Genomic DNA, 41,194 nt, shown 5'->3' on the forward strand with positions numbered 1-41,194 from the left:
GATCGCCCGCCGTCAGCAGCTTGTCCACGGGATAAGCATCAGCGACCTCATGCAGGCTCTCGACCTCGCGGATCTTAAGATCGCACGCATCGCGCTCGTATTTGACGATGTTTTTCTGCGAGCCGTCAGGCAGCGTGATCATGCAGCGGTACGAGTCCTCGACGTGCAAATCGCGACCGAGCGAAATCATAGGGATCACGTCAAAATTACGCAGGTGATCAATCAGGCGATGCAATTCGTCGGCAGGCATAGCCTGATCGAACAGCACCTCGTCGGTCTGGGCATCGACGACGTGTGCGCCGTTAAAGGCAACTAGCAGACCGTCATGGTTTTGGAGGTCGAGCTCCTGCGCCAAGGCGTGGAGCCCCCATGCGGGACGGCCCGAAGCCAAAATGAGCTTAATGCCCGACTCCTGCGCCGCGAGCAGCTTCTCGCGCGTACGCGGGCTAATCACTTTCTGATCGTTGGTGAGCGTACCGTCGATATCCATCGCGATGGCTTTGATTGCCATATATGCCTCCCTGTCATTGAACAACCTTGTCTGAGCCATCATACAGAACACCCATCGCGACTCCGTTTACAACGGGCAAAAAGTCATATTGTCTCGAACATGAACGGCGTGTGGTCGTGAAGCTTTATCGTTCAGGTCAAATACGTCTGCTAGCGACGCTCATCCGTCGGTGCGCCCTCGACGATCGCGATGCCCGCCGATGCACCTAACGCGCTGGCGCCGGCCTCGATGAATGCGCAAGCCTCTTCGTAATTATGGATACCGCCCGCCGCCTTGATTGCCACGGCATCGCCGAGCACCTCGTGCATCAGCCGCACGTCCTCGAGCTTAGCACCGCCAAAGCTTCTGCCAGTCGATGTCTTAAGGAATCCCGGCTTGGCCTCCAGCGCGATCTCGCATACACGGCGCTTGGCGGCGTCGTCGCCGTCCAGTTTGCACATCTCGACGATCACCTTGTCAGTGATGCCATGCGCGCGACAAAAATCAGCAATGGTAGTCATCTCGCGCTCGATGGCATCAAAATCGCGGTTCTCAACCGACTCCTGATTCAAAACGTAGTCAATCTCGGTAAAGCCACACGCAGCGTATTCCTCAAACCTCGCAAGCTTCTCCTCAAGCGTCATAGTGCCCTGGGGAAAGTCGATAGCGCCGGCAAGGATGATGTCAGAGTCCTCGAGCATGGCGCGGCCCGTCTCGTACTCCTGCAGGTTCGCAAATACGCAGCGAAAGTTGTACTTTAACGCCTTCTCGACATATTGCTCAAACGTGTCCTCGGGGGCATCGATATAGTCGATGTATTTGTTGATGGATTTGGTAAGCGTCATGCTGGGCCTCCTTGTTCAGGACTGACAACCGATTCGTGGTTTCACGCGAAAAACCACGTTCAATGTACGCCCGGCATGCAAGGACAGCGTCCGCATTCCGACAAGTGGTATGAAATTAGCTGTAAACGTATATTTACAGACAGTGAATGGCACCGCACGCGGATGCCGACAGCAAGACATCCCCCCCCTCAATACACCCTCATGCCCATTTAAATAGCAAGGGGCCCGTATCTGTTGGGATACGGGCCCCTTTCGGCCATGACCTATCTCAGCAGCAAAGACCACTTGCGGTGAGCGCGGTAGAACTCGATCGCACCATCTTATCCGAGCCGGGGCACGTTCGCATAGCGTGGCGCGTGACGGTTGCAAAACCACCCCATTTGAAACAAAGGCAAAAAAGTACTTGCAAAGACGCGTTCCGACATATAAGTTGATAAAAGACCGCCGTTGCGGTTTTAAGTAGATCGAGCATATGAAGTTTCAGTTTTTAGCGTGTAAGAGAAAGAAGATCGGCAAAGTACAGCCCCAAACGCAATGACAACTTAATGAGGTAACTGCCACATGTGAGGCACCCGGGGCATTGCTGTCTCGATTTTGAGCACGATGCCTTCCGCCTTGCATGGGCCGTTCCATCCCGCCCCTGCAGCAACTGCCTCACGGGCTCATTGAAAACCGCATAGCACCCCAACGTCAGCACATCACCCACGGCAAGCACATCACTCACGACAACCAACACATCAACAAACAGCACGAACATCAACCGATTGGAGAAGCTATGACAAACCACCACGCTGAAGACGGCGATAAGAAAAGCATTCTGGATACCCGCATTGAGCGAGCATATGCAAACGAATATGACGCCGCCTTTGCCGCCGCGACCATCAAGAACTACGCGTCGCTACCGCTCGCGACGATCTTGGCCGACCACCCTCAACTGCTGAAGCGCTGCACAAAGATCATGGGCGACCCCGACATTCGCAAGCTGACAGACCCCTATGCCCCAAAACGCGACAACGATTCGTACGTTCTTACCGTAGGCTGCCTAGCCCATATGCTTACGGCGCTTGACACGAAACTCAAGCTCGAATGGGAACCCGACGAGCGTCATGAACTCGAAAGCAAGCGGAACACCCTGCGCACCGCACTGTTCCTTCCGTTGGACGGCCTCAAGCGCTGCAACGTCGAGCTCAATACACAGGCGCGGCAAAAGCCCGGAACCACGGGGCAGAAAACTCCAAGACCCCATGCGGCCATCGTCGACCGCAACCGATATAACCGCATGACCGCGCATTTTTCTGCCGAGGGAACAGCCATAAGGACGCTAATCGACCTGCTGTGCCTCCTGAGCATCAACGAGCTATTTGAGGGCTATCTCGCCCTTGTTCCCGCGACGGCACCCAAGTCGGTAGCAAAGATCATCGAGACCTGCAGACGCCAGTTTGAGCGCCATCGCAATGGCAGCGAGATGAACGCCAGCATCGCGCAGTACTACGCGGCTCATTACAAAAATGACGGATGTGCCCCTGTCGAGCATCAGCTGCGGCTCGCCTACACCACGCCCGCCGCAACGCTCTATCGCTTTGGAGCCCTTGGCGCTTGCGAGCCGCACGAACAGGCAGTCTGCCCCACAACCGAGCTCGATCTCAGGCTCGGACGAACCCTGTAGCCCGCCAGCCCCTCCGCGGGCAACAATCCTATTCCACAACACAACCAACAGAAAGGAGTCCTCATGGACACCAATCATTCCCCCATCATCAGCCCCCTCACCATGCGTGAATCCGCCCGAGGTATCACGCTCACCAGCATTTACGATGAGATGCTCGCCCGTCGCGAGCTCTCCGTCATGGGAAACATCGAAATCCCGATGGCCCACGACCTATGCCAGCAGATCCGCCTGCTCGATGCCACCGACCCCAGCCGCCCCATCACCATATTTGTCGCCAGCGCCGGCGGAAGCGTGCGATCGGGTCTTGCGATCTATGACGCCATGCGCCTCGCATCGTGCCCCATCCGCACCGTCTGCCTGGAATTCGCCGCGTCCATGGGCGCCGTGATTTTTATGGGCGGCGACGATCGCCGTATGGCGCCCCATGCAGAGCTCATGATTCACGACCCGCTGATCCCCCAGGGGGCAGGCGGCTCGGCACTTGCGCTGCAGGAAACCAGCCGGCGTCTCATGCAGACCCGCAAGACCCTCACGCAAATCCTCTCGGACCGCAGCGGCCTCACGCCCAAGCGCATCCAGTCCCTCACTGCAAAAGACACCTACCTTTCGGCCGAGCGCGCCGTCGAGCTCGGCTTTGCCCACGAAATCCTCTCGACCACCAAGGAGGTCGCCCATGTCTAACCTCACCAGCCGCCTCGCCGCATCTGAGTCCGCATCGTCCACCATCCTCGCCAAGGATCGAACGCTTTCCTGCGACACCCGCCAAACGGAACTCAACAACAACGCACTTGTGATCGGCCCCTCGGGAGCCGGCAAGACCCGAAACGTCCTCAAGCCCAACCTGCTGCAAATGAACGCAAGCTACATCGTGCTCGACACCAAAGGCACGCTCTGTCGCGAAGTGGGACCCGTGCTGGCAGCCCACGGTTACCGCGTGCAATGTCTCAACTTCGCCGACCTCAACACCGTCCCGGCCCTTGCGCCCGGCATCGAGCGCTGCGGTTACAACCCCCTGAGGCACATTCGCCGCAAGGCGGACGGCAGGCCCAACCAGCAGGACATCCTCTCGGTGGCAAAGGCCATCTGCCCCATCGAGGACAACAACCAGCCTTTTTGGGATCATGCGGCGGCAAACCTGCTGTCGTGTCTTATCGCCTACGTCACCGAACAGCTACCCGCCGACGAGCAGACGATCAGCTCGGTCATCAAGCTGATCGAGCACCTGCAGGACGGTGCCACGGGTCGATTGTTTGACGACCTGATCACGACCGACCCCAAAAGCTATGCCCTCTCGCTATGGCGGCGCTACGCCATTACGCAAAATGCCGAGCGCATGCACGCGAGCATCGTCGGCATCCTTGCCGAAAAGGTCATGTGTCTGGGATTCGACGGTGCGGCACAGCTCTATCGTGAGTGCCATCAGGTGGACTTCGCTTCCATGGGACACACCCCCTGCGCCCTGTTTGTAACCGTGAGCGATATTGACCGCAATCTCGATCCGCTGACCGGCCTCTTTATTTCGCAGGCGTTTATGGGCCTCATTCGTGAGGCCGATAGGCAGCCCGACGGCAGCCTGCCCGTGCCCGTGCGCTTTATGCTCGATGACTTCGCAAATCTGCAGATCCCCCAGATCGACAACGTGCTCTCGATTATCCGAAGCCGCAACATCTGGGCAACGCTGCTGCTGCAGTCGACCAACCAGCTCGATGCGCTCTATGGCGAGGCACGCGCACGCTCCATCATGGGCAACTGCGACACGCATCTGGTGCTGGCGTTCCAGGATCCCGAGAGTGCCCGGGTGTTTTCCGACCGCGCCGACGCGCTGCCCAGCACGCTCATGGCGACGCCGATCGATCGCTCGTGGCTCTTTGTACGCGGTCGCACTCCCGAACAGGTCGAGCGCTTTAGGCTCGAAGACCATCCGCTCTACGGGGAGCTGCCCGAGGCGCAGCGAGGCCATGCGGAGGCCGAGATCTAGGCGCAGGGTTCTCGCAGCGCGCGACGCCCCGGCGATGTTCCACAAAGGCCGTGCGCCCCGGGACCACGGCAAAAGCAAAGGGGCCCGCATCCGATAGGATACGGGCCCCTGACTATAAGGCGCGATACGTTAACAGCAGCGACTACTTGCGATGCGCGCGATAGAACTCGATGAGCGCCTGGGTCGAAGCGTCCTGCTCGGCCTTGGCGGCGTCGTCGTGGAAGGCCGGGGTGATCTGCTTGGCAAGCTGCTTGCCCAGCTCGACGCCCCACTGGTCGTAGGAGTCGATGCCCCAGACCGTGCCCTCGACAAACGTAATGTGCTCGTACAGGGCGATGAGCTCGCCGAGCGCGAACGGGGTCAACGTGTCGCCGAAGATCGAGGTCGTCGGGCGGTTGCCCTCAAAGCAGCGGGCCGGGACGATCTGCTCGGGCGTGCCCTCGGCGCGCACCTCGTCGGCCGTCTTGCCAAAGGCGAGCGCCTTGGTCTGGGCCAGGAAGTTGCCCAGGAACAGCTCGTGCACGTCCTGACCGCTGTCGGTCGCAGGGTTGGCAGTGTTGGCGAAAGCGATAAAGTCGGCCGGAACCACCACAGTGCCCTGGTGCAGCAGCTGGTAGAAGGCGTGCTGGCCGTTGGTGCCGGGCTCGCCCCAGAAGATCTCACCGGTATCGGAGGTCACGGCGCTGCCGTCCCAGCGGACGTGCTTGCCGTTGGACTCCATGGTGAGCTGCTGCAGGTAGGCCGGGAAACGGTGCAGGTACTGGCAGTACGGCAGCACGGCGTGGCTCTTGGAACCGAAGAAGTTGACGTACCAGACGTTGAGCAGGCCCATCAGCGCGACGGCATTGTTCTCGAGCGGCGTGTTGCAGAAGTACTCGTCGATGGCGTGGAAGCCCTCGAGGAACTGTTGGAAGCGCTCGGGGCCGAGCACGACGATCAGCGACAGGCCCACGGCGGAGTCAACGGAATAGCGGCCGCCAACCCAGCTCCAGAAACCGAAGGCGTTGGCGGGGTCGATACCGAAGGCCTCGACCTTCTCGAGTGCGGTGGAGACGGCGACGAAGTGCTTTGCCACGGCCTCGGCGTTCTGCTCATCGGAGCCGTCGATGGCGCCCTGAGCCTTGAGCTGCTCGAGCATCCAGGTCTTGACTTCGCGGGCGTTGGTGAGGGTCTCGAGCGTGGTGAAGGTCTTGGAGACGATGATCACGAGCGTGGTCTCGGGATCCAGGCCCTTGAGCTTCTCGGCCTGATCGTTGGGATCGATGTTGGAGATGTAGCGGCAGTCGATACCGGCGTCGGCATAGGGACGCAGGGCCTCGTAGGCCATGACCGGGCCCAGATCGGAGCCGCCGATGCCGATGGACACCAGGTGCTCGATCTTCTTGCCGGTAACGCCCTTCCACTCACCGGAGCGCACGCGCTCGGCGAAGGCATACATGCGATCGAGGACCTGGTGCACGTCGGCGACGACGTCCTGGCCGTCGACGATGAGCTGGCCCTTCTCGCTTGCCGGGCGGCGCAGCGCGGTGTGCAGGACAGCGCGGTCCTCGGTGGTGTTGATGTGCTCGCCAGAGAACATGGCGTCGCGGCGCTCCTCGAGCTTCACCTCGCGAGCAAGATCGCACAGCAGCTTGACGGTCTCATCGGTCACCAGGTTCTTCGACAGATCGAAGTGCAGGTCACCGGCGTCAAAGCTCAGCTTGTTCACGCGGTCGGCGTCAGCAGCGAACCAGGCCTTGAGGTCGATACCTTCGGCCTCGAGCTTCTCCTGATGGGCCTCGAGTGCCTTCCAAGCGGCAGTCGACGTAGCATCGATAGGTGCGGCAACAGTTGCCATAGAGTCCTCCTCAGCATACGGGCGCACGCCTCCATGCGCCCGGACATTCAGATGCCACTATTCTAGCGCAGGTCAAGACTACAATCAGCGAGCGTTGCCAATCGGCCCCCAAACGGCAACCGATCAAAAAGAGACAGGCTTATTTTGGCAGGTCAAACGCTTTACCAACCAAAAATAACCCATCCCTTTATGGCAAATATTAGGCCACGGCGCAGACGCTACCGAGCAACTCACGCAGAGGAGACCCGATGCCCTCCAGCAGTTCGGGCGCGATAATGGCAAAAACGGGAACCTCGCCGGTGCCCACGACAGCAGGCACCTTGCCCTCCGAGACAATGCATCCATAAGGGACAAAACCATCTTCGCCGGCATCGAGCGCCGCCATGCGACGCGCGAGTTCGCGCGCAAAGCCGGCAGCATCGGCATCGCCAATCGCCAGGACAAAGTCCACGCCTTCGTCGGTCGCCAGGGCCACGGCTTCGTCGACCAGTTCGTCTCCCCCGTCGCCCTCAAACGAGCCGCAGCGGAAAAGCACACGCTCGAGTAGGGCTCGAGCGAGCGAACCAAGTGCCGCCGAGACAAGCTCATCGCGCGTATGCTTGTCACCGCCCAACACGACCAGTGCCTTGGTGCCAGCGTAGTGGGCAACCAATCGCCCGCACCAGCGAGCCACATCCCCATCCGCAACCAAGCGCGTCGGCATACCAAACCCATAATTGACCATCTTTCCCACAACCCTTCCGTGCGCATAGGCGGTATCAATCGTTAGGCTCATGCTACGAAGCAAGGTTTTCCGAGCTGTTTCGCACTCTTTAGAGCTGCGTTAAAACCCGATGCAGTTGCACGACTATACCTGGCAAAAAGGAACAGGTTTTGACGATGTCCGGACGAGCGGGTATTATCGAACAGATATTCGATAAGAACATGTGTTTGATGGGGGGACACGGATGGCGCACGAGCAGCACACCTATATCTGCATCGACCTCAAGACGTTTTATGCCAGCGTCGAGTGCGTCGACCGTGGGCTCGATCCGCTCACCACCAACCTAGTCGTTGCCGACGAATCGCGCGGACGCACGACCATCTGCCTCGCCATCACGCAGGCCATGAAGGACTTAGGTATTCACAACCGCTGCCGCCTATTCGAGATTCCCGACGGCATCGACTACATCAAGGCCGTACCGCGCATGCAGCACTACATGGAGGTGTCGGCGCAGATCTACGGTATCTACCTGGAATACGTCAGTCCGCAAGACGTTCACGTCTACTCAATTGACGAGTGCTTTATCGACGTGACACCCTATCTGGACCTCTATCACACCGACGCGGAAGGCTTCGCCTGCATGTTGCGCGACGAGGTCCTGGCGCGCACCGGCATCACGGCGACGGTCGGCATCGGCCCCAACCTATTCCAGGCCAAAGTTGCACTCGATATCACCGCCAAGCACGTACCCAGCCGCATCGGCATACTCGACGATGAGACCTTTCGCAAGGAAATCTGGCCCCATCGTCCCATCACCGATATCTGGGGCATCGGCCCCGGCGTGGCAGCACGACTCGAAAAATACGGCGTCTACGATCTGATGGGCGTCGCGGCGCTCGACGAAAACCTGCTTTACGACGAGCTCGGCGTCAATGCCGAGTATCTCATCGACCACGCCTTCGGACGCGAGCCGACAACCATCGCCGATATCCAAGCCTATCGCCCGCAAGCAACTTCGACCACCACAGGACAGGTGCTCTCGAAGGGCTATGCCTACGAGCAGGCCTACACCGTCTTGCGCGAGATGGTCGACAACGCCGTGTTGGACTTGATCGATAAGCACGTGGTCTGCGACAGCATCTCGCTCTTTGTGGGCTACGCGAGCGAGCGCGCCGACATACGCAGGCTTGATGCCAGCGGTACTGCACAATATGTGGACGGATGCGGACACCTGCGCTCGAGTACGTCGAGCATCGAACCCACCGCAACCGCCGGCCCCGAGCTCGCGCCCCGTGCTCCCAAGCCCGTCCAGCGCGATGACGAACGGCGCCGCCTGGTGCGCGAAGCGCAGGCAATCGATGGCATCTTTGTGGGAGAGCATGGTGGCAAACCGCGTGGTGGCTATGCCGCGCTCTTTGCGCACTCCAACGCCTCGCGCAAGCTGCCCGAGCGTACCAATTCGTTTAAGAAGATCATGGGCTATTTCGATGAGCTCTGGGCGCAGACTGTCGATCCCAAACGACCGGTCAAGCGCATCAACCTGGGCTTTAGCAATCTTGTGCCCGAGGAATTTGCCACCATCGATCTGTTCAGCGATATCGAGACCGATGAGCGCGAGCGCGACCTGGCGCGCGCCGTCCTGGCCGTGAAAGGCAAGTACGGCAAGAACGCGCTCGTCAAGGGATTAAGCTTTACCGCCGGCGCCACCGCGCGCGAGCGCAACGATCAAGTTGGAGGACACCGTGCCTAAACCCAAACAACAGCCCATGCGCCCGCCGACCGCCTTCGAGCGCCTGGCGGACCCCGAGGGCAGACGCCGCGCAGCCGACCCCAACCTCACTGCCAACGGTGCCGTGCGCGCCAACCGCGCCGCACAGTTTATGCCCTTTGCCGCCCTCACGGGATACTACGAACTCGTGCGCAAGCAGGAAATCACCGTCGAGCAAAAACGTGAGCTCACGGAAGAAAAAGCCCTCGAGCTTTCGCAAAAGCTCGAGGGCCTCAAACGCGGCGACTTGGTGCGCGTCACCTATTACGATACGTACGGCTATCGTAGCCGCACGGGCATTCTCGACGAAGCGTTACCCGCATTCAAGCTGCTCAAACTCAGGGATATCGCCATCAACTTCGACGATATCCAGGACATTGAGCTACGCGGACGAGCCTAGCGACGAGAACGCTTGCGCAAGACGAGAGCAATGCCAAGCACTGCGGCAGCTGCAACCAGCAATCCCAAGACCAGCGTGAGGGTCGAGTCGCCAGCGCGAGGCAGCGAGCCGTCCTTCGGAGTCTTCTTAGCGGTCGTCGTGACGGTGGTCGTGGTGCTGCTCGACTGGTCGTTGCCACCCGTCTGGCTGCCGCCAGGCTGATCGCCGCCACCCGGCTGCGAAGGATCGGTGGGTTCCGTCGGATCCGGAGTACCGGGATCAACCGGATTCTCCGAATTCTCCTTGCGCTGGATCCAGACCTGGCAACCATAGAACGGGTTGGCGGTACCAAGGCACAGACCCTGGTTGGTCACCGCAAAGGTGCGCAGACCATGGTTATACGGATCGTTAAAGCCATTGGTCGTCAGCGTCGTAAAGTTCACGCCGTCCTCGGTCACATACATATCAAAGCCGCGCTCGGCATCGCGCAGGTAACACATGCACGTAAGGACACTCTGCAACTTCTTGAGGTTCTCCTCGCTCAGCAGCTTATCGAGCGCATCCTGAATATCGCTCGGCAGCTCGGTGCCATAGGCATCCTCGTACTGCTGCTTAAGGCTCTCATAGCTATCGAGCATGTCCTGATACTGGTCGGCAAAGGACTTGAAGTACGCGATCTCGCCATCGATCTTCTGGACATAAGCGGCGTCGTCCTCAAAGTCCTGGGACATCGTCGCGGCCTGATCGCAAAGACCGCCCGCGGCATCCTCCAGCGCATCGCTCAGATCGCCAAAGCCCTTAGCAACCTCGGTCTTCTCGTCATCGACATCGACGGCCTTGTTTGAATCATCAACCTCAGCAGCTTCGTTCGAATCATCGACCTCGACGGCCTCGTTTGAATCATCGTCCGCAAGCGTGTTCACGGGAACGATGGGGTCGTCAGGCGATTTCTTGTCGAGCAGGTGATTGAGCAGGTCCCTAAGGCGCTGAACCTGAGAGTCCCACTTCCTCGGGCGTCATATCGATAATGTCGCCATTGGAGAACTGGCCGATCGGCTCAAGCAGGCTCGCGGTATCAAAGGTACCGATATACAGCTTGCCGTCGAACTTCTGCATGCGCCAAATGTACTGGTTCTCGTTTCGGCCAAAGCCCGAAGTCAGGCCGGAAATACCGCCCTCGGGGAACATGTCGGTGCGATCGCCAACGACGAGCTCCATGTTCTCGTCCTTGTCCATGCGATAGATGTTAACCGACTGCTCAAGATTGGCATTCACAAACGAGCAGTCAACGCCACCCATGCTGCTCTTGCCGCCCTCTTCGGTGTTGGATTTGTTGAACAGGATGCGCTCGAGGGCAATCTCCTCGTCGTTGTATTCACCGATATAGAGGTAGTCGTTGTAGACGATGAGGTTGGCAGCGCCAGAACGGGTACGGGCAGGATCGATGCCAAAGCAGTACTTTGCACCGTCCGTCTTCTGATCGCCGACAATGGGAGTCCACGAATAGCTGCCGTCGGCATTCTTGTCGCCACGGACCATGGCAAACGACTGCATGGAATTATCATCGGGAGCGTTCTCGGGCGTACCGGTGCAGATGGTCGCATAGAGATGGCCATTGTACGAGACCATATCCCAAATGGCGCCGCCGTAGATGCTGTCCTGATAGCGAATCGCCGGATAGCCAAACAGCGTCTCCGAGTTGGCAATCTCGGTGAAGCTGTCCTGGCCCTTCGAGGGGTCAGACGACGTCAGGATTGTCGACACAAAATTACCGTTCGCGTCTTTACCCACATTACTGATGACGAGCTGGCCATCATGGACGCACATGCCGCGGATACCGGTAGAAATGCCCTGCTTGTAGGCAGCACCGTAATCCTGCATGCTCGAAAGGCCCTGATAGACAACTTTGTACTCATCCGTCTTAGGATCGATCTCGTATACAGCAGGCAGGCCGCCTTTGCCGTCATTGGTCCTGACGCTGCCGCAGAAATAGAGCTTACCCTTATAGCTCACGGCATTGCGGAACAAAGGAGCGACGCCGTTGAGCGATTCAGAGAGTAGCAGCTTGGTCTCACCGGTCTTGGTATTGATCTTGACCAAGATGCCGCCGCTGTCCTTGTCGGCCGTGCCGTCCTCCTTCTGCTGTCCATAGAAGAAGGTACCGTTAAACATGGCCTCCAGCGTCAGGCGCATGGTTTCGACATCAAAGGAATCGCCCAGCGTGCTGTTCATGAGCGTCAGCGTGTTGCCCATCGCCGCATAGCAGGTGCCCACATAAAGCCAGTCACCATAGCTCGCAGCCGCCCAAGTGTAGCTCTGGCCGCGATCGCCTTCGTTGTTGGCCGTATTACCATCGGCGCCCGGAACGGCAACGGCACCGTTACCCTGGTAGTCGACGATGCCATCCGGCTGCGACGTTCCTACCGTAGGATGCGAGAGCTTCTCAAAGGAATACCCATTTCCCGCATTGTAGGTAACGGCACCCGATGCGTCTTCGGCGTGCGCCGGCAGCGGCGATACCAAGATAGCGGCAAGCGCTGCCACCAAGCCAAGTGTTCCCACTCGTCTCATAAGGTTATAGCCTCCCCTGTCCTAAAGCCCAGTTTTAGCATTCTTCATTTCTGTCCACGGTTAATTGCAATCTGAGCACAGCAATAATCAGTGTATAAATATACACCTGTAATTTTTTGGACGGGTTCATAGATGCTCGATTGGTAGCGAATTCCGCGCAAACCGTCACCAAACTCCACTTTTGCCGCATCTAAAGGTTATTTTTGCGCAAATTTTTGGATGCCGATAGTCACAATGGGCAGGAGGCTGGTACCCACCGGAGAGGGCAACGCCTACATTTTCATAACGTAATAGCCCGCACCCCTCACTGCCGTCTCGAGTGTGTCGCGATCAACCGGGCGCTTCGAGCGCACGCGTGCCGTGTGGTCCGCGTACGTTACCGTAGCCCACACGCCATCAAGCGCATTGAGGGCATTCGTCACATTCCGGGCGCAGCCGTCGCAACTCATGCCGCCGATAAGGAGTTCCTCACGATAGGGGTAGTGGGACTCGTCGGTGTCTGCCACCACAACCTTTTTGGCCTTCTTGCCGCTCGCACCATCGCTGCAGCAACTCTTCCCGTGTGTCGAAGCGGCAATGCGACGCAGTCCAAAAAACATGCCGACGGCAATGACGGTCAGCACGATGAGATTCGCAGGGTTGAGCAAGTCACTCATGCGTTCCCCTTTCAGTAGCACTATCTAGATACCCCCATGGGGTGTCCCCATCTTAACCCAAAATCATGTCCGTTCGGTCAATTAGTTTTCCTCTTCAAACTTTTTTGTTGACCATGGCTTACTTTCGTGTATAAGTTTTCCTAGGCTAACAGTTTAGATCCGTAAGGAGCGACGTGACTCGAACCATAGACATCCCAACGTTTCAGGCAGCAGTCGTGCGCAACTGCTCCCCCACGCTCGCGGGCATCAAGCCGGCATCGCTCTTTACCTATCCAGGCACCTACGCCCACGGGGACGGCTCGACCGCAACAGAAACCATCGCAGAACGCCGAGCACGCCTGCTCAACGTTATCGCCCAGTGCAACCGCGAGCTTGACCCGCTTGGCATCCACCTGAGTGTTTTGGTCTGGCGGCCCTGCGGAGCGCTCGTGTACGTGTACCGAGCCAAAAGCCTCACCACCTATTTCGCGGACCCTCGCGCCAAAACGGCGCTCGCCTCGGAAGGCTACGACACGAGAGACCTTTCGACATGCCTTGTGCATTTGGCATCACGCATCACGCTCGCGAGTAATAACGTCGCGGAATGCGCCTGTAGCCAGACTCGATGCGCACTACCCCAGCAAGCTAGCTGCAGCAACGACTGCACCTGCGAGTTTCCGCACGAAATAGGCTACTTCCTAGGATATCCCTACGACGACGTGCACGAGTTTATCGTCCAGCGCGGCGAGAACTATAAGGTCTTTGGGGCCTGGAAGGTCTACGCAAATGTCGAGCAGGCACTTGCGACGTTTGATGCCTACCGCGCCTGCACCCAATACTTCACCTTTGTCTATCAGCAGGGCTACAGCTTGGCGCAACTTGCCCAGGCAACCCGATAGAACATAGAAGCCGTGGCAACCTGCCGCACAACTGAAAGGACTCAACATGAGCAAGATCGCCGTCGTCTACTGGAGCGGCACGGGCAACACCGAGGCCATGGCAAACCTCGTTGCCGAAGGCGCAACCGATGCCGGCGCCGAGGCAGAGGTCATCTCCTGCGCCGACTTCTCCGCAGACAAGGCCGCTGGCTATGACGCTATCGCCTTCGGCTGCCCCGCCATGGGTTCCGAGGAGCTTGAATATGATGAGTTCCAGCCCATGTGGGATGAGGTCAAGGAGACCCTCGGCGACAAGAAGGTCGTCCTCTTTGGCTCTTATTCGTGGGCCGAGGGCGAATGGATGGACAACTGGAAGGCGGACGCCGACGAGGAGGGCGTCAACGTCGTCGATTCCGTCATCTGCTACGACGCCCCCGATGATGAGAGCGAAGCGGCCTGCCGCGCCCTTGGAGCCGAGCTCGCCTAGCGGCAATGAGCTCCGCCCGCAACGCGCATTGCAACAAAACACATTCTCGTCCCAACAAAAACGGGAGCCGGATCACATCCGGCTCCCGTTTTCTGCTATGTCAGTCATATAAAGCGGCTACGAGATATTGCCCAAGAACGCCTTGGTGCGCTCGCTCTTGGGGTGGTCGAAGACCTCGCTCGGCGTACCCTCTTCCACAATGACGCCGCCGTCCATAAAGACGACGCGGTCGGCGACATCGCGGGCAAAGCCCATCTCGTGCGTCACGACGATCATGGTCATACCGTCGTGCGCCAGGTCGCGCATGACGCCCAGAACGTCGCGCACGAGCTCAGGGTCGAGCGCCGAGGTGGCCTCGTCAAAGAGCATCACGTGCGGGTTCATCGACAGGGCGCGGGCGATGGCCACGCGCTGCTGCTGGCCGCCCGAGAGCTGGCTCGGCATAAAGTCGATGCGCTCGGCCAGGCCGACCTTGGTCAGCTCCTCGACGGCGATCTTCTCGGCCTCTTCCTTGCTGCGCTTGAGCACCTTTTGCTGCGCAAGCATGACGTTCTTTTTGACCGACAGGTGCGGGAACAGGTTGAACTGCTGAAACACCATGCCCAGGTGCGTGCGCACTTTGTTGAGGTCGACGCCCTTGGCACACACATCCACGCCCTCGACGACAATCGAGCCGCTCGTGGGATGCTCCAGGCGATTGATGCAGCGAAGCATCGTCGACTTGCCCGAGCCTGAGGGGCCCAAGACCACAACGACCTCACCCTTGTGCACATCCAGATCGATATCGCGCAGGACCACGTTGTCCCCAAAGGCCTTCTGGAGGTTCTTGATGCTGACGACGACCTCGTTCGAGTTATTGGTTTCGCTCATGATAGGACCTCCTTACAGACCGGCGATGTGATCGGCGGGCGTCGCGACAACCTGTCCGGCGCTCTTGGCGGGACGCTTCTTCTTGGTCTCGGCCGTGCCCAAAAGCCTCGCCTCAAGACCGCTCACCAAGCGAGCGAGCGGCAGGGTGATGACCAGATAGAACAGGGCGGCAACCACGTACGGTGTAATGGAGCCCGTCGTGGCCACGATGGTACGGGCGTTCATGACGATCTCGACCACACCCACGGCGGCAAGCAGCGACGTATCCTTGTAAAGCAAGATAAACTCGCTGGTCAGCGTAGGCAAAACATTACGGAACGTCTGCGGAATCATGACATAGAGCAGCGTCTGGAACGCGTTCATGCCCAGCGAACGCGCAGCCTCGTTTTGGCCCTTGGGGATCGATTGAATACCGGCACGGAAGATCTCGCATAGGTACGCAGACGAGTTCATGGCCATGACGATAACGCCAAGCACATAGTCGTCCACCTTGACGCCGGCAAGCGGCAGGCCAAAGAACGCGATGTAGATCTGCAGGAACGCCGGCGTACCGCGGATGATATTCACATAGATGCCGGCAAGACAACGAAGGATACGCGACTTGGAAATGCGCATGAGCGACAGCGCAAAGCCAAAGGGAATGGCCAACGGAAATGCCACGAGCACGATCGAGAGCGACATAAGGAAGCCCTTAAAGACGATCGGCAGGCTCTGAACCAAAATGACCGGGTTCAGGAACAGGCGCAGGAACATGTTGGAATTCCACGCCTCGACCCACGGCTGCTCCTTAAGATCGGCCAGGAAGTTATCGAATGCCGTCACGCCCTTGATCTCGACGGAAGGAATCTTGGAAATCTTCTTGGTCGAACCGTCGGCGAGCGTATAGGTGCCGCTAAAGGCCTCTTCGCCGCCCTCGACGGGAAACGTCACGCCGTAAACCTCGACACGGAAAAAGCCGCCGGCAGGCGCCGTCTCGCCAAAGTCGATCTTGAGCGTCTGGCCGTCAGCCTTGCACGTGGGCTTCATGGGCGTACGATCCATGAGGTCCTCGCCCGAGAGCATCGTCAATCGCGTGTCATCGGTACCAAACGTCGTGCCGTCGACAAACGTCAGCGAAAGACCGCTCAGCTCCTCGTCGACATCGGCCTGAACTTCCCAGGTAATGCGCGTCTCGGTGCCGCCGACCACAGCGCTGCCCGAACCGGTATTGGGTCGGGCGGTAATCTTTGCGGTCTCAAGCGCCTGGGCGGTCGTGGGCACGCAGGCCCCCGCGCATACCAGGGCGAGCGCCACAGCCAGGGCACAGGCCAGCTTTTGGAGCATCGAGGGCAGTGGAAAACGCTGCTCAGCGGCCCCTTTGTTCAGTCGAGACAAGGTGGCTCCTATCGTAGAAGTTGCCGGCAAAACGAGACGGATACGCTCTCCGTCAAGAGAAGCGCAAAGGCCCTCTCCGCCAAAACGGAAAGGGCCCGCGCGCAATCAAGTAGCTATTTTACTTGATATTGTACTTAGCCATGAGGGCGTCGACGGTACCGTCGTCGGTCAGATCCTTGATGGCCTGGTTGATGTCGTCCTTGAGCTTGGTGTTGCCCTGGTTGATGGCGATGGCGTACTCCTCGCCGGTGCTGATCTGCTTGATGGTCTGGCAGGTGTTGAACTGCTCGGCGGTCAGCTGGCTGGCAACGGAGCGGTTGGTGACTACGGCATCGCCCTTATCGGACTGCAGGGCGCTGAAGCACTCGGTGGCGTCCTTGTAGGGGACGATCTTGGCCTTGGGGAAGTTCTCCTGGGCAAAGGCCTCGGCGGTCGAGCCAGACTGGACGATGATGGTAGCGTCGGCGTTGTTGAGCTTCTCGCTGTAGTTATCGGCCGTAATGTCGGTGTTATCGACCTTGGTCACGATAGCCTGATCGTCCATGTAGTAGGAATCGGAGAAAGTGACTTCCTTCTCGCGCTCGGGCGTGTCGGTGATAGCCGCGATGGCGACGTCATACTTGGCGCCCGAAGCGACGCCCGGAACCAGCGTGTCGAAGTCGTTGTTGACGTACTCGACATCCAGACCCAGCTTGTCACCGATAGCCTTGATGAGCTCAAGGTCAAAGCCCTGGTAGTCGCCGTTGTCATCCTTGTACTCAAACGGAGCGTACTCGGCAGAGGTGCCGACGGTCAGCGTACCGTCCTTGACGAGTGCATACTCCTTGGAGCCGTCGACCTTCTCGACCTTAGCGTCGTCAGAGCTGCTGGAACCGGCATCGGAACCAGAGGTGGCGTTGGACGAGCCACAGCCCGTCAGTGCGAGGGCGAGCGCCATGGCGCCCGTGGCGGCAAATGCGCCAAGCTTCTTGAGCTTCATAATCAGTCTCCTTCCGGTGACCCCGTTTGATTCAGAGGTCTGCAAAAACTGTTGGATATTATGCACCCGTAAATGCGAAACTGCAATTAGAAAACTGATTGAAACAAACCCATAACGTGAATGGAGCACTCCACTTTATGACAGTCATTACTGCTGCAACGACCTTAACAGTTTGATTTCAGCCGCATAACCTGCAAGTTCGTTCGGTGTCTCCAAAATGAATGGCAATGCGCGCAAGCGGCCATTCGATACAATATTCTGCATAACCTGCATACCTCCACCAAACTCTTCACTACCCAGGTAGCCCTTGCCGATGCACTCGTGACGATCTTTATGGGCGCCACAGGGGTTCTTCGAATCGTTGATGTGTACGGCATGCAAGCGCTCGATACCCACCACACGATCGAACTCGTCGAGCACACCGTCAAGATCGTGGACGATGTCATAGCCGGCGTCATTCACATGGCAGGTGTCTAGGCAAACGCCCAGCTTGGCCGACAGCTCGGGGCGCTCGGCAGCAACGCCCTCAATGATGCGCGCCAGCTCTTCAAAGCTACGGCCCACCTCGGTACCCTTTCCTGCCATGGTCTCGAGCAGCACCGTCGTCTGCTGCCCCTCAAACATCACCTGACACAGGGCGTCGACAATCATCTGAATGCCGGCGTCGGAGCCCTGCCCCACATGCGCACCGGGATGGAAGTTGTAGTAGTTGCCGGGCAGCGCCTCCATGCGCCGCAGGTCCTCTGCCATAGCCTCCAAGGCGAACTCGCGCGCCCGCTCTTTGGCAGAACAGGGGTTGTAGGTATACGGGGCATGCGCCACCAGCGGTCCAAAGTCGTTTTGCGACATAAGCTCGCGCAGAGCCGCCACGTCATCCATGTCAAGTTCTTTTGCCTTGCCACCGCGCGGGTTGCGCGTAAAGAACGCAAAGGTATTAGCGCCAATGGACAACGCCGTCTCCCCCATTGCCCGATAGCCCTTCGTCGTCGAAAGATGACACCCGATCGTCAGCATCTCCAGCTCCCCTTCATCAGTTGCGGTGAAATACGGTCTATTGGTGCCTTATTTTGGCGCAAACAGACCGTATTCCACCGCAAGTTATAAAAGGGGCATCAGGAGCAAAGGCCTCCAGGCATTCCAAGCGCTGGCGCCATGCCCCCACGCCCTAAAGTTTCAAGCGAATCGCATCGATGATGTGCGCACAGCGCTGTGTGGCGGCAAGGGGCATGACGGGACTCTCGAGTTTCCCCGCCCGGATGAGCTGGGTCGCATGCTGGATTTCGCCGTAGAAATCATCGACCTCAAACGGGGCATTTATTTCGAGCATTCGTCCGTCGGAGTACTTCACATAGGCGAGCTCGGGACGATGGAGGCGCTCGATTTCCAACGAGCCTCGCTCGCAGTCAATCGTTAAGCGGCTTTCATATGCAGCTTTGCCGTCGCACGCCATATGAATGGGTATGCCGCCGACGCTCATACGAATCTCGTCGACCCAATCAACGCGGCCGTCCGATACGTCACGCCAGCAAACTTCACGAGACGAAACATCGCACGCACCCGCAAGCAGATCATCAAACCACCCGACCGCATAGCAGCCCATGTCATATAGACAGCCACCCTGCAACGGGTCGAGCAGATAACTCGAAGGGGGCTCACCATAATCAAGTTTTTGCACGCTTTCGATCGAAACGATACGGCCGAGCTCACCCGACGCAAGCAAGTCCTTCACGCGAGTGCGCATCGGGCAAAACCGATTCTTCATCGCCTCCATAAACAGCACGCCGCGCTCACGGGAAACGGAGGCGATCGCATGGGCCTCTTCTTCATTCAAAACGGCCGGCTTTTCGCACAGCACGGCCTTTCCCGCGCGTAGTGCCCGACAGACCCAATGCGCATGCATGCCATGCGGAAGAGCCAAGTAGATTACGTCGACATCGGGGTCGGCAATCAACGCATCATAAGCCGCATCGCCGTTATCGTCAGCTGTGGCATAACTGTGCACGGCATCAATCGAAAACGCCCTGCAAAACTCCTCAACATGCGAAGGAGTGCGACCGGCGGCAGCCACAAGCCGTGCCCCGTCCACCTCCTTGAGCGACGATGCAAATCGATGCGAAATGCGCCCAGCGCCCAAAACGCCCCAACGAACCTCACGCGAATCATTACGTAAACCTCGGTCACCCACGATAGCCTCCCATCAGTTGCGGTGAAATAGTTCCTGTTGATGCCTTATTCTGCCGCAAACAGGAACTATTCCACCGCAAGTTATAAAAGGGTCATGAGGAGCGCGTTTTGCCGAAGGCCTTAAGCACTGCCGTCACGGGGCCAGGCTGGAAACGTCGGCGCACGTCATCGAGACGCTCGGGGATATCGATATGCTGTGGGCAGTGGCGCGCGCATTTGCCGCACTTGACGCAATTGCTCACCAGCTTGGCCTCGCTTGTACGCACCGCGCTCGCCGTAAAGTACTGCGATAGACCCGTAAACCAGCTGTGCGCATAACTCGCGTTGTAGGCGGCAAAACATCCAGGGATATTGATGCCTTTAGGGCACGGCATGCAATAGCCGCATCCCGTGCAGGGCACGCGATTCGATTTTTCAAACTCATCCAGCACGTGCGCGATCGTGTCGAGCTGAGTAGCTGTCATCGAATCCGGCAGGGCCCGATCGGCCAACACCACGTTCTCATCCACCTGCGCGGTATCGGTCATACCCGAAAGCAGCATCGTCACCTGAGGATGATTCCACACCCACGAAAGACCCCAGGCGGCAGGAGTGCGCAAATGCGGGTCACGGGCACTATCGAGCACAGCGCGGGCCCGTGGCGGCAGCTTGCCCGCTAAACGCCCGCCCAGCAGCGGCTCCATCACAAACACCGCGAGGCCTCGCTCGGCGGCGGCCATGAGTCCCGCCGTTCCCGCTTGGTAATGCTCGCCGGCATAGTTGTACTGGATCTGGCAAAAATCCCAGTCATATGCGTCAAGCATCGTAAGGAAGTCAGCCGCGCTGCCGTGGTACGAAAAACCAATCTGGCGAATGCGCCCCGCCGCCTTTTGATGCGCGATCCAGTCCTCGATGCCCAACGCCACCACACGTTCCCACTGGGCGGGCGAGGTAATGTTGTGCATGAGGTAATAGTCGATACGGTCGGTCCGCAGGCGACGCAGCTGCTCGTCGAAGAACCGATCGAAATCCTCCGCGCATTTGCACGAAGCATGCGGCAGCTTGGTTGCGAGCAAAACCTGGTCGCGCAAGCCCAGGCGCTCAAGCGACGCACCCACGCACGCCTCGTTACCGGGATAGAGATAGGCCGTGTCCAGGTAGTTAATCCCCTGCTCCACCGCACGGGAGATGATGGCGTCGGCAGTCTTCGCATCCGGGCGTCCCGGCGCACCGGGAAACCTCATGCAGCCCAGCCCCAACGCCGAGATACGGTTGCCGCTTTTGGGGTCAACGCGATATTGCACGGCCCCTCCCTTCGCCATCAGCGCCCCGGCAAGGCGAAACACAATGGTCACGCAGCCGAAACATCGTGGAATCGCAATCGAGAACGTATCGTAACGCAGCAGAAATCGAGCCGTCACGGCACCGCTTTAACATCAGCAAAAAGCCCGATGAAAGGAGACGAGCGTGACCACACGCGAGGACGCCTACCCCTACCCCGGCGAGCAATACATCCTCTCGGTCGACCGCTATCAGATCGAAGTCATGGACCATCTAAACGAGCTTCCAGCCACGAGCGCCGTCATCTTCTGCACCTTCCCCAAGGTCCGCGATGGCGTCGGATACCCCGCCCGCGTCTTTGCGGTCTGCCCCGCAGTGTAACGTCCAGGCAAACGTTTCTTTTTTATAACAGCCGCCCCGCGCACCCATCAATCACCCCGGCAGCATACAATCCATCAGGCGCCCCTTACGCGGGCGCCTTTTATATGAGGAGATGATTCACATGCAGATCAACAAGGTCGCCTTTATCGGCAAGGGCGGCGTCGGCCTGCTCTACGGCAGCATGATTGCCAAGGCCCTCGGCAATGACGCCGTCGAATACGTTATGGATGACGCCCGTTTTGAGCGTCACGCGGGCGATGTGCTCACCGTCAACGGAAAGCCTTGCGATCTCACGTCCGTCCGCGCCAGCGAGGCAGCGCCCGCCGATCTGGTCATCCTGACGGTCAAGACCACCGGTCTCGACCAAGCACTCAAGACTATGGAGCGTGTCGTGGGACCCAACACGCTCATCGCCTCGCTGTGCAACGGCATTACGAGCGAGCAAAAGATTGCCGAGCGCTTTGGCTGGGAGCACACCGTCCTGGGTATCTGCCAAGGCATGGACGCCGTGTTCCTCAACGGAGAGCTCACCTTTACCAATGCGGGCGAGATTCGCTTTGGCGCGGCAGCGGGCACCAAGCCCGCAACTGTTACCGCCATCGACGAGCTCTATACGCGCTGCGGCATCGCCCATACCGTCGAGAGCGACATTGCGCACCGCATGTGGGCCAAACTCATGCTCAACGACGGCATCAACCAGACCTGCATGGCCTACGGCGGGACCTACGGAAGCGCCACGGAGCCGGGCTCCGAGCAGCGCCGCTGTTTTGTCTCCGCCATGCGCGAGACGCTTGCGGTTGCCAACGCCGAGGGCGTTGAGCTGACCGAGGCAGACCTGACGCAAATGGTGCACCTCATCGAGGGAATCGACCTCGCCGGTATGCCCTCGATGGCGCAGGACCGCATCGCACAACGAAAAACCGAAGTCGAGGAGTTCGCGGGCACCATTTGCCGCCTGGCCGCCAAACACGATATCCAAGTGCCGCAAAACGATTGGCTCTACCAGAGGATTCGCGAAATAGAAAGCAGCTGGTAGTGCTCGGCATACTGTAGCCAGCAGATCCAATGGCAAAGCCGCCGCAAGGGGCACTCCCCTCGCGGCGGCTTCCTTTTTCATCTTTGGCCAAAAATCAGCTTCACAACGGTTAGAGCTGCGACTCCGACGCCTGGTCCTCATCGTCGCGACAAAGGACTACACCTGCACTTCCCAGCAGCGTGGCCGCGATCAGCGCGCCGACCACGATAGGAGCAGCCCCGCATGTCCCCTGAATGCCCGCGACGAGCGCGGCCGTGGGACCAAGGCAGCCAAGCATCAACGCGACGGCGGCAACGGCGATATCTCGAGCATTCACAAGACCACTTCCTCCAAGAGAAAGACCTTATTTCTCAAGAACCAGTGTGCCCCGCATCCATACGCCCAGCGTACCGCCACGGTAAGGGCTCTGTTAACTCAAACGCATACATAGAACGGACGTCCTTACGTTGCCCTAAAGCTCGGTAAAGACGCCCGTCCGCCAAATATCCGTGATGCAGAAAAATTACCAACCGGTGTAGTAATCGGTGGTTCCGGCAGCGCAGCCGGAGTCATAGACCTTGCAATCACCCTTGGAGCCCGTAAAGGTCGAGCCCTGGGCCATATCGCCCGCGGCAACAACGTAATAGCCGTCGGAATCGCGCCAGAAGCCCTCAGAATCCTGAGTCCATTCGCCCGTGCGATAGTGATAAAGCACATTGCTGCTGTAATAGGTCTCGCGGCGACCGTTGTAGTTATTGACACCCGCAGAGCGCGTCAGGCCCGATCCGTTCGCGTAGGACGCGGCAGACGCGTAGGACGGAGTGTAACCGGCGTTGTAGTACGAAGCCTGGGCGGCCTCGGCAGCCTCCGCCTCGGCGGCAGCAACCTCGAGCGCTTCGCGCTTGGCATCCTCAAGTGCAGTGCGCAGCTCGTCGAGCTCGGTCGACTTCGCGTCGACCTCCTCCATCGTCAAAAGACTGCCCGCGCCATCGATACAGCCCTGCAGCACAGCGCGCTCGTCATCGGTGGCATAGTCACCGTACATGTTCATGATGATCTGAGCGCGCATCTCCAGGGAATCGCGCTTGGCCTCCATCGAGGCGTTCCACTCCTGCATGGAACCATAACCATCGCCGCGATAGTCAACGGGCTGCACCAGCGTCGTCTCGGACGGCGTAGATCCAACCGTATCGGACAGTGTTGCGGCGTGGGCATCAGTTGCACCGGCGCCCGCCAAAAGTGCCACGGTCAGAGCGGCGGAAAGGGCGGCGGCTTTCGGTTTTCGTGAATCAATCCTCATGTAGCTGGAAACCTCCGTAGTGCGTTTTTGCTGCGTTTGAGCTGCGTGTGATTCGATCGCGCTGCATAGTACCCCGAGCAAATCGCGACCTGCGGTTTTACTTAAAAGGCGCACGTCAATTGCGTAAAACTCACATCCTCTCAACAGGAGTTTTCCACAACTCGAATGCATAAAGCGTGTCAAAAACCCTGTTTTTGCGCCCTCTCTATGCAAAAAAGGCGCCTGTGCAACCATTGTTCGCACAGGCGCCTTGAGCAGGCATTTTATACAGTTATACCTATCGAGTCGCAAGGGGTCCTTGCACAAGTCGCCTTACTCGTCCAGCGCGGCGAAGGCCTGCTTCAGATCCCAAATGATATCCTCGGCATTCTCGGTACCGATGGAAAGACGGATCGTGGAGGGCGTGATGTTCTGCTCGGCGAGCTCCTCGGCAGACAGCTGGGAGTGCGTGGTGGTAGCCGGGTGCACGACGAGCGACTTGACGTCGGCCACGTTGGCGAGCAGCGAGAACACCTGCAGATGATCAATGAACTTCCAAGCTGCCTCCTGGCCACCCTTAATCTCAAAGGTAAAGATCGAGGCACCGCCGTTGGGGAAGTACTTCTGATAGAGCTCGTGATCGGGGTGCTCAGGCAGGCTCGGGTGATTCACCTTGGCAACATGGCTGTCACCAGCCAGGAACTCAACGACCTTCTTGGTGTTCTCGACATGACGGTCAACGCGCAGCGACAGAGTCTCGGTGCCCTGGAGCAGGACCCAGGCGTTGAACGGGCTGATGCAGGCGCCCTCGTCACGCAGCAGGATGGCGCGGACATAGGTTGCGAAGGCGGCGGGACCGGCAGCCTCGGCAAACGAGACGCCATGGTAGGAGGGGTTGGGCTCGGCGATCTGCGCGTACTTTCCGCTCGCCTTCCAATCGAAGTTACCGCCGTCGACGATCACGCCGCCCAGCGAGGTGCCGTGGCCGCCGATGAACTTGGTTGCGGAGTGGACGACGATGTTGGCACCATGCTCCAGCGGGCGGAACAGATACGGGGTGCCGAAAGTGTTGTCGACGACAACCGGCAGACCGTGCTTCTTGGCGATCTCGGAGATGGCGTCGATGTTGGGGATGTCGGAGTTGGGGTTGCCGAGCGTCTCGAGATAGATGACCGTGGTGTTGTCCTTGATGGCGCCCTCGACCTCGTCCAGGTTGTGGGCATCGACGAAGGTGGTCTCGACGCCAAACTGGGAGAGCGTATGCTCCAGCAGGTTGTAGGAGCCACCGTAGATGGTCTTCTGAGCCACCACGTGGTCACCGGCCTGGGCAAGAGCCTGCAGGGTATAGGTGATGGCAGCAGCACCGGAGGCGACGGCAAGACCTGCCACGCCACCCTCGAGCGCGGCGATACGATCCTCGAAGACGCCCTGGGTGGAGTTGGTCAGACGGCCGTAGATGTTTCCGGCGTCGGCAAGACCAAAGCGGTCGGCGGCGTGCTGGGAGTTGCGGAACACATAGCTCGTGGTCTGGTAGATAGGCACGACACGGGAGTCGGATGCAGGATCGGCACTCTCCTGGCCAACGTGCAGCTGCAGGGTATCGAAACCAAAGGTGTGCTCGGGGTTGTTGATGAACTGGCTCATGATGATCTCCTTGATCGAACAAAAGTAAATAAAAAGAGAGAAGTAAGTCGCTGTCTCCTGATCACGCCGACGGGCGCAAACAGGAGCCCGGCATTCGTCTTGGTAAGCAATTCATATGCAGGCCTCCTTTCGCATCCCGGTTCCGTGGTCGGTTTAATTACCTACCGCCTTTGTGTGTTTTGAATAGTACGGGCATTGTTTCGCTCGGTCAATCACTTAAAAGCGCTAACTTGTTATCTGTTTTATAGATAACTATCGAAAGGACGGGCGCCGATGACCCTCCAGCAGCTTCGCTTTTTGATCGCCGTGGCAGAGTCCGGTTCGATCAACGCCGCAGCTCAGCGCCTCTATACCGCACAGTCCAATATCTCCAACGCCGTCAAAAGCCTGGAACAGGAACTTCATATCGAAATCTTTACGCGCTCTAGCCGCGGTGTTGCACTCACCAACGACGGCACCGAGCTTTTGGGTTATGCACGCCAGGTCGTAGAGCAGGCCGACATGCTTGAGGCCCGCTACGAGGACGGCGGTACCCCGCAAGCCCGCCTCGCCATTTCCGCCCAGCACTACGCCTTTTCGGTCGAGGCCTTTGTCAACGTAGTCGAGCGCTGCCGCGACAGCAAGTTCGAGTTCATCATGCGCGAGACCACCACATCGCAGATCATCGATGACGTCCGCGCGTTTCGCAGCGACATCGGCATCCTCTATCTGGACGACTTTAACGCCCGCGTCCTGCAGAAGGCCTTCGCCGATGCGCGCGCGAGCTTCCATCCCCTATTCGACGCGACGGTCCACGTCTTCGTTAGCGAGCGCCACCCGCTCGCACGCCGCCCTCAGCTGTCCCTTGCCGACCTCACACCATATACGCGCTACAGCTTTGAGCAGGGAACCTCAAACTCCTTCTATTACGCCGAGGAACCTTTTAGCTATATCCCTTGCGACCGCAACATACGAATCTCGGACCGCGGAACACTTACTAACCTACTTATCACGTCGAACGGCTACACCCTGTCGACCGGTGTCCTCTCCAATGAAATGCAATGGGGTATGGCATCGATCCCGTTAGCAGACGCCCCAACGATGCACGTAGGCTATATCATGCACGACGAGCGCAAGCCCTCTCCCCTCTTGCAGCAATACCTCGACGAGCTCAACCGCATCATCCATGCCAACTAACTGTCGGAAGACGGGGTAGAAATCGTAGATTGCTAGCCCTCGACGAACGCGGCGCTACAATGGTCACTCACACGAAACGTACCCAACGAAAGGAACCATGTGAAGGTCATCATCTATACCGACGGCTCGGCCCGATCAAATCCGGGACGCGGCGGCTACGGCGCCGTGCTCAAATACACCAACCCCGCCGGCAAGACCTTCACCTCCGAGCTTTCGCGCGGCTACGCCAAGACCACCAACAACCGCATGGAGCTCATGGCGGTCATCGTGGCGCTCGAGGCGCTCAACCGCCCCTGCGAGGTCGAAGTCCATTCCGATTCGCAGTACGTCGTCAACGCCTTCAACAAGCACTGGATCGACGGCTGGAAAAAGCGCGGATGGAAAACCGCCAACAAGCAGCCCGTCAAGAACCGCGACCTGTGGGAGCGCCTACTCACCGCCAAAAGTAAGCACAAGGTTGAGTTCATCTGGGTTAAGGGTCACGCCGGCCACGAGCTCAACGAGCGCTGCGATGAGCTCGCAACCACGGCGGCCGACGGCAGCAACCTCGATATCGACACCGGCTTTAACGAGAGCGACCTGTAATAGCGTTTTCGCGCAGCTTTATATCCCCACGCGCTACACTCATCCTGTAGACCAAACAACGCAAGGGGGACGTATGCTGCGCATCGCGACCATCGGCACATCCATGATCACCGACGACTTTATCCAAGTCGTCAACGCCAACGACCAAGCCGCGTTTGTGGGCACGCTTTCACGCGACGCCAATCGCGGTACTGCCTTTACCGCCGAGCGCGGTGGCGAGCGAAACTTTACGTCACTCGATGAGCTTGCGGCAGCCGTCGACGTCGACGCCGTCTATATCGGCAGCCCTAACGCACTTCACTACGAGCAGGCCCTTGCCTGCATCGCCGGTGGCAAGCACGTCATCGTCGAGAAACCCTTCTGCGCCACCGAAGCGCAGGCGCTGGAAGTCTTCCGCGCTGCCGAGGCAGCAGGTGTCGTGGCCCTCGAGGCCATGCGTCCCCTCCACGATCCCGCCTTCCACGCCATCGAGGACGCCCTGGGCGAGATCGCCCCCATCCGCCGCGCCTCATTGCGCTTTGGCAAGTATTCCTCGCGCTACAACGAGATTCTCGCGGGACGCGCCACCAATATCTTCGACTGCAATATGGCATCGGGTTCCCTCATGGACATTGGCGTCTACACCGTCGAGCCCATGGTCGAGATTTTCGGCATGCCCTCCGGCCTTACGAGCATGACTACTCTGCTCGACCCCACCACGCGACAGCTCACGCACGGCCCCATCGACGGCTGCGGTTCCATCCTCGCCAGCTACGGCGGTGGCCGCATCTCCGTCGAGCTCGCGCACTCCAAAATTACGAATGACCTGCTGCCCTCGCAGATAGAAGGCGAGCGTGGCACTATCCAGATCGACCATCTGTCCACGCCCCGCAACGTCCGCATCGACTATCGCGGCGACGTCGTACGCGGCTCGGCGACCGAGGCACCGCGCGAACAGGACGAGAACGGCCGCGTGCTCGACCTGCCCAAATCGAGCAACACTATGGAATACGAACTCACAGACTTTATCACCGCCATCGGCGGCATCGATAACGTTAAGGAAGAGATTTGGGAGACCCCGGCGGGACGCCACGAGCTTGGCCACTACCGCGATGTCACGCTCGTCTCACTGCGCATCATGGATGCCGTGCGCCAGCAGGCCGGCATTACTTTCCCGGCCGACGCAGGCAAGCAGGCATAGCGATGGGCCTCTTCGATACGTTCTTCTCCAGCGTCACCGGCGGCAGTCGAGAGCCTCAAAAACCATCAAACTTCGAGCTCGAGCTGCGCCGCAGGCTTACCGTACTCGCAAGCGACGAGGCCACTCAAGACACTCCCCTGCGCTATTTCCTGCACTGGACGGGGCAAGTCCAAGGCGTTGGTTTTCGCTTTACCAACACCAACCTCGCGCAGGCACGCTCCCTCACCGGCTGGGTGCGTAACATGGAAGACGGCTCAGTCGAGATGGAGATACAGGGAGCTCCGGCAAACATCCTATCTCATCTCGAGGCGCTTCATGCCTCCTACGAGTGCATGGGAACGCGTTTTCGCCTCGTAGACGCCCAGGCCCGAGCCCCACTTGCCAATGAAGACGGTTTCAGTCCTCATTATTAGTATTGTGTGCTAAATACGGTATCATTTACCTACGACCGTTAATAGAAAAGAGGCGAGGCGCATGGCGGTGCAAAGAAGGAATACCAGGCAGCGAAAGCTGGTTCTTGACGCCGTGCGCCAAAGTTATAACCATCCCACCGCCGACGAAATCTATAACGCCGTGCGCGAACAGGATGACAAGATCAGCCGCGGCACGGTCTACCGCAACCTCAATCTCTTGGCAGATGCCGGAGAAATCCTCTCGATCAAGACGCCGGGCGGGAGTCGCTTTGATCGCACCATCGAGCCGCACGCACATATCATCTGCACCTCGTGCAGCCGCGTCATCGACGTGCCGCTCCCCTTCGATGCCCAGCTCGACGCCGAGGCGTCCAAGCAAATCGGTTGGCACGTCACGTCGCACTACACCATCTTCGAGGGTCTCTGCCCCGACTGCCGGTAGATGTTTGGGGCATGCCTACTCGGCAAGTAGACGACGCAGTTCTTCTTCGACCGTGCGCACGTAGCGGACGCGGTCGTTGATGCCACGCATAGAGGGGTTGCAGCTCTCCATCAGATAGGGATGGCCCACGACGTTGAGCATGTCGCGGTCGTTTTCGTTATCGCCAAACGCCATCATCTCATCGGGCGAAATACCCAGGGCACGACCGTAGTCGGCAAGCGCGGAGCCCTTGCCCGAACCGAAACCGATAAAGTCCGTCCATTCGGTTCCCGACGTCATCACGTCAACACGGTCGCTAAAGAGGCGCTCGAAATACTCCAGGGCCGCCGGCTGATCCACCTCGGGCGTCTGGAAGGCGATCTTAATGACGTCCTCGTCGATGTCCTCGGGGCGGTCGACCACCGCCACATCGCAGTGGACCTCATAGCGCAAATGGTCGACGAACGCATCGTTGCCGCTCATGGTGTAGAGGTGTCCCTCACACGAAAGGGTCACGTCGGCATGGGGATACGCAACCACGGCATTCGCGATATCCATAGCAAGACTACGCTCCATGGAACGCTTGACAACGGCACGCCCCTCGCTCATCACCAGGGCTCCGTTCTCGCATACATAGGCGAGCTCATCGGCCACCGGGGTAAACAGATAGCGCAAGCTCGCATATTGACGACCGCTCGCCGGCATAAACACGATACCGCGACGATGCAGTTCATCGATGAGCTCAAAGGCCTCGGAACGCGGCTCGCGCTCCCCCCGATGCAGCAACGTGCCGTCCAAATCGCATGCAATCAGCTTGATTCCCTCAAGACCCATATGCTTTCCCCCCAAAGCACCTCATCAACAGTAAGACGGACTTTGAATAGCTGCCTCTCAAAGTCCGTCTTACTCATACGCACGTTAACCGCGCGCCTTTTTTACGATCGTAAAGTCGGGAGCCATACTCACAACGGCATCCGCCGCACTCGACGCAAAGCGCCGGTCCGCATCGAGTTCACGGGTAACCACCGAGAGCCAAACGCCCTCGACGCCCCGGAGCATGCGGCCCAAAACAGGCTGCACCGGCGTATACATGCGCACGGTATACTCGTCCGAATCGCCTCGGAAAAGCGGCGCGTGCATATTGCCGATCTCCCAGCACGCATGCGCGAGCGCAATCGGGTCCATGCGGTCGACTTCGACCAAATAAACCTCGGCACTGCGCAGGCGCACGACAACCGCCACGGGCACCATGCCCGAACGGTCGATGGCGAGCACATCGCCATCGGCAAGGCGATCGCCATCGGCAGCGCCCAGCCGAATATCGACCGTACGCCCCAGCTCCGTCACGCCCACAAATGTGCGGGCATCGGCCTGGTCCCAATCGAGTAGTAGCTCATCGACCTCAAAGACACCGCCCAGCTCCCGGCGAAGCAAAAGCTCATAGGACGGGTCGTTGAGATTTCCGAGACACGCTGTCGAAACCAGATTCACAGGCATAGCCTAGTCCTCGACCTCGACGAGCTCGATATCAAAGTTGAGGTCCTTGCCGGCAAGCTCGTGGTTGGCATCGAGCGTCACGGCCTCGGGCGTTACGTCGATGACGACGGCGGGGACGGGCATGCCGCTCGGCGTGGACAGGAAGAGCTTCATGCCCTTCTCGATCTGCTCGATGTTGGGAACCTGCTCGGCCGGGAAGGTAATAACCATCTCGGGATTGTGCTCGCCGTAGGCATCGGCAGCAGGAATGTGCACGGTCTTCTTCTCGCCCACCTGCATGTCGACAACAGCGGCGTCGAAGCCCTTGATCATCTGACCGGCGCCGCAGGTGAACTCCAGCGGCTCGCCGCGATCGTAGGAGCTATCGAACTGCGTGCCGTCGTCGAGCGTGCCGCGATAATGAGTCTTGACCTTCTTGCCCTGGTTGGACATGGTAACCTCCGTGATAAGGGCGGCGCACAACGCGGGCCGCCGTGAACATATGGCGCTAACTATACCCTAGTCATACAATTCAATGACAGTTTGCAAAGAAACGCTGCAACCGGAGGAACCATGGCATATCCCGTATTTGACCTACACTGCGACACCGCCGACCGCATCGGCTGGGCCACGCTCGATCTCGACCTGCGCTTTACCGCCGGCACCGACGGTTATTTCCCCGGCGACGAAACGCATCCGCAAGATTTCGACCTCATCGAGGGCAACGCCTGCGCCATCTCGCTCGCAAAGATCGGCAACACGCCATGGGCACAGTGCTTCGCCACGTTTGTCCCCGATGAGATTCCCACCGCCCACGCCGCGCGCTTCCAGGCGCAGATCATGGCGCATATGAGCGGCCAGGCAATGCTCAACCACGACCGCATGGTCAACGTACGCAGCGCGGCAGACATTCGCCCCGCGCTCAAAGACGGCAAGGTCGCCTGCATCCACACCATCGAAAACGCCACGTTCTTTGCCGAGGACCCCGCGTTGATCGAGGTGCTCAAGAGCTTGGGCGTACTCATGTCATCGCTCAGCTGGAATGCGCAGGGACCGCTCGCGAGCGGACACGATACCCACACCGGCCTCACCGCCGCCGGCATCGAGGCACTTACGCAGATGGAGCACGCCGGCATGGTGCTTGACGTCTCCCACCTCAACGATGAGTGCTTTGACGAGGTTGTCGCCCACGCCACACGTCCCTTCGTCGCCAGCCACTCCAACTCCCGTGCGGTTTGCGGCGTCAAACGCAACCTTACCGACGACCAGTTCCGCACCATTCGCGACATGGGCGGTATCGTCGGCCTCAACTACTGCAGCGAGTTCCTTTCCAACGACGCAACCGACAAGACCGCCGCAGACGTCACCTTCGACCAGCTGGCGGCACATATCGAGCACTGGCTCGACCTGGGCGGCGAGGACGTCATCGCGCTCGGCGGCGACTGGGACGGTGCCACGGTGCCCGCCTTCCTCTCCGATGCCAGCAAGATGCCCGAGTTCCAGAACATGCTCTCCAAGCACTTTGGCAAGACCGTGATGCAGAAGCTCTGCAGCGATAATGCCCTTGCCTTCTTCGAGCGTTATTAATTTCACATCCCCTGAGCGAGCCGGCATGCCGAACGGTCGACATGCCGGCCCGTCCCCAATCTGAAGGACCGCTTTTGACGCAGCAGTTTACGATTTCCGTATCCCGACCGGATGGGACGCCCATCCCCGTCGTCGTTACCAAAAAGTGCGTCAAGAACTTCAACCTACGCGTCACATCGAGCGGCGAGGTCCACGCCAGCGCACCACTTGGCGCCAGCCGCGAGCGTATTGAAGCGTTTGTGAAGCGCAACAGCGCCTGGATTATCAGCCGACGTGCCCAGCGCGAGCAACGTCAGGCGACGGCGCGAGAGCCGCTCAGTCCCTCGTCCATCATTGCACTTTGGGGCAAGCCCATCACGGTACAGGATGCACTCGATCATAACTTTGCATCACCCGCACCGCGGCCCAAGCAGGCTACCTTCGCAAGTTTTATGGGTACCGACGAACCAAACGGACGTCCGCAGGCCAAGTGGAACGCGACCCTCGACGGCTTAACGCCCAGTGAGATCCAAGCCCATATTGACCAGCTCTATACGTCCGAGGTCACATCGGCACTGCGCGATATGGTGCACGCATACGAAATCGCAATGGGTGTCGCCGTATCCCGCGTTTCCGTACGCAGCATGAAAACGCGTTGGGGATCATGCACGCCCAAGACCGGAGCCATTCGCATCGCACGCGAACTTGCCGCCTATCCCATCGAATGCCTCGACATGGTTGTCGCCCACGAGCTCGTCCACTTGCTCGAGCCAAGCCACAACCAGCGGTTCCACGTCCTGCTCGACACATACTGCCCCAACAATAGAGCACTTTCTCAGCGACTCAAGCAGCCACCCATAGAGACGTATTAGAACCGGTTAGCGCACGCGCTCGATCTCGACGCCGCAGCTTGCCAGGGGAAGACCGACGGGCGCCCACGGCTTATCGAGCTTTATGCGCACACCAAGCAGCAAGGGATAACGACGCAACAGCATCTGGGCCACACCCTCGGCTGCCGCCTCGATAAGTTTAAACGTATGCTCGCGCAGATACCCATCGACATCGTGGCACACCGAGCCGTAGTCAATCGAGGCGTCCAGGTTATCGTGCTCCCCCGCTGCACGCAGGTCGGCATAGAGCACCAAGGACACGATGAACTTCTGGCCCAGCGCGTTCTCTTCGGGATACACGCCGTGGTTGGCAAAGACCTCGAGACCGTCGATAGTAATGCGGTCAGCATGGCGCAGATCGTCATAGCTCACGTGGGGAACCGCCGTTGCGGTGGATATTTCGCCCCTTCCACGGCGGGCGAGCTCGGCGCCTTCAGTCTTGGTTGCATTCTCGGGCAGTTTCTTGTTGCTCATCGCGATCGTCTCCTTCGTTTAGAACCCCGACCGCGTAAACTAACTACACGCGAATCGACAGGTTCTTTTTATCATCGCTCCAGTTGCAAGCATTGCGCGCGGGGCATGCAAAGCAGGCGCGCGACGCTTTGTCGGCTGCATAGAGCAGGCGCTCGAGCGGTTGGCTGTTCACGCGCAGCTTTCGATGGCCCAGAATGGCCGTCTTAATGGCTGCGGCATCGGCCGGCTCAAACGCTACGTCATCGGGCATGCCGCCGAGAATCGCATCAGCGACGCGTTCGCTTGCAACATCATGGGATATACCCGATTCGTACTGTTCATCTTTGCCGATATCGTGAAGAAGTGCCGTGGCGTAGATGACCTCGCGGTCAAATTCGAGATCTTCCTCGAGATTCTTAATCCACATAATACGAGCGACATCCAGCAGGTGGTCAATACCGTGGCGGCAGAAGATGCGCCCCGATTCCAACTGTGCAATGTTGCCCAGGTGCCGCCGGAACAGGCCGTTGGCACAGATGTAATCGATACGAGGCATGACGCCAAAAGGCGCCAGGCCCGAAGCCATAAAACCGCGACGCGGCGTTCCCTCGTCAGTATTCGATGTAAAGTCGTTGACGACTCTCATAGTTAGCGTCCCAGCATCCTAAAGAATCGCTCCTCGAGCGACGGATCGGCCTCAAAGACGCCGCGACGAGCGAGCGTCACGGTCTTGGTGCCAGGCTTTTGCACGCCGCGCATGGTCATGCACATATGCTCGGCTTCCATGAGCACAATCGCTCCCTGGGGAGCGAGATACTCCATGAGGGCATCGGCAACCTGTGCACACAGCTGCTCCTGCAGCTGCAGACGACGGGCATAGACCTCAACCGTGCGGGCAAGCTTAGAAAGCCCTGCGACACGGCCGTTGGGGATATAGCCAATGGCAGCCTTGCCGTAAAACGGCAGCAGATGATGCTCGCACAGCGAGTAAAACGTAATGTCGCGCTCGATAACCAAATCGTTCGAAGCGACGGCAAAGGTTTTAGACAGGTGTTCCTCGGCACTCTGGTCCATACCGCCGGCGATCTCACCATACATACGGGCAACGCGCGCCGGGGTCTCCAGCAGGCCCTCACGAGTTGGATCCTCGCCTATGCCCTCAAGCAATAGCTTAATGGCGGCCTCGACTTTTTCCTGATCGACCATCTGGGCCTCACTTTTCCGATTTTGCGTTCGCGCTATGGTACCACGCCCTTTGGCATCGGCCACAAGCTACATAGTATGGGTCGAATAGACTGGATCGTCCCGCCAAAGTTCAACCGCATCACAAAGCGCAACACCCTCGCGCTCAGCACGGTCGCGCGTAGCGTTCATATCGATCACACGCTGGTTACTCGAGCCCCTAAAACGCAATGAGATATCGTACAGCTCCTGAACAAACGGGCCATCCACCAACATATCGAGGCAGGCAAGGATACGGTCCGTCGCCTCGGTATGGTGACGACCACCCGGCATAAGCTCCTCGAGCACGTCGCCGGTAAAACACCAAATGGTCTTTCCTGACCCCGCGGGATAGGCCGCACGCACGCGTTCGATAAAGTCAACAAGCCCCACCTGATTCTCGGGCTCCATAGGCTCGCCGCCCAGAATCGTCAGGCCGTCAATAAAGGGATGATCGAGGCTCTCGATAATCTTGTCCTCGACGGCACGATCGAACGGCTCGCCCGCAGCAAAGTCCCACGCGACAGAGTTAAAGCAGTTCTTGCACCCACGACGGCACCCACTCACAAACAGAGAAGTACGAACGCCTTCCCCATCAGCAATGTCGAAATACTTAATGTTCGCGTAGTTCATAGGTAACTCTCCCGGGAGGCCGGGACATATCATCCCGTCCTCAAACATTCTCGGCCTGCGGCCTGCGAAACTGCGGGCGGGACGATATGCCCCGGCCTCATGCAAAGGGTAACTCAATGAACGAAGCGAACATCGAGTATAGGGTTCGAGGTCCAATAAAAACTTTGTTGCAGCCCAACCGTCATCGCAAGCAAAACGTTGTTGCAAGTCAACTCATTTCCGCTAAGAACTTCGAGAAGTGAGCAGACCGCATGCTGCATCTCAACTACGTCAACTTGGCTGAACCGAGAGGGCCGCTTGGGCTTTTGCTCGATATGAGTTCCGCACGCAAAGAAGGCCACTTAATGTGGCCTTCGTCTTGCGCAGGACTGTCCGAAATAGCGAGCAAATGCCCAAGCGGCCCTCTCGGTTCAGCCCCGGAGCGGTATTAGAGATGCAGCACGCGGTCGCGGATCTCCTCGGTTCGACCCTGGTTCCAGAATTGAGTACCGATGTAGCCGCACGTACGACGGGCGACATTCATCTTCTCCTGATCGCGGTTGCCGCAATTGGGGCACTCCCACACCAGCTTGCCGTCATCCTCGACAATCTTGATCTCGCCGTCGTAGCCGCACACCTGGCAGTAGTCGCTCTTGGTGTTGAGCTCGGCGTACATGATGTTGTCGTAGATGTACTGCATCACGCGAATGACAGCCTTGAGGTTGTCCTGCATGTTGGGAACCTCGACGTAGGAGATGGCACCGCCCGGCGAAAGCTGCTGGAACATACCCTCGAACTTGAGCTTATCGAAAGCATCAATCTCCTCAGACACATGGACGTGGTAGCTGTTGGTGATGTAGCCCTTGTCCGTCACGCCCGGGATGATGCCAAAACGACGCTGCAGGCACTTGGCGAACTTGTAGGTCGTCGACTCAAGCGGGGTACCGTACAGCGAGAAGTCAATATCGCTTTCGGCCTTCCACTCGGCGCACTTGTCGTTCATGCGTTGCATGACGGCCATGGCAAAGGGCGTGCCCTCCTTCTCGGTGTGGCTGTGGCCCGTCATATACTTGACGCACTCATACAGGCCGGCATAACCCAGACTAATGGTGGAGTAACCGCCCACGAGCAGCTTGTCGATCGTCTCGCCCTTCTTCAGGCGGGCGAGGGCACCGTACTGCCAAAGAATCGGTGCGGCGTCAGAAAGCGTACCCATCAGACGCTCATGACGGCACAGCAGGGCGCGGTGGCACAGCTCAAGGCGCTCGTCGAAGATCTTCCAGAACTTGTCCATGTCCTGATGCGAGCTCAGCGCGACATCAGGCAGGTTGATGGTCACGACGCCCTGGTTAAAGCGACCATAGTACTTGGGCTTGTTCGGGTCGTAGTTCAGCGCGTTGGCAACGTTGTTAAAGCCGTTGCCCGAGCGGTCGGGCGTCAAGAAGCTGCGGCAGCCCATGCAGGTATAGCAGTCGCCGTTGCCGGCGGTCTCGCCCTTCGACAGCTTGAGCTCGCGCATCTTCTTCTCGGAGATGTAGTCGGGAACCATGCGCTTGGCGGTGCACTTGGCAGCCAGCTGGGTCAGGTAGAAGTACGGGGAATCCTCGTGAACGTTATCGTCCTCGAGTACATAGATGAGCTTGGGGAATGCCGGGGTAATCCAAACGCCGGCCTCGTTCTTAACGCCCTCGTAGCGCTGGCGAAGCGTCTCCTCCACGATCATGGCAAGGTCGTGCTTCTCCTGAGGCGTACGGGCCTCGTTAAGATACATAAAGACCGTCACGAACGGCGCCTGGCCATTGGTGGTCATAAGGGTCACGACCTGATACTGAATCGTCTGGACGCCGCGACGAATCTCATCGCGCAGGCGATCCTCAACAACCTCGCGGACCTTTTCGGGAGATGCGGAAACGCCGAGCTCCTCGAGCTCGCGGGCGACCTCGCCGCGAATCTTTTGACGGCTCACCTCGACGAACGGGGCAAGATGGGTCAGCGAAATCGACTGGCCACCGTACTGGGAGGAAGCAACCTGAGCGATGATCTGCGTCGCGATGTTGCAGGCAGTCGAGAAGCTGTGCGGCTTCTCGATCAGCGTGCCCGAAATAACAGTACCGTTCTGGAGCATATCCTCCAGGTTCACCAGGTCGCAGTTATGCATGTGCTGGGCAAAGTAGTCCGAATCATGGAAGTGAATCAGACCCTCATTGTGAGCATCCACAATCTCCTGGGGCAGCAGCACACGCTGGGTCAGGTCCTTGGAGATCTCGCCGGCCATGTAGTCACGCTGAACGGAATTGACGGTCGGGTTCTTGTTGGAGTTCTCCTGCTTAACCTCTTCGTTGTTGCACTCGATCAGCGACAGGATCTTGTCATCGGTCGTGTTCTTCTGGCGCTTCAGGCTCTGAACATAGCGATAGATGATGTAGTGGCGGGCAACCTCGTAGCAGTCGAGACGCATGATCTCGTCCTCGACCAAATCCTGAATCTCCTCGACCGAAACAGTGTGGCCCGCGTTCTCGCATGCCTCGGCGACGTTTTGTGCCGCGTAAACCACCTGGCGGTCGGTAAGACGAGAGCTCTCCTCGACCTCCAAGTTTGCGGCACGGATGGCATTGACGATCTTATCGATGTCAAAGACAACCTCGGTGCCGCTGCGCTTGATGATCTTCATCCTCTTGCCTCTTTCGCATCGTAGCCTCATTGCGCTTCAGAGCCAAACGATGCCCGGCAGGGCTTACCCTGTCTTGCGGCGCCGTCGCGCAATCTGTGTTTTCGATAACCATAGGCCCTCATGCGGACAATCCTCGCAGCCAATCAAGGGGCTCAAAGATCCATCCAAATAATGGGGCGAATAAGGTTCTCGTTCTCTGTCCGCCATCTATCATACGACAAAGAGGCATCTATATCCTGTATTCTTTTTTTAGGTCAAACACAACATATAGTGTTTCAGCAGGTCAAAGCAATTGGTCAATTTGCAGACGCATTATAAATGAAGGCCTCTTGGCAGACTGCTAAAACGTTATCAACCCAACTACCTGCACAGCAGTTTTGAAACCCCCTCAACCGTGCCGCCGCCAAATAGCACCAAAACCAAGCTGCTCGCGCCAAAAGAATCCAAAAGATTGTCCTTGACCAACATGTTGCGGTCATGATGGGCCAGGACACATGCAATCTGCCGGCACCCCTACGGGATACAAAGACCATCGCGTACGGACCTTGGATCAATATTTGATGACTTATTTGGCGGCGCGCTTGGTGGCAAAAAACAAAACAGCCCAGAGGACATAGCCTCTGAGCTGCGAACATTTGGTGGGCGTTAGAAGATTTGAACTTCTGACCTCTTCCGTGTCAGGGAAGCGCTCTCCCCCTGAGCTAAACGCCCAAATGGAGCGGACAACGGGGCTCGAACCCGCGACCCCAACCTTGGCAAGGTTGTGCTCTACCAACTGAGCCATGTCCGCTTACGAGGATTAATCTTACGTGATGCCCGCATCCTATGCAAGAACTTTTTTTGAAAAGTTTTGCGACGCCCTCGCGAACCTCGCGAAGACATCAGCCACCACGGAAGGCGCAGGCAAACGCAAACTCGCCGCAAGAGGCCCTTACATCTCACCGAGCATGATCCAGGCAGAGCTGTCCTGCGCGAGTCTGCCGTCTGCAAGCGCTGATGAGGTGAGCAGGACCCTGCCCGCCGGCAGCTCCACGGGTGCTGCACCGAAGTTCGTCACGCACGCCCAGCCGTTATCGCGGCGATAGGCGATGACGCCGCCCTCAGCGCCCTCGGCACCATCCGCAAGACCGGTGCGCCCGTCAAGATCGAGCCACGCAAGATCGTTGGCGCACCCGCGCAGCTTGCGCCGCAGCCAGAGGGCGTCACGATAGAGCGCAAGCATCGATGTCGGGTCCGTTTCTTCCCTATCGGCAGCATAATCGGAAAACCATGCAGGCTGCGGCAGATGGGGCGCCGCATCAGCGTCCGCCGGCGAAAACCCAAACGATCCGCCCTGCGCGGGATCGTCCGCCGCTACCCACGGCAGGGGCACACGACAGCCGTCGCGCCCCTTCTCGCGCTTCGGTCCGCGCGTATTGGTTGCACTGGGATCTTCGAGTGCAGTCCACGGGATATCAGCCACCTCAAAAAGACCGAGCTCCTCACCCTGATACACGTATGCCGAGCCCGGAAGCGCCAGTTCAAGCAAAAGGGCCGCCCGCGCGCGGCGCTCGCCGAGTTCACGGTCCTCGTCATAAGACGACCCGTCGCGTAAGAGCCAGTCGAGCGCAATCTGGTGGTAGCGCGTCGCCTTGATTTGCGGCAGGGCATAGCGCGTCGCCACGCGCGGCACGTCGTGGTTGGAGAGTACCCAGGTCGAGGCGGAATCGGATTCGATAGCTGCCTTCAAGCCCTCCTCGATTGCAGCGTGCATGTCATCATAGGTCCAAGTGGCCTTGGCAAACTCAAAGTTGAATGTCTGGCCAAGCTCGCTGGGACGCGCATAGAGATACTGGCGCTCAGGCAGCACCCACGCCTCGGCAACGGCGCTGCGCGGCGGATTATAGCGGTCGAACACGCGGCGCCACTCGCGATAGATCTCGTGGACCTCGTTGCGGTCCCACAGCGGATGGGTGCCGTCGTCAACCATGTCATCGCCCTCGGCGAGATGCCACCGGTCGAGGTCATCGCGGTCGAGATCCTTGGCGAGACCGTGCGCCACATCGATGCGAAAGCCATCGACGCCTCGATCGCTCCAAAACGCCAGGACGTCGCAAAAGAACGCGTGAACCTCGGGGCATGACCAGTCAAAGTCCGGCTGCTCGGGCGTAAACATGTGCAGATACCATTGACCGTCCGCAACACGCGTCCAGGCGGGGCCGCCAAAGTTGGCATTCCAATTGGTGGGAGGCAGCTCGCCATGCTCGCCGCGACCATCGCGGAAGATATAACGGGCGCGCTCGGGCGATCCGGGGCCGGCGGCAAGAGCGGCTTTGAACCAGGGGTGCTGGTTGGATGAATGGTTGGGCACGATATCGACGATGACCTTGATGCCGCGCGCGTGAGCCGCAGCGATCATGTCATCGAAGTCGTCAAGCGAGCCGAGACGTGGGTCGACATCGCAGTAGTCCGCCACATCATAGCCGCCATCGACAAGAGGCGAAGGGTAAAACGGGCTCAGCCAGATGGCCTCGATGCCCAGCCGCTCAAGATAGTCCATCTGCTGGGTAATGCCCGCGATATCGCCCAGACCCGAACCGGTCGAATCCTTAAACGAACGCGGGTAGATCTGATAGATCGCGGCATCGGACATCCATGAGCGCGAAGAGGACTTTTCTGCAGCCATGGGGTGAGCCTCCCTTGCAACGAGGTTTTGCGAGATGCCCACGATGATACGCCCAAAGCTGTCATTCGAGGCAAACAACGCCACAGCCACACCCCAAAACGCTCGCTCCCTCTCGGGCTCGAGCCTCCTGGGACGAATCGATCGATTAGTGAAAAGAACGGAAGACTCACTCCCCCGGCCACAACAGCGAGCGGGCTCCGGGTGCCCCAGGTTGCCGCGAAAGAGGAGGGAAGCGTACTTTATGTACGCGACCGACGATTGAGGGGGCAAGATGGGGTGCCCGGGGCTCGCGCAGCGTCAACAAAAAACGCGGTTCGTTAGAACCGCGTAAGATAGTTGGAGCGGACAACGGGGCTCGAACCCGCGACCCCAACCTTGGCAAGGTTGTGCTCTACCAACTGAGCCATGTCCGCATATGTAAAACAAAACGGGCGCCGGAGCGCCCGGATGTTGCCTGGAGGCGAAGCCCGGATTCGAACCGGGGGTAAAGGCTTTGCAGGCCTCTGCCTTACCACTTGGCCACTTCGCCGAAAAAGGACCGCCTAAACGGTCCGGAAATGCAATGGAGCGGACAACGGGGCTCGAACCCGCGACCCCAACCTTGGCAAGGTTGTGCTCTACCAACTGAGCCATGTCCGCTTG

Annotated in this window: 41 protein-coding genes and 5 tRNA genes (1 of these 46 running past the window's edge); 16 read left to right on the top strand and 30 right to left on the bottom strand. The window is 58.8% G+C overall.

Translation table 11 applies throughout. The features are described 5' to 3' along the window. Both I1969_RS00815 and deoC read right to left on the bottom strand, forming a co-directional pair. Window positions 1–511 carry the 5' portion of a Cof-type HAD-IIB family hydrolase gene (locus tag I1969_RS00815; protein ID WP_195232104.1) on the bottom strand. It extends 332 nt beyond the left edge of the window, so only the first 511 of its 843 coding nucleotides appear in the window; it begins with the start codon at window positions 509–511; the stop codon falls past the left edge of the window. 149 nt (window positions 512–660) lie between these two features. Next, entirely contained in the window at window positions 661–1,335 is a 675-nt protein-coding gene (gene deoC / locus I1969_RS00820) for a deoxyribose-phosphate aldolase (protein WP_195232105.1), read from the bottom strand. A gap of 775 nt (window positions 1,336–2,110) precedes the next feature. Here deoC and I1969_RS00825 point away from each other — a divergent pair. The 3 genes from I1969_RS00825 (at window position 2,111) to I1969_RS00835 (ending at window position 4,979) form a co-directional block, all read left to right on the top strand. Beyond that, complete coding sequence (locus I1969_RS00825) at window positions 2,111–3,001, top strand: hypothetical protein (protein ID WP_195232106.1); 891 nt, start codon at window positions 2,111–2,113, stop codon at window positions 2,999–3,001. Window positions 3,002–3,064: 63 nt separating this feature from the next. Then, window positions 3,065–3,682 (top strand): ATP-dependent Clp protease proteolytic subunit, encoded by a 618-nt coding sequence (locus I1969_RS00830; protein WP_195232107.1) that lies wholly within the window; start codon window positions 3,065–3,067, stop codon window positions 3,680–3,682. Further along, complete coding sequence (locus tag I1969_RS00835) at window positions 3,675–4,979, top strand: VirD4-like conjugal transfer protein, CD1115 family (RefSeq protein ID WP_195232108.1); 1,305 nt, start codon at window positions 3,675–3,677, stop codon at window positions 4,977–4,979. The genes I1969_RS00830 and I1969_RS00835 overlap by 8 nt, the downstream gene beginning before the upstream one ends. A 142-nt stretch (window positions 4,980–5,121) precedes the next feature. Here I1969_RS00835 and pgi read toward each other — a convergent pair whose 3' ends face one another. Beyond that, the gene (pgi, locus tag I1969_RS00840; protein WP_022094430.1) at window positions 5,122–6,816 is read right to left on the bottom strand and encodes a glucose-6-phosphate isomerase; all 1,695 of its coding nucleotides are present in this window, start codon (window positions 6,814–6,816) and stop codon (window positions 5,122–5,124) included. A gap of 199 nt (window positions 6,817–7,015) precedes the next feature. Then, on the bottom strand, window positions 7,016–7,540 hold the full coding sequence (locus I1969_RS00845) for an iron-containing alcohol dehydrogenase (RefSeq protein ID WP_195232109.1): 525 nt from the start codon (window positions 7,538–7,540) through the stop codon (window positions 7,016–7,018). Between the two features lie 223 nt (window positions 7,541–7,763). Here I1969_RS00845 and I1969_RS00850 point away from each other — a divergent pair, with 223 nt between their 5' ends. Continuing rightward, window positions 7,764–9,269: a Y-family DNA polymerase gene (locus tag I1969_RS00850; RefSeq protein WP_195232110.1), complete on the top strand. Its 1,506-nt coding sequence runs from the start codon at window positions 7,764–7,766 to the stop codon at window positions 9,267–9,269. Continuing rightward, the gene (locus I1969_RS00855) at window positions 9,262–9,687 is read left to right on the top strand and encodes a hypothetical protein (protein WP_227790077.1); all 426 of its coding nucleotides are present in this window, start codon (window positions 9,262–9,264) and stop codon (window positions 9,685–9,687) included. The genes I1969_RS00850 and I1969_RS00855 overlap by 8 nt, the downstream gene beginning before the upstream one ends. Here the strand turns inward: I1969_RS00855 and I1969_RS00860 are convergent. From I1969_RS00860 to I1969_RS00870, 3 genes are all read right to left on the bottom strand, one after another. Continuing rightward, window positions 9,684–10,589, bottom strand: coding sequence for a hypothetical protein (locus I1969_RS00860; RefSeq protein WP_195232111.1), 906 nt, complete (start codon window positions 10,587–10,589; stop codon window positions 9,684–9,686). The two genes, I1969_RS00855 and I1969_RS00860, sit on opposite strands and share 4 nt — an antisense overlap. A gap of 55 nt (window positions 10,590–10,644) precedes the next feature. Beyond that, a complete protein-coding gene (locus I1969_RS00865) occupies window positions 10,645–12,237 on the bottom strand; it encodes a hypothetical protein (RefSeq protein ID WP_195232112.1) in 1,593 nt (530 codons plus the stop codon). Window positions 12,238–12,509: 272 nt separating this feature from the next. Then, window positions 12,510–12,893: a heavy-metal-associated domain-containing protein gene (locus I1969_RS00870; RefSeq protein WP_006234377.1), complete on the bottom strand. Its 384-nt coding sequence runs from the start codon at window positions 12,891–12,893 to the stop codon at window positions 12,510–12,512. Window positions 12,894–13,066: 173 nt separating this feature from the next. Here I1969_RS00870 and I1969_RS00875 point away from each other — a divergent pair, with 173 nt between their 5' ends. Both I1969_RS00875 and I1969_RS00880 read left to right on the top strand, forming a co-directional pair. Continuing rightward, on the top strand, window positions 13,067–13,771 hold the full coding sequence (locus I1969_RS00875) for a DUF3793 family protein (RefSeq protein WP_055309754.1): 705 nt from the start codon (window positions 13,067–13,069) through the stop codon (window positions 13,769–13,771). A gap of 46 nt (window positions 13,772–13,817) precedes the next feature. Continuing rightward, on the top strand, window positions 13,818–14,237 hold the full coding sequence (locus I1969_RS00880; RefSeq protein WP_006234379.1) for a flavodoxin: 420 nt from the start codon (window positions 13,818–13,820) through the stop codon (window positions 14,235–14,237). A 117-nt stretch (window positions 14,238–14,354) separates the two neighbouring features. Here I1969_RS00880 and I1969_RS00885 read toward each other — a convergent pair whose 3' ends face one another. The 6 genes from I1969_RS00885 to I1969_RS00910 all read right to left on the bottom strand — a co-directional run bounded on the left by I1969_RS00885 (window position 14,355) and on the right by I1969_RS00910 (window position 20,927). After that, window positions 14,355–15,107 (bottom strand): amino acid ABC transporter ATP-binding protein, encoded by a 753-nt coding sequence (locus tag I1969_RS00885; protein WP_006234381.1) that lies wholly within the window; start codon window positions 15,105–15,107, stop codon window positions 14,355–14,357. A gap of 12 nt (window positions 15,108–15,119) precedes the next feature. After that, window positions 15,120–16,481 (bottom strand): ABC transporter permease subunit, encoded by a 1,362-nt coding sequence (locus I1969_RS00890; protein WP_229028176.1) that lies wholly within the window; start codon window positions 16,479–16,481, stop codon window positions 15,120–15,122. A 118-nt stretch (window positions 16,482–16,599) separates the two neighbouring features. Beyond that, window positions 16,600–17,460: an ABC transporter substrate-binding protein gene (locus tag I1969_RS00895; RefSeq protein ID WP_117648317.1), complete on the bottom strand. Its 861-nt coding sequence runs from the start codon at window positions 17,458–17,460 to the stop codon at window positions 16,600–16,602. Window positions 17,461–17,607: 147 nt separating this feature from the next. Then, window positions 17,608–18,474 (bottom strand): deoxyribonuclease IV, encoded by an 867-nt coding sequence (locus I1969_RS00900; RefSeq protein ID WP_195232113.1) that lies wholly within the window; start codon window positions 18,472–18,474, stop codon window positions 17,608–17,610. Window positions 18,475–18,625: 151 nt separating this feature from the next. Continuing rightward, on the bottom strand, window positions 18,626–19,645 hold the full coding sequence (locus tag I1969_RS00905; protein WP_195232114.1) for a Gfo/Idh/MocA family protein: 1,020 nt from the start codon (window positions 19,643–19,645) through the stop codon (window positions 18,626–18,628). Between the two features lie 91 nt (window positions 19,646–19,736). Further along, window positions 19,737–20,927, bottom strand: coding sequence for an aldo/keto reductase (locus I1969_RS00910; RefSeq protein ID WP_195232115.1), 1,191 nt, complete (start codon window positions 20,925–20,927; stop codon window positions 19,737–19,739). 163 nt (window positions 20,928–21,090) lie between these two features. On the opposite strand from I1969_RS00910, the gene I1969_RS00915 reads away from it, so the two are divergent. Both I1969_RS00915 and I1969_RS00920 read left to right on the top strand, forming a co-directional pair. Continuing rightward, window positions 21,091–21,285: a cyclase family protein gene (locus tag I1969_RS00915; protein ID WP_195232116.1), complete on the top strand. Its 195-nt coding sequence runs from the start codon at window positions 21,091–21,093 to the stop codon at window positions 21,283–21,285. Window positions 21,286–21,406: 121 nt separating this feature from the next. Continuing rightward, window positions 21,407–22,321 (top strand): ketopantoate reductase family protein, encoded by a 915-nt coding sequence (locus I1969_RS00920; RefSeq protein ID WP_229028177.1) that lies wholly within the window; start codon window positions 21,407–21,409, stop codon window positions 22,319–22,321. A 109-nt stretch (window positions 22,322–22,430) separates the two neighbouring features. On the opposite strand, the gene I1969_RS00925 is transcribed toward I1969_RS00920, so the two are convergent. The 3 genes from I1969_RS00925 to I1969_RS00935 all read right to left on the bottom strand — a co-directional run bounded on the left by I1969_RS00925 (window position 22,431) and on the right by I1969_RS00935 (window position 25,223). Further along, window positions 22,431–22,637 (bottom strand): hypothetical protein, encoded by a 207-nt coding sequence (locus I1969_RS00925; RefSeq protein WP_195232118.1) that lies wholly within the window; start codon window positions 22,635–22,637, stop codon window positions 22,431–22,433. A 186-nt stretch (window positions 22,638–22,823) separates the two neighbouring features. After that, window positions 22,824–23,600, bottom strand: coding sequence for a hypothetical protein (locus I1969_RS00930; protein WP_195232119.1), 777 nt, complete (start codon window positions 23,598–23,600; stop codon window positions 22,824–22,826). 312 nt (window positions 23,601–23,912) lie between these two features. Continuing rightward, window positions 23,913–25,223: an O-acetylhomoserine aminocarboxypropyltransferase/cysteine synthase family protein gene (locus tag I1969_RS00935; RefSeq protein ID WP_195232120.1), complete on the bottom strand. Its 1,311-nt coding sequence runs from the start codon at window positions 25,221–25,223 to the stop codon at window positions 23,913–23,915. 273 nt (window positions 25,224–25,496) lie between these two features. Between I1969_RS00935 and I1969_RS00940 the strand changes: the two genes are divergently transcribed. The 5 genes from I1969_RS00940 to I1969_RS00960 all read left to right on the top strand — a co-directional run bounded on the left by I1969_RS00940 (window position 25,497) and on the right by I1969_RS00960 (window position 29,019). Further along, window positions 25,497–26,399, top strand: a complete 903-nt coding sequence (locus I1969_RS00940; RefSeq protein WP_035138871.1) for a LysR family transcriptional regulator — start codon at window positions 25,497–25,499, stop codon at window positions 26,397–26,399. Between the two features lie 99 nt (window positions 26,400–26,498). Further along, window positions 26,499–26,984, top strand: a complete 486-nt coding sequence (rnhA, locus tag I1969_RS00945) for a ribonuclease HI (protein ID WP_117564440.1) — start codon at window positions 26,499–26,501, stop codon at window positions 26,982–26,984. Between the two features lie 73 nt (window positions 26,985–27,057). Further along, the gene (locus I1969_RS00950) at window positions 27,058–28,164 is read left to right on the top strand and encodes a Gfo/Idh/MocA family protein (protein WP_195232121.1); all 1,107 of its coding nucleotides are present in this window, start codon (window positions 27,058–27,060) and stop codon (window positions 28,162–28,164) included. A gap of 2 nt (window positions 28,165–28,166) precedes the next feature. Next, window positions 28,167–28,577, top strand: coding sequence for an acylphosphatase (locus I1969_RS00955; RefSeq protein WP_195232122.1), 411 nt, complete (start codon window positions 28,167–28,169; stop codon window positions 28,575–28,577). Between the two features lie 61 nt (window positions 28,578–28,638). Continuing rightward, entirely contained in the window at window positions 28,639–29,019 is a 381-nt protein-coding gene (locus I1969_RS00960) for a Fur family transcriptional regulator (protein WP_195232123.1), read from the top strand. Window positions 29,020–29,034: 15 nt separating this feature from the next. Here I1969_RS00960 and I1969_RS00965 read toward each other — a convergent pair whose 3' ends face one another. The 3 genes from I1969_RS00965 to I1969_RS00975 all read right to left on the bottom strand — a co-directional run bounded on the left by I1969_RS00965 (window position 29,035) and on the right by I1969_RS00975 (window position 30,927). Further along, the gene (locus I1969_RS00965; protein WP_195232124.1) at window positions 29,035–29,832 is read right to left on the bottom strand and encodes an HAD-IIB family hydrolase; all 798 of its coding nucleotides are present in this window, start codon (window positions 29,830–29,832) and stop codon (window positions 29,035–29,037) included. Window positions 29,833–29,916: 84 nt separating this feature from the next. Then, on the bottom strand, window positions 29,917–30,495 hold the full coding sequence (locus tag I1969_RS00970; protein ID WP_195232125.1) for an urease accessory protein UreE: 579 nt from the start codon (window positions 30,493–30,495) through the stop codon (window positions 29,917–29,919). A 3-nt stretch (window positions 30,496–30,498) separates the two neighbouring features. Further along, on the bottom strand, window positions 30,499–30,927 hold the full coding sequence (locus I1969_RS00975; protein ID WP_117640821.1) for an FKBP-type peptidyl-prolyl cis-trans isomerase: 429 nt from the start codon (window positions 30,925–30,927) through the stop codon (window positions 30,499–30,501). A gap of 120 nt (window positions 30,928–31,047) precedes the next feature. Between I1969_RS00975 and I1969_RS00980 the strand changes: the two genes are divergently transcribed. Together I1969_RS00980 and I1969_RS00985 are read left to right on the top strand one after the other, a co-directional pair. Further along, window positions 31,048–32,061 carry a dipeptidase gene (locus I1969_RS00980; protein WP_195232126.1) on the top strand — a complete coding sequence of 338 codons (1,014 nt, stop codon included), beginning with the start codon at window positions 31,048–31,050 and terminating at the stop codon, window positions 32,059–32,061. Window positions 32,062–32,135: 74 nt separating this feature from the next. After that, window positions 32,136–32,912, top strand: a complete 777-nt coding sequence (locus tag I1969_RS00985; RefSeq protein WP_195232127.1) for a M48 family metallopeptidase — start codon at window positions 32,136–32,138, stop codon at window positions 32,910–32,912. Between the two features lie 6 nt (window positions 32,913–32,918). Here I1969_RS00985 and folB read toward each other — a convergent pair whose 3' ends face one another. The 11 genes from folB to I1969_RS01040 all read right to left on the bottom strand — a co-directional run bounded on the left by folB (window position 32,919) and on the right by I1969_RS01040 (window position 41,191). Beyond that, window positions 32,919–33,404 (bottom strand): dihydroneopterin aldolase, encoded by a 486-nt coding sequence (folB, locus tag I1969_RS00990; RefSeq protein WP_117820733.1) that lies wholly within the window; start codon window positions 33,402–33,404, stop codon window positions 32,919–32,921. 43 nt (window positions 33,405–33,447) lie between these two features. Next, window positions 33,448–34,029, bottom strand: a complete 582-nt coding sequence (locus I1969_RS00995; RefSeq protein ID WP_195232128.1) for an HD domain-containing protein — start codon at window positions 34,027–34,029, stop codon at window positions 33,448–33,450. A gap of 2 nt (window positions 34,030–34,031) precedes the next feature. Then, on the bottom strand, window positions 34,032–34,589 hold the full coding sequence (gene folE / locus I1969_RS01000) for a GTP cyclohydrolase I FolE (RefSeq protein ID WP_195232129.1): 558 nt from the start codon (window positions 34,587–34,589) through the stop codon (window positions 34,032–34,034). A 66-nt stretch (window positions 34,590–34,655) separates the two neighbouring features. After that, a complete protein-coding gene (gene nrdG, locus I1969_RS01005) occupies window positions 34,656–35,237 on the bottom strand; it encodes an anaerobic ribonucleoside-triphosphate reductase activating protein (RefSeq protein WP_161144848.1) in 582 nt (193 codons plus the stop codon). Window positions 35,238–35,664: 427 nt separating this feature from the next. Then, window positions 35,665–37,887 carry an anaerobic ribonucleoside-triphosphate reductase gene (nrdD, locus tag I1969_RS01010; RefSeq protein WP_055309732.1) on the bottom strand — a complete coding sequence of 741 codons (2,223 nt, stop codon included), beginning with the start codon at window positions 37,885–37,887 and terminating at the stop codon, window positions 35,665–35,667. Window positions 37,888–38,523: 636 nt separating this feature from the next. Then, window positions 38,524–38,598: transfer RNA gene (locus I1969_RS01015), tRNA-Val, on the bottom strand. A 3-nt stretch (window positions 38,599–38,601) separates the two neighbouring features. After that, window positions 38,602–38,677 (bottom strand) — tRNA-Gly (locus I1969_RS01020). A 141-nt stretch (window positions 38,678–38,818) separates the two neighbouring features. Further along, complete coding sequence (locus I1969_RS01025) at window positions 38,819–40,552, bottom strand: glycoside hydrolase family 13 protein (RefSeq protein ID WP_229028178.1); 1,734 nt, start codon at window positions 40,550–40,552, stop codon at window positions 38,819–38,821. 337 nt (window positions 40,553–40,889) lie between these two features. After that, window positions 40,890–40,965 (bottom strand) — tRNA-Gly (locus I1969_RS01030). Window positions 40,966–41,007: 42 nt separating this feature from the next. Continuing rightward, window positions 41,008–41,081 (bottom strand) — tRNA-Cys (locus I1969_RS01035). 34 nt (window positions 41,082–41,115) lie between these two features. Further along, a tRNA-Gly gene (locus I1969_RS01040) sits at window positions 41,116–41,191 on the bottom strand. Window positions 41,192–41,194 lie beyond the last annotated feature (3 nt).

This window comes from Collinsella aerofaciens, from assembly GCF_015548375.1.
GTDB classification, from domain to species: Bacteria; Actinomycetota; Coriobacteriia; order Coriobacteriales; family Coriobacteriaceae; genus Collinsella; species Collinsella aerofaciens_AB.

What these genes read in the sequence shown, in the direction of transcription:
- deoC (WP_195232105.1), bottom strand. Translation starts at nt 1,335, where the DNA reads ATGACGCTTACCAAATCCATCAACAAATACATCGACTATATCGATGCC.
- I1969_RS00825 (WP_195232106.1), top strand. Translation starts at nt 2,111, where the DNA reads ATGACAAACCACCACGCTGAAGACGGCGATAAGAAAAGCATTCTGGAT.
- I1969_RS00830 (WP_195232107.1), top strand. Translation starts at nt 3,065, where the DNA reads ATGGACACCAATCATTCCCCCATCATCAGCCCCCTCACCATGCGTGAA.
- I1969_RS00835 (WP_195232108.1), top strand. Translation starts at nt 3,675, where the DNA reads ATGTCTAACCTCACCAGCCGCCTCGCCGCATCTGAGTCCGCATCGTCC.
- pgi (WP_022094430.1), bottom strand. Translation starts at nt 6,816, where the DNA reads ATGGCAACTGTTGCCGCACCTATCGATGCTACGTCGACTGCCGCTTGG.
- I1969_RS00845 (WP_195232109.1), bottom strand. Translation starts at nt 7,540, where the DNA reads ATGGTCAATTATGGGTTTGGTATGCCGACGCGCTTGGTTGCGGATGGG.
- I1969_RS00850 (WP_195232110.1), top strand. Translation starts at nt 7,764, where the DNA reads ATGGCGCACGAGCAGCACACCTATATCTGCATCGACCTCAAGACGTTT.
- I1969_RS00865 (WP_195232112.1), bottom strand. Translation starts at nt 12,237, where the DNA reads ATGAGACGAGTGGGAACACTTGGCTTGGTGGCAGCGCTTGCCGCTATC.
- I1969_RS00870 (WP_006234377.1), bottom strand. Translation starts at nt 12,893, where the DNA reads ATGAGTGACTTGCTCAACCCTGCGAATCTCATCGTGCTGACCGTCATT.
- I1969_RS00880 (WP_006234379.1), top strand. Translation starts at nt 13,818, where the DNA reads ATGAGCAAGATCGCCGTCGTCTACTGGAGCGGCACGGGCAACACCGAG.
- I1969_RS00885 (WP_006234381.1), bottom strand. Translation starts at nt 15,107, where the DNA reads ATGAGCGAAACCAATAACTCGAACGAGGTCGTCGTCAGCATCAAGAAC.
- I1969_RS00895 (WP_117648317.1), bottom strand. Translation starts at nt 17,460, where the DNA reads ATGAAGCTCAAGAAGCTTGGCGCATTTGCCGCCACGGGCGCCATGGCG.
- I1969_RS00900 (WP_195232113.1), bottom strand. Translation starts at nt 18,474, where the DNA reads ATGCTGACGATCGGGTGTCATCTTTCGACGACGAAGGGCTATCGGGCA.
- I1969_RS00920 (WP_229028177.1), top strand. Translation starts at nt 21,407, where the DNA reads ATGCAGATCAACAAGGTCGCCTTTATCGGCAAGGGCGGCGTCGGCCTG.
- I1969_RS00930 (WP_195232119.1), bottom strand. Translation starts at nt 23,600, where the DNA reads ATGAGGATTGATTCACGAAAACCGAAAGCCGCCGCCCTTTCCGCCGCT.
- I1969_RS00935 (WP_195232120.1), bottom strand. Translation starts at nt 25,223, where the DNA reads ATGAGCCAGTTCATCAACAACCCCGAGCACACCTTTGGTTTCGATACC.
- I1969_RS00940 (WP_035138871.1), top strand. Translation starts at nt 25,497, where the DNA reads ATGACCCTCCAGCAGCTTCGCTTTTTGATCGCCGTGGCAGAGTCCGGT.
- I1969_RS00950 (WP_195232121.1), top strand. Translation starts at nt 27,058, where the DNA reads ATGCTGCGCATCGCGACCATCGGCACATCCATGATCACCGACGACTTT.
- I1969_RS00955 (WP_195232122.1), top strand. Translation starts at nt 28,167, where the DNA reads ATGGGCCTCTTCGATACGTTCTTCTCCAGCGTCACCGGCGGCAGTCGA.
- I1969_RS00960 (WP_195232123.1), top strand. Translation starts at nt 28,639, where the DNA reads ATGGCGGTGCAAAGAAGGAATACCAGGCAGCGAAAGCTGGTTCTTGAC.
- I1969_RS00965 (WP_195232124.1), bottom strand. Translation starts at nt 29,832, where the DNA reads ATGGGTCTTGAGGGAATCAAGCTGATTGCATGCGATTTGGACGGCACG.
- I1969_RS00970 (WP_195232125.1), bottom strand. Translation starts at nt 30,495, where the DNA reads ATGCCTGTGAATCTGGTTTCGACAGCGTGTCTCGGAAATCTCAACGAC.
- I1969_RS00975 (WP_117640821.1), bottom strand. Translation starts at nt 30,927, where the DNA reads ATGTCCAACCAGGGCAAGAAGGTCAAGACTCATTATCGCGGCACGCTC.
- I1969_RS00980 (WP_195232126.1), top strand. Translation starts at nt 31,048, where the DNA reads ATGGCATATCCCGTATTTGACCTACACTGCGACACCGCCGACCGCATC.
- folB (WP_117820733.1), bottom strand. Translation starts at nt 33,404, where the DNA reads ATGAGCAACAAGAAACTGCCCGAGAATGCAACCAAGACTGAAGGCGCC.
- I1969_RS00995 (WP_195232128.1), bottom strand. Translation starts at nt 34,029, where the DNA reads ATGAGAGTCGTCAACGACTTTACATCGAATACTGACGAGGGAACGCCG.
- folE (WP_195232129.1), bottom strand. Translation starts at nt 34,589, where the DNA reads ATGGTCGATCAGGAAAAAGTCGAGGCCGCCATTAAGCTATTGCTTGAG.
- nrdG (WP_161144848.1), bottom strand. Translation starts at nt 35,237, where the DNA reads ATGAACTACGCGAACATTAAGTATTTCGACATTGCTGATGGGGAAGGC.
- nrdD (WP_055309732.1), bottom strand. Translation starts at nt 37,887, where the DNA reads ATGAAGATCATCAAGCGCAGCGGCACCGAGGTTGTCTTTGACATCGAT.
- I1969_RS01025 (WP_229028178.1), bottom strand. Translation starts at nt 40,552, where the DNA reads ATGGCTGCAGAAAAGTCCTCTTCGCGCTCATGGATGTCCGATGCCGCG.